Origin of the sequence: Nonomuraea jiangxiensis, assembly GCF_900099965.1 — a bacterium.
In the GTDB taxonomy this organism is placed as follows: domain Bacteria; phylum Actinomycetota; class Actinomycetes; order Streptosporangiales; family Streptosporangiaceae; genus Nonomuraea; species Nonomuraea jiangxiensis.
On sequence record NZ_FNDJ01000017.1, the window covers coordinates 1 to 56,395 of the forward strand.

A 56,395-nucleotide genomic window follows, 5' to 3' on the forward strand; every position below is an offset into this window, starting at 1 on the left:
GGGGGCGGCGGGGGTGGCGGGTTGAGCCGGTGCGGGGGGCTGGGGTCGGCTTGCCGGTGGGTCGTGGGGTCGGAGTCGTGCGGGTTGTGGACCAGTGGGCGGGGCGGGTGAGGGGGGCGGGCAGGCGGGTGGCGGCGTCGCCCTTGGCGGAGTGCACCTGGGGCTGGGTCAGGAAGATGGCGCCGGTGAGGTCGGCGCCCGACAGGTCGGCGCCCCTGAGGTCGGCCCCGATCAGGTCCGCCTGCCGCAGGTCCGCCCCGCGCAGATCGGCCCCGATCAGGTAAGCCCCCCGCAGGTCGGCCGCCCGCAGGTCCGCGCCTCGCAGCCGGGCGCCGATCAGGTCCGCGCCCCGGCGCTCCCGGCCCCGGTGTCCGGCCCGCGCCAGCTCGCTTGTACGCACCAGCAGGTCCCTGATCCCGTCCCGGTGCGCGGCGACGTCCAGCTTCTCCAGCTCGTCGGCGCTCTGCCGGGTGAGGCGCTCGGTCTCGCCGAAGGCGTGCCGCAACTCGGCGTGGATCGGCGCGGCGGGCTCCAGCGTCAGCGCCTGCGCCAGATACCACAGCAGCTCGTGCAGCTGCCGTACGACCGGGAACACCGCGAACATCTGCCCGGCCGTCCCCGGCTCCTCCCGCCAGCTCCGGCCGCCGAACGTGACCTGCGAGACCTTCTGCCCCGCCCCGAAGCAGTCGTAGACCGTGCACCCCGGGTAGCCGCGCTGCCTGAGCTGCTCGTGGATGGAGCAGCCGAAGTCGTCGCCCAGGTGCCGGCATGGCTGCCCGGCGTCCTTGTCGGCGGCGAAGTCGGCCGACGCCGAGAACGGCAGCGCGACGCAGCACAGTCCGAAGCAGCTCTCGCAGTCGGCCAGCAGGCCGAGCTCACGCGGGTGGGTTCCGGGCAACGTGCTGGTCTCCTCGCGGGGTGGTTGACCGTACAAGGGTACTCAAGGATGAACGTACGGCGTCGTCGTGGTCAGCGCCTCGAACCCCAGCCGCAGCAGGATGGGACGGCTCTGGCTGGAGGCGTCCACTTGGAGGAAGTCGTACCCGCGGGCGGCGGCCTCGCGGGCGCGGTAGGCGATCAGCGCGCGGTAGACGCCGCGCCCGCGCCACTCCGGCACGGTGCCGCCGCCCCACAGGCCGGCGAACCGGGTGCCCGGGTGCAGCTCCAGGCGGGCGGCGCTGATCGGTGTGCCCCCCGCCATGGCGAGTACGGCGTACAGCTCCCCCGCGCCGAGCAGGTCCAGGAGCCGGGCCCGGACCTGGTCGCGGGCGGTGCCGAAGACGCGTTCGTGCACGGCGGCGGCCAGTTCCACGCCGTCCCGGTCGGTCACCGGCACCAGGTCGACTCCCGGCGGCACCTCGAACGCCCAGCGGCCGGCGTCGGCCGTCTCGCCGACCATGACGGTCTCGGCCGGTTCGGCGGTGAATCCGGCGGCCAGGAGGCGGCGGTCGAGGTCGGCGGGACGGTCGTGGCCGTACAGCTTCCATTCGAAGGAGCGCTTCAGTGCGCCGAAGTAGCGGACCTGCTCGGCGATGGCCGCGTCCGCGCGGCGGGCGTCGAGGTCCGACCAGATGACGCCGTTCCAGGCGTGTTCCGGGCCGACCTGGCGGACCACGTCACCCGCCCGCTCGACCCGCGTCTCCGGTCCGTCGGGACGGGCCTGCCTGCGCAGCTCCCGGTCGAACGCCGCCAGCACCTTCTCGTGGTTCATCGCGCTCAGCTCCCGAAACGCCGTTGGCGGGCGGCGAAGCTGCGCAGGGCCCGCAGGAAGTCGATCTCGCGGAACGCCGGCCAGTAGGCCTCGCAGAAGTACAGCTCGGAGTAGGCCGACTGCCACAGCAGGAAGTTCGACATGCGCTGCTCGCCGCTGGTCCGGATCACCAGGTCGGGGTCGGGCAGGCCGGCCGTGTACAGGTGGCGGGCCACGTCGTCCACGGTCAGCGTCGAGGCCAGCTCCCGCATCGACTCGCCGGCCTCGGCCCGCTCGTACAGCAGCTCGCGCAGGGCGTCGATCACCTCCTGGCGGCCTCCGTACCCGATGGCCAGGGTCAGGTGGAAGCCGGTCGCGCAGGTGCGGGTGGCCTCGACGGCGCTCTTGAGCGCGCGGGCCGTGCTGTCGGGCAGTACGTCGAGCATGCCCGCCACGTGCACCCGCCATCGCGCGTCGGGCTGGTCGAGCCGGTCGGCGACCATCTGTTCGATCACCCGCAGCAGGAAGGCCACCTCCTCGTCGTTGCGCCGCTGCAGATTCTCTGTCGAGCACAGGAACACGGTCAGGTGCTCGATGCCCAGCACCTCGCACCACGACATCACGTCCGCGATGTGGTCGGCGCCATATTTGTGGCCCATGCTCGGGTTGGCCAGGCCCATCTGCCTGGCCCAGCGCCGGTTGCCGTCAGTGATCAGGCCGACGTGGCGGGGCAGCGGGCCGGCCATGACCTGACGGCGCAGGCGCCGGCCGTACAGGGCGTGCAAGAGGTCAGTCGTCCACATGCCTCCAAGGATGGCGTCTCCGCCGAGCCGGAATCTGATCTTTCCTGATTTCCGGTGCCCAGATGCCCGAGCTTGTGGGGTTTCAGTCCTCCGGTGGCCAGCCATCGCCCCACTCGGTGTCCCTGGCCCGGCGGTACAGCTCGCCCTGCCGTTTGGAGACGAGCACGTCGCGCAGCCCGTCCTCGCCGGTGCACAGGCGCAGGGACACCAGGCCCTTGCGCTTGGCCGGGTGGCGCAGGACGCGGGCGGCGGCCCGGGGCGCCGGCGTCGCCGTGGCGGCCACGTAGGAGAACTTCTCGTCCTCGAAGCCGAGCGTGCCCAGCTTGACCCGGCGGTGCAGGGCGCTCCTGGGCAGCCTGACGGAGAAGTGGCACCAGTCGCGTCCCGGCAGGATCGGGCAGGGGCCGTCGTGCGGGCAGGGGGCGGCGATGTGCATGCCGTACTCGGCCAGGGCCTGCCTGGCCTGGGCGATGGTGGCGTAGCCGGTGGGCGTGCCGGGCTCGATGACGATCACCATGGTGGCATCGGCGGCCAGCCAGCGCACGACGTCCTGGCGGTCGCGTTCGGGCAGCTCGCCCAGGGCGTACGACATGGTGACCAGGTCGGCGGCGGGCCGGTCGAGGCCGGGGTGCACGGACGCCTGGCGCCAGGTCGCGCCGCTCAGCGCGGGCGAGCTGCGGGCCAGGCGTTTGCCGAGGTCGATGATGTGCGGATCGTGTTCGATGACGGTGACCTTGGTCAGGGACGGCCAGGTCGCGCCCGCCGCCCACAGGGCGGCCCCGGTGCCGCCGCCGACGTCGAGGTGGCTCGCCGGGGCGAAGCCGGGCGCCGCCGCCGCGGCCCTGCCCATGGCGGTGACGGCCGCGGCGTAGGTGGCGGGCATGCGGTACGCGGCGTAGGCGGCGATGTCGGCCTGGGAGTGCAGGTGGGTCCGGCCTGTCTCGGTGCGGTAGCTCTCGGTCAGCCGCGCGACCACCGCGGCCAGGTCGTGCGGGGCGTAGCGGGCCAGCGCCCGGTCCAGGGCGGTTCTGAGGTCATCGGGAAGCATGGATGGTTCACCTGGGGTGTGCGAGTGAGTGTAAGAGGGGTTCACAGGGCGCGGGCCGGAGCCGGCGGTCACCAGGCGACCGCGGCGACGGCGGCCGTCACGACGGCGGCCGGCCGGTACGGGTCGATGATCGCCACCGCCCGGACCGGCACGCCGCCCGGTAAGCAGCCGAGGACCGCGTCACGGCGGCCGGACAGCGCGTGAACGCTGCGGCCCCGGACCGGCAGCCCGCCGGGCACGACGCGCCGGCGCAGGGCGGTGGCCGGTTCGGCCCGCACCATGGCGCGGCTCCCGAAGCCCACCGGAACCGCCGCAACGACCATCGGCACGGCGACGGCCAACGCGGCGCGGATGACGACCGCCCCGGCACGGGCCAGTGCCGACCCGGCACGGGCGACCGCCGACCCGGCACGGGTGGCGCGGGCGGCGTATGGCAGCGAGAAGTACGCGCTCAGGCGCGCGGACATGGAGGCACGCAAAAGGGATCCTCGAAAGGAAGGAAATCGGTCGATTACCCGAGCGACCGCTCCGGGCGATGAGCATCGCCGGTCGGCTCACCCGGCGGCGGCTCGCTAGCGGGCGTGGTGCCCTTGCCTCGAAGCGGCGGCGGTGACCTTTCCTGTGCGCATGCGTTCCCCCATCGATCGCACTGATCCGACCCGCACATTATTGACCACGCCGGCGGCGCGGGACCACGGACCCCACCAGCTGGCGGGACGTACACCCTCGAATCGGTCGGCGTAGGCTCACCGTCGTGCCCGAACCGCCCGATGACCCGGGCGGCGGGATTCACCCCGCCGGACCGCTCCCGCCGGCCTGGGATCGCTGACCTGGAATCGGAGTTCATACGAATGCTGGCAGACCTGCTCTCCCGGGTGCAGCGCGGGCTGATGCCCACCGCCGACGGCGGGGTGACGATCCTCCCCCAGCCCTCCCCGCGCGACGTGGGCGTGATCGCCTTCACCGGGCACTCCGTGGTGTTCGCCGACGTCGATCCCGGCTGGGTCCGTAACCTGCTGCCGCCGGACGACCTGTCCGCGCCGCTCGGTCCCCCGTTCCTGCAGGCCCTGGCGGACGCGACGGGACGGCGGATCAACTGCGTCGACCTGCTGGGCCTGGCCGGGCCCCTTCCCGGCCCACCCCCGCTCCCGCTGGAGGAGGTCACCGGCAGCGACCATCCGCGGGTGGCGCGGGCCCTCAGGTACCGCGACTCGGTACGCGTGTGGACCGGCCGGGGAGGGCTAATCTCCGTGGGGCGAGGGGTGGCGGGGCGGTGGGAGGTGGCGGTCGAGGTCGAGCCCGGACACCGGGGCCGCGGGGTGGGCCGCGCCCTGGCCGGTGCCGCCCGGCACCTCGTCGGGGAGCCCTTGTGGGCCCAGGTGGCGCCGGGCAACGCGGCCAGCGTACGGGCGTTCCTGGCGGCCGGGTTCGTACCGGTGGGCGCGGAGGTCCTGCTACCCGCCCCGGAATAGCCGCTCCCGGCCGGCGGTCGGCGAGACGCGCTCGGCCACGGACCACGCCGACGCCCTGCCGGGCATCCCGCAACCTCGGGGACGGCGACCACCGGCCACGCGAGGAAGCCGCTCACGCGAGAAAGCGGGCCACGTGAGGAAGCGGGCCACGCGAGAAAGCCGACTACGTGAGGAAGTCGAGCAGCGCGGCGTTGACCTCGGCGGCGTGGGTCCAGCCGATGGCGTGCGGGCCGCCCTCGATGACCTCGAACCGCAGGCCCTCGATCAGCGCGGGCAGCCGCCGCCCGGTGCTGTCGATGGGCAGGATGCGGTCCTGGTCACCCTGCACCACCATGATCGGCACGTCCAGCGCGGCCAGGTCGTCGCGGAAGTCGGTCTGCCAGGCGGTGACGCACCGCAGCGTGGCGATGGCGGAGGCGCCTGCGGCGACGTTCCAGCTGAGCTGCCAGGCCTGGTCGCTGATCAGGGTGCCACGGTAGGTGTCCACGTTGTAGAAGTCGTCCAGGAACGCCTTCAGGTAGGCCGGCCGGTCCGCCACGACGGCCCGGTTGATGCCGTCGAAGACGCTGCCGTCCACCCCTTCGGGGTTGTCGGGCGTCTTGCGCAGGAACGGCTGCAGCGGGGCGAGCAGCACGGCCCGGTTCACCCGCGCGGAGCCGTACCTGCTGAGGTAGCGGACCACCTCGCCGCTGCCCATGGAGAAGCCCACCAGGGTGACGTCGTTCAGGTCGAGTTCCTCGACCAGCGTCTTGAGGTCGGCGGCGAGGGTGTCGTAGTCGTAGCCGACGGCCGGCTGGCTGGAGGCGCCGAATCCGCGCCGGTCGTAGGTGATCACGCGGTGTCCCGCGTCGATCAGCACGGGCACCTGCTTCTCCCAGGAGGCGCCGCTGAGCGGGTACCCGTGGATCAGCACGACCGGGCTGCCGGTGCCGTGGTCCTCGTAGTAGATGTCGATGGAGGCGGAGTTCTCCTCGCCGACCTTGATGTACGGCATGGTGTGCCCTTTCCGTGCGTCAACGTTGCTCTTGCGTGTCCGGGCCGTGCCAGCGCGGCCGGTCGGGCGGGCGCGCGGGACGCGGCGCACGCCGGACGGCCCCCGTGCGGTGGCTGGGGGATGACGGTGGAGGGCGGCCGGTGATCGCACCGGCGACGCGGTTCCCCACGGAACCGCGCGACCATCCTGCTCGCGACCGACACGGCTGCTCATCAGTCAAATGACTACATCCACGACCGCACACGACTCACCCGCCGAACCACCGCACCCCCACCCCGAGAGGCGATCGAGCCTGCCCCGGTAGTGATTCCGCCGGGCGATTCCTGCCGCTTCTGGCCGTTCCGGTTCGCCGGTTGAGAGACTGATCTTCGTGGCAGAGCTTCCTGGATTGCGCTCCTCTTCCGAAATGCGGGACTACCTCGTCCGCCAGTTGAACTCGGTGCTGCGCCGTCCAGGGATGTATGGCGGAGAAGTGAGCGTTCGACTCGTCATTGATCACCTGCTCCACCTCGAGCGCGGCGACGAAGCCTGGGCCGGAGAACAGCGATCCTTGGAGTCGCGCGGAGCCTGGACGCCGACCGGCGTGTCCGGGGCTTTCCGGGATCTGATCCCCGCCCCCTACGAATCCGGAATGGCTTCCGTCTACTCTCAGTTCGCCCGAGCCCGCGGCTGGCTGGAGGCCGACCGAACGCTGACAAGTGATGAGTACGACCAGATGCGAACACAGATCCCGACCTGGGTCACACGCGACCACTCGCTCAGCGAGGTGATCGACACTTTCGGGCCACCTTCCGTGTTGCTGGGCGGCAACAACCCCTACTACGGCAAGACCCTCGGCTACCTCACCGAACCTGCAGACACCTCGATGATCTTCTTTCATCTGTGGAACGGCGCTGATCCAGATGCCGAGTCGACCTGGCCTCCTCGCTGCGACGAAGCCGTTCTCCTGGCGGTCCGCTCCGGCATGGGCGACTTCAAAGCCGGCTTCACCTTCACCCCGGAAGGCGAGAAGCGCCGTCCCGCCGGCGGCTGACCAAGAACGCCCCGATCACGTCGTGGCGCCGTGGGGGTCCGGTTCGGGGGGCGGGTTCGGGCTCCGCTCATGGGTGAGGGCGTCGCGGAGGGCGGCGCGGGAGGTGATGCCGAGCTTGGGGAAGGCGCGGTAGAGGTGGGCGCCGATGGTGCGGGGGGACAGGTGCAGGCGCTGGGCGATCTGCTTGTTGGTCAGGCCGGTGGCGGCGAGCAGGGCGATCTGGCGTTCCTGGGGGGTGAGGTCGTCGTGCGGGGGCGGCTGGCCCGTGGCGCGCAGCTCGTTGCAGGCGCGGGCGGCCCAGGGGCGCGCGCCGAGGTGCTGGAAGGTCTCCCGCGCGGCCGTCAGCTGGACCCGGGCCTCGTTGATCGCCCTCGTACGGCGGCAGTGCTCGCCGTAGGCCAGGCGTACCCGGGCGACGTCGAACGGCCAGCGTTCGATGCCGGGGATGGCCAGCGCCCGCTCGAACAGGGCGCCGGCCTCGGCGGTGGGCGTGGCGAGGGCCGCCGAGAACTCGGCGGCCAGGGCGAGCCGGGGCGACAGGGCCGCCACGGCGGTCCGGCGCATCGCGGCGACGTGGCGGGCAGCCTCGGGCCGGCGGCCGGTCCTGGCCGCCGCCTCGACGAGGAGCGGCGCGGCCCACAGGACGAGGGGCGTGTAGGGGGCGATGACCCCGACGGGGGTGATGGCGGCGGCCTCCCGGTAGGCCTCCTCGGCCTCGCCCCGGCCCAGCGCCGCCAGAGCGCGTACGTACCGGGCGAACAGCAGGACCTTTTCCGCCCGGCGCGGCGTCGCCCACCGGATCATCCTGTCGACCAGCGCCTCGGCGACGTCGTCGGCGCCCTGCTTGGCGGCGAGCAGGGCCTGGACGAACCAGAACGGCCATTCCAGGAGCAGGTAGCCGTGCGCCATGCAGAGCCCGAGGCCCTCCTCGGCCAGTTGCCGGGCCTCCTCCCAGCGGCCGGTGAGCAGGTCGTCGAAGCTGAGGGTGCTCAGGGCGCCGATGGCCGAGGTGACCGCGCCGCCGTCGCGTCCGTCGCGTACCACGCGCCAGTGGGCCTCCCGGCAGGGAGCCAGCCGGTCGAAGAACAGGGCCGCCCGGCCGATCCACACGATCCGGTCCGGGTCGGCCTCCTCGGGGAGGCGGCTGACGAGGGCGTCGAGCTCGTCAAGCGACTCGGCGGTCATCCGGGCGGGATCGGCGAAGGCCATCTCGCACAGCGCCAGCACGTCCGGCGGGCGCGGCGTCAGGCGGGCGACGGCCGCCCGGAACGGCTCCCACAGCTCGGGACGCGGGCCGCCGGTGAAGCACACGACCAGCAGCGTGAACAGCGCCTCGACGAGGGCGTGGTCGTCGGCGCGGCAGCCGCCGGGCCGGGCCTCGATCGCCCCGACCAGCAGGCGGTGCGCGGTGTCGACGTCCCCCTCGCCGTTGACCAGCAGGTACGCGGTCGCGACCGCCGCCTCCAGCGACCCGTCCGGCTCCGGGTCGGCCCGGCGGGCGTCGCCGAGCAGGCGTGGCACGTCGCGCAGCCCGCCGGCCACGTTCGCCCCGACGTAGGCCGCCGCGGCCAGCCGCCGGCTGCGGCCCCCGCTGACCGGGCTGAGGTCGGCGGCGCGCAGCAGCGCGGCCACCGCGCCGACCGCGTCGCCACGGCGCAGGGCGCGCCGGGAGACCCGTTCCAGCAGCGCGGCCACCTGCTCGTCCGCGCCGAGCGTGGCGTCGGCGAGCTGCCAGGCGCGGCGTTCCGGCTGGTCCACCAGGGCGTCGGCGAGCGCCCGCCGCGCCCGGCGGCGCTCCGCTTCGGTGAAGAAGTTCACCACCGTCGAGCGGACCACGGGGTGCCGGAAGGTCAGCCGCCCGGTGCCCTGGTCCACCCCGGCCAGCCCGGCTCGCTCCGCGGGCGCCAGCTCCTCCAGGCAGCCGCCGGTGGCGTTCTGCAGCACGCCCAGGTCGCCCGTGCTGTCCAGCGCCGCGAGCAGGAGCAGCAGGCACGTACGGGCGGGCAGGCCGGCGATCCGGGAGGTGAACAACGTCTGGAGCCGCCGGCTGAGCGGCAGGACCTCCGGCAACGCCTCCTGCCCGCTGCGCTGGGGGCCGGTCAGCACCTCGGGCAGCTCCGTGAGGACCAGCGGGTTCCCCTGCGCCTCGGCGAGCACGCGCCGGCGTACGGGTTCGGCCAGGCCGGGGAAGCGGGCGCCGAGCAGGCCGCCGGCCGCCTCCTGGCTGAGCGGCCGTACCTCGTGTGTGGGCAGCCCGCCGCGATCGAAGAAGGTGTCCGGCCCCACCCTGGAGGCGGCGATCAGGCCGATGCGGCCGCAGGAGAGCCGGCGGGCCACGAACCCCAGCACCCCGGCGCTGGAACGGTCCAGCCAGTGGAGGTCATCGACGACGATCAGCAGCGGGCCTGCCTCGGCCACCCGCCGCAGCAGCGTCAGCGCGGCGGTGCACACGGTCAGCCGGTCGGCCCGGGCGCCCTCGCCGAAGCCCAGCGCCGCCGACAGCGCGTCCCGGTGCGCCGCGCCGAGCAGGTCGCCATGGTCGTGGTACACGGGGAAGAGCACCTGGTTGAGCCCGGAGAACGCGATGTCGGCCTCGAACTCGGCACCGGCCGCGCGCAGCACCCGGGTGCCCTTCGCCGACGCGGCCCGCGCCGCGGCGTCCAGCAGCGCGGTCTTGCCGACGCCCGGCTCCCCGGACAGCACCAGCGCCGCGCCGTCCGCCGCGGCCCGGTCGAGGAAGGCGTCGATGAGCCCGAGTTCCGCGGCCCGTCCGATCAGCCCGCCCTCCGGCCTGCGGCCGCCGGAGGGCGGGCCTCCGGTCGCCCCGGGCCGGACCCCGCCCACCGCCGTAGCCCCCGCGACATCACTCACTCTGGTCGCCCCCCGCGCCATCGCTACACGGACCAGGTTAAGGCTGGTCAGACCCAATGCAGTAGAAAAATACGGTCATTTGACTTATGACCTGCCAAAGGCACTCATCGCAGACTGCGAGCATGGGCATCGACCTCTCCGCTGAAGCGGCTCCGCGGCGTCGAACGACCGTCCGCGGTCCATCCGACGAGCCCGTCGTCCTGACGGTCAACGGTACAGAGCACGCGGTGAACCTCGAACCACGGGTGAGCCTGCTCGACGCGCTACGCGACCGCCTGGCGCTCACCGGCTCGAAGAAGGGCTGCGACCAGGGCACCTGCGGCGCCTGCACGGTCTGGGTGGACGGCCGGCGGGTGCTCGCCTGCCTGACCCTGGCGATCACCTGCGAGGGCCGGCAGGTCACCACGATCGAGGGCCTGACCACCGACGGGGAGCTGCACCCGATGCAGCGCGCCTTCATCGAGCACGACGCCTTCCAGTGCGGCTACTGCACCCCCGGCCAGATCATGTCGGCGGTCGCCCTGATCGAGGAGGGCAACGCGGGCACCGACCAGGACATCGCGGAGTTCATGAGCGGCAACCTCTGCCGCTGCGCCGCGTACCCGGGCATCCGGGCGGCGATCCGGGACGTACGCGACGCGCGGGCGCCGGAGCCGGGCGCCACCGGGGACGGGGGCTGACATGCGGCCCCTGGCCTACGCCCGCGTCAGCACGGTCGAGGAGGCGGTGGAGACCGTCACCGCCGCCCCAGGAAGCGCCTTCCTGGCCGGCGGCACCACCGAGGTCGACCTCATCCGCCTCGGGATCGCCCGGCCCGGCCTGCTGGTGGACATCAACGACCTGCCCCTCACAGGCGTGGAGGACCTGCCCGGCGGCGGCCTGCTGATCGGCGCGCTGGCCCGGATGAGCGACGTCGCCCGCGCGCCGGAGGTCGCCGGCCGGTACCCGGGCGTCTCCCGGGCGCTGCTGCTCGGCGCCTCCCAGCAGCTGCGCAACATGGCCTCGATGGGCGGCAACCTGTGCCAGCGGGTGCGCTGCGCGTACTTCCGGGACGGCCTGTCGCCGTGCAACAAGCGCGAGCCGGGCACCGGCTGCTCCGCGCTGGACGGGCTGAACCGCGGCCACGCGATCCTCGGGACGAGCGAGCACTGCATCGCCACCCACCCCTCCGACGTCGCCGTCGCGCTCGCCGCCTTCGACGCCGTCGTGCGCACGTCCGGGCCGGGCGGCGCCCGCCGCATCCCGATCGACGACTTCTACCTGCTGCCCGGCGACACGCCGGAGCGGGAGAACCCGCTGGCGCACGGCGAGCTGATCACGGCGATCGAGCTGCCGCCCGCCGGGATCGCCCGGCGGTCGATCTATCTCAAGTTCCGCGACCGGGAGTCGTACGAGTTCGCGCTCGTCTCGGTCTGCGCGGCCCTGAGCGTGCGGGACGGGATCGTCGCCGAGGCGCGCCTGGCCCTCGGCGGCGTCGGCACCAAGCCCTGGCGCGCCCGGCACGCGGAGGCCCGCCTGACCGGCGCGCCCGCCACCGCGGAGTCGTACGCCGCCGCCGCGGCGGCGGAGCTGGCCGGGGCCGCCGTCCGCCGGCACAACGCGTTCAAGGTGGAGCTCGCCCGGCGGGCGATCGTCCGCGGCCTGACCCTGGCCGCGCGGGGAGGTGCGCGATGAGCGGCGCTGTCGGGCGGCCTGTCGACCGGGTCGACGGGCACGCGAAGGTCACCGGCGGCGCCCGGTACACGGCGGAGATCGCCCTGCCCGGCCTGGCGTACGCGGCCATCGTCGGCGCGGGCGTGCCCAGCGGCCGGGTGGTCACGATCGACGCCGCGCCCGCCCGCGCCGCGAGCGGCGTGCTGGCCGTCCTCACCCACGAGAACCTGCCCAAGGTGGCGGCCCGGCCGCGCCTGCTGCCCTCGCTGCTCGGCGCCCCGGCTCCCGGGCAGAGCTTCTTCCCGATGCAGGACGAGGTCGTGCACTACTTCGGCCAGCCGGTCGCGGTCGTCGTCGCCGAGAGCCACGAGCAGGCCCAGTACGCCGCCTCGCTGGTCGAGGTCGCCTACGCGCGAACGCCGTCGGTCACCACGATCGACGAGGGCCGCGGCGGCGCGTACGAGGCCGAACGGCTGTTCGGCGGGCTGATGCCCGGCCGGGAGGAGCGCGGTGACGCCGAGACGGCGCTCGCCGAGGCGGAGGTGCGCCTGGACCTCTCCTACCGGTTCGCCGCGAACAACCACAACACGCTGGAGCCGCCGGCCACCACGGCGGTGTGGGAGGAGGGCCGGCTCACCCTCTACGACTCGACCATGGGCATCCGGGCCAGCCAGCTCACCGTGGCGCAGCTGCTCGGGCTGCCGCTGTCGGACGTCCGCGTCGTCACGCACTTCGTCGGCGGCGGCTTCGGCGCGAAGGCGATGACCTGGCCGCACGTGACGCTCGCCGCGATGGCCGCCCGGCACGTGGGCCGGCCCGTACGGCTCGCCCTCACCCGTCCGCAGACCTACACCTCCCACGGCCACCGCGAGGAGCAGGAGCACGAGCTGTCGCTCGGCGCGACCCGGGACGGGCGGGTGACGGCGCTACGCCACCACAAGCTGTCGATCACCTCGCCGTTCGACGACTGGGCCGAACCGGCCACCGGCGTCTCCTCCCAGCTCTACGCCTGCGACCACTACCAGGGGGTGCACCGCCTGATCAGGGGCAACACGATGACGCCGACGTTCACCCGGGGGCCGGGCGAGACGGTGGGCGTCTTCGTGCTGGAGACCGCGATGGACGAGCTCGCCCACGAGCTCGGGATCGACCCGGTGGAGCTGCGGCTGCGCAACCGCGCCGCGACGGATCCGCGGGGCAACCCGTGGTCGAGCGACGGCCTGGCGGACTGCCTGCGGCTCGGCGCGGAGCGGTTCGGCTGGCACGGGCGCGACCCGGGGACGCGTGCCCGCCGGGACGGCGACTGGCTGATCGGCACCGGGATGGCCGCCGCCGCGTACCCGGTGGCCTTCTTCATGCCGGCCCAGCGCGCCCGCGCCCGCGTGTACGAGGACGGCGGCGCCGTCGTGCAGGCCGGCACCCAGGAGTTCGGCACCGGGATGCTGACCGTGGCCACCCAGGTCGCCGCCGACGCGCTCGGCCTGCCGATGGAGGCCGTGCGGTTCGAGGCCGGCGACACCGACCTGCCGAACACCTCCGCCGCGGTGGGCTCCGCCGGGTCCGGCATGGTGAGCGCCGCTGTCCACGCCGCCGCGACGGCGCTGCGCGACCAGCTCGTGGCGCTGGCCGTCGCCGACCGAGGCTCGCCCCTGTACGGCGCGGACCCCGCAGCGGTGAACGTCCGGGAGGGCCGGATGCTGCTGCGCGACCGGCCGGAGACCGGCGAGGCGTACGGCGAGCTGATGCGCCGCAACCGCCTGGCCGACGCCGAGGCGACGGGCAGCTGGAGCCCGCCGCCCCTCGACACCCCGCACGGCCTGCTGACCTTCGGCGCCCAGTTCGCCGAGGTCGCCGTCGATCCCGAGCTCGGCCTGGTCCGGGTGCGGCGGATGCTGGGCGTGTTCGCGCCGGGGCGGGTGCTCAACCCGAAGCTGGCGCGCAGCCAGCTCACCGGCGGCATGCTCTGGGGCCTCGGTCAGGCCCTGTTGGAGGGCAACCGGATGGACCCGCGGCACGGGCGCTGGGGCGCCGCCAACCTCGGCGAATATCTCGTCGCCGTCAACGCGGACGTACCGGAGATCACCGCCGAGTTCGTCGAGGTGGCCGACGACGTCGTGCCGCTCGGGATCAAGGGGGTCGGCGAGATCGGCCAGGTCGGCGCGGCCGCGGCCATCGCGAACGCGGTCTTCCACGCGACCGGACGCCGGATCCGGGAGCTGCCGCTGGCCGCCGAGCTGGTCATGGACCCGCCCGGCACCCCCGCATGAGCCCCTCATGAGCCCCCTGATGAGCACCCGCATGAGCACCCGCATGAAGCCCCCACGGGCCCTCGCATGACCCCCCGCATGAACCCCCGCGTGAGCCCTCGCATGGGCGAGGTGACGCTCTCCGCCGATCCGGCCGGCGGGGTGTCCGCGCGGCTGCCCGACCGGCCGCTGCTCAGCGCCCACCCTCGCCCGCACCTGGCCGCCGAGCGGCTGCGGCATGCCCGCCAGCCCGGTCTGGGCCTGGCCGGGCTGGTGCTCGTGGTCCCGGTGGCCGTGCTGCTGGCCGTGGGCGCGGGGGGTGCCGAGGGGTCGGTCCTCGTTCTCGGCCCGCTGATCACCTTCGCCCTGCCGGTGGCGGCGATGATCGCCTTCTGGTGGGAGGACTGGCCGGGCTCCAGCCTGCGCCCCGGCTGGTCCGGGATCGCCGACACGCTGGTGATCGCGCTCGCCGGGGTCGTGCTGACCATGCTCGGCCAGGCCGTGGCCGGGGGTCTCGACCTGCGTGGCCTGATCGACGCGACGCCGGGGCCCGGCCACCTGGCCACGTTCCCGGCCACCATGTCGATCGGCGGCGCCGCCTTCGTGGCCATGCTGCAGATCACCTTCGCCTGGGAGGGCTGGCCGCTGCGGCGCCTGCGCAGGATTCCCGCGGGTGCCCTGGCGCTGGCGGCGTCGTGGGTGGTGGCCCTGATCCTGTACGTCGCCGTCGATCGCGGCGGCCTGCTGAGCGGGGCGGAGTTCGGCGCGTTCCTGGTCGTCGCCGGGCTCTGGCAGGTGTGGTTCTTCGTCGTCTGGCGCGGCTGGCCGTTCGCCGGGCTGCGCCGGCGGTGGGTGCGGATCATGGCGGGGAACGCCGTCGTGGTGGGCGGGGCCTGGGTGACGTACGCCGCGGCCCACCTGGCGGGCGGCGTGCGCCCGGACGCGGTCACCGCCGCGGCCGGGCAGTTCGTGGCCGCCGGGCTCGTGGTCGGCGTGCTGTTCGAGGGCTGGCTGCAGAACCGGTTGCCGCCCGCGGCCGAGCGCGTCGTGGCCCTCGCCGCCGTCCTGCTGCTCGCCGCCGTCCTGGCGGGAGCGCTCACGGCGTACGCCGGCACGGTCACGTGGGACAGGGCCACCGCCGCGGACTGGGTCGGGCACGCCGGCCTCAACGCCATCGGCGTCTCGGTCATCCTGCACGTGGCGATCGCCCGCCGCTGGCCCTTCACCCCCCGCGACCCGGTGGCCGCCTGACCTCTCGGCCCGCCCGGTTCCCCGGGCGGGCGGGCGTCAGCGTTCGCTGGAGGCCGCGCGGTAGTGCAGGTCCTGGACGTGCGGCGTCGTGGTGATCGCCTGCGTCGAGGTCACCTGCGCCACCGGCGTGGAGCCCCTGGCGACCGTGGCCGAGGCGGTGCCCGCCCGCAGCGGGAACGTCCTGGCGGACACCCCGGCGGGCGCGTCGTAGGTCTGCGCCGAGCCGCCGATCGTGACGGTCACCTGGGCCGCCGCGGTCAGCATGGTCAGCACCTCGACGGTGTCACGGGCCGCGGTGCTGCCGCCGCGCAGTTGCATGAGCTTGGTCTGCGCGTACGCCGGCCGGGCCGCGACCGGCTGGATCCTGGGGGTTAGGTAAGCCGTGTCGTTGGTGATCCGCGGGCAACCGAGCTTGTAGCAGGTCAGGTAGTAGGCGTTGATGTCCAGGTAGGTCCAGCCGGCGTTCCTGGAGGGGGCGAACTGGGTGTTCTCCGAGTAGTCGTTCCAGGTGGTCAGCTGGACCCAGTCGGCCGCGCCGTCGATCGCGCCCTTCCAGGTGGCCCGCAGGTTCTCGGTGTTGCCGGCCTCGTCGAAGATCCCCTGGTTGGGGCGCTCGTCCTGGACGGACACGGGCTGCATCCAGATCTTGCCCAGGTCGTGCGCGCGGTCGATGTTGGCGCCCAGCGAGGCGTTGGCCGCGGGGTTGCGGTTGCCCCAGTTGGCGAAGCCGTAGCTGATCGGGGCGAAGGCGTCACGGTACCTGTTGAAGTCGAGGAAGCAGGGCACCAGGGCGACCTTGATGCCGTACCGCGTCTCCATGGTGGTCATCCAGTCGGACCACCAGGCGGGAGTGCGGCCCTCGGCCTTGAAGGGGGCGACGACCAGGCGGCCGTCGGCGAGCCGGAAGACCGACTCCGAGGCGGCGAGCTCGGCCATGGCGGCGGCGAGGGCGGCGCTGTCGACCGAGGCCAGCCCGTTGGTGTCCGGCATCAGTACGATCTTGAAGCCGGGGTCGACGGCCTCGGCCGCCTTGACGAGGTTGCGCACCCGGGTCCAGTTCTCGCTGGTCACGGAGAGGATGTCAACGGTGAAGCCGTCCAGGCCGGCCGCGATGGCCTGGCTCACCTCGGTCTTGAGGTCGGCCAGGGCGTAGTCGCCGGAGATCGGGGCGCGTGCCACCGGCCGGTCCCGGAGCAGCCCGCCGTACGCGGCGTGCTTGCCGCTCTCGCCGTCCGGGTTGAGGTAGTTCCTGGCGTAGTAGTCGGTGTCCGGTGCCCGGTTGTCTAGCGAGATCGGGTACGGGGTGAAGTAGTGCGCGAAGACCTTCCTGCCGGAGGCCCGCAGCGCCGCCGTGCCCGGCAGGGTGAAGGGCAGCGGCCCCGCGGTCTGCCCGCCGCCGCCCCTCGTGTAGGTGAGCGTGAGCTTCGGCCCGCGGTTCCCGGTCTCCCGGGAGGACATCAGGACGGTCGCGGTGGCGTCCGTACCGGTCAGGGCCAGCGCGTACGTGCCGTTCCCCGGCACGGCGGACGAGACGTCCAGCCGGGCCGTCGCGCCGGCGGTGAAACCGGTGTGCGACCCGACGGCGGGCCCGTCGAACGCCGGCCGGGTGTTCCAGGTCGTGGCGGCCTCGGTCCAGGAGCCCGTCACCGGGCGGACGGAGACGGTGGTGTCGGTGGTCCTGGCCGAGACGACCTCCAGCGTCGCCTTGACGTCCTCGGCGTCCGCCGGGAGGCCGGTGACTTCGAAGCGGGTCAGGGCGACGCGCTGGCCCGCGGCGGCGCTGCCGCAGCCGGTGCCGCAGACGCTCATCCACGTCGCGGTGGCGAAGCTCTTGGCGGGCTCGGCCTGGCTGATGAACACGTCCTCCGCGGCGGCGAAGGTCACGCTGACGGGCTCGACGGCGGACGCCTGGGCCGGGGTGACGGCGACGGTCCCCAGGAGGACGAAGGCCGCGAGCAGCGTCCGATATCGGTTGGCCATGAAGCTCCCTTGGCTCTGGGTACGGCTCCGCCGCGGCGGGCCGGCTTGCACGGCCAAGGATGGGGCAAGATCAACCACACCACCCGCCATTTCGGATAAGTCATCCTTTCGGCCGCCCGTCGTCCCCGCCAGCCCGCACCGGCCGGGCGTGGCACGCCTCCACGCGGACCCGCCGCCGGTAAGGTGACCCGGTCGCCCGACACTTCGTACGCGTGGCCTGGGAGGATGTCCATGTTCGACCTGCTGTCCGCCGATGCGCCGCGGACCGGCACGGAGCTTCCGGACCTGGCCCCGTCAGGCGTCGTCGGGGTCACCATCGTCTGGGCCGACAACAACGGGATCCCCCGCTCGCGCACGGTGCCCGTGAGCCAGTTCGGCGCGGCGATCGAGCGCGGGGTCGGCATCACGCCGCTGTTCGCGGTGTTCGACTCCCACGACGGGATCACCTTCGGGCACGCGCCGCTCGCCACGCCGTCGGGCGACATCCGCCTGATGCCGGTTCCCGGCCGGGTGGTCCAGCTCGCGGGGCAGCCCGGGTTCGCGTGGGTGCCCGGCCGGCAGGTGGCGGCCGACGGATCGGCGTGGCCGTACGACCAGCGCGGGGCGCTGGAGCGCCAGGTCGCCCGAGCCGCGGAGCTCGGGCTGGACTTCCTGGCCGGCTACGAGATGGAGTTCCACCTCAGCAGGGCCGATGGGGACGACGGCGACGACCCGCGCCCCGTCTACCAGGGGCCCTCCTACGGGCCGGCCAAGCTGCTGGCCGTCGACTCCTTCGCCGAGCAGCTGCTGCGCGACCTCGACCGCAACGGCGTGCCGGTGGGCCAGTTCCACGGCGAGTACGGGCCGGGCCAGTTCGAGTTCAACATCGCCCCCGCCGACCCGGTCACCGCCGCCGACCTGCAGCTGCTGGCCCGGCAGACCGTGCACGCGGCCGCCCGGGCGCACGGGCTGCGGGCGAGCTTCGCGCCCCTGGTCACCCTGGGCCAGGTCGGCAACGGCTGGCACCTGCACACCTCGCCGTCCCGTGCCGGAAAGAACCTGCTCTCCGGCGGGGACGGTCCCGGGGGCATCACCGCGGAGGGCGGCGCCTACCTGGCCGGGCTGCTGCGCGACCTGCCCGCGATCGTGGCCGTCACCGCTCCCAGCCTGTGCTCACTGCAGCGGCTGCGGCCCGGCTACTGGGCCGGCGCCTACACCTGCTGGGGCGTGGAGAACCGGGAGGCGGCCCTGCGGCTCGTACCGGCCACTCCCCTGCTGGGCGCCGGGCACGCCAACGTGGAGCTCAAGCCGTCGGACGCCTCGGCCAACCCCTATCTCGCGCTCGCCGCCGTCATCGCCGCGGGGGTCGCGGGCATCGAGGACGGGCTGACGCCTCCCGGCCCTGTGCAGGAGGACCCCGGCAACTGGACCGACGAGCAGCGGGCCGGACGCGGCGTCCACCGCCTGCCCACGACCGTCGCGGAGCAGCTCGGCGCGCTGCTGGGCAACCAGCGCGTACGGGGCGCGCTGGGCGAGGAGCTGACCGACGCCTTCCGGGCGGTACGCGAGTCCGACGCCGCCCACGCCGCCGACCGCGACGCGGCGGACCTGGTCCGCTCCTACCGCTGGCTTTACTGACCTCGCCCTGTCGGAAAATCCTCACCAACCGCCGTGGTGATGCCGGCCCCCGCCATGGCCGCGCTTTGCCCTGGCCGCGAGGTCATGGGCCAAGCCTGAACCGCCGTTGCCCAGCCGCACGCGATGCCCCAGGTCAGACGGCCCCGGCCCCCGTCACCCCGGCGGGCCGGGCAGGTTTTGGCCGCTGTCACCGGGAACGGGATGGCTGAACAGCGCCGCCTGACCTCACGACGACATCGCGCCGATCGGCCGACGTGATCGCGGCCGATCCGCGCAGGCATCTGCGCCCCGCGCCCATCCACCGCTCCGGCTGCTCATCGGGACACCAGGAACAGGCGGCCGATCGCCGACGGCGGCCCGCTTCCGCCCCGTGGAAGCCAGGCCACAGCCAACGAGCCGGGGCCAACGAGGAGGCCATGGATGACCAGAACACCGAAGGCCCTCGCGAAGGTCGCCGGGGATCTCGACGACCGTCTCGGAGCGGCGAACTTCCTCAAGCGGAACCTGCGCAAGATCTTCCCGGACCACTGGTCGTTTCTGCTGGGCGAGATCGCGCTGTACTCCTTCATCATCCTGCTGCTCACGGGAACGTTCCTGACGTTCTGGTTCAAGCCCAGCATGCAGGATGTGGTCTACGACGGCGCCTACACACCGCTCAGGGGCGTCACGATGTCCCAGGCGTACGCCTCGACACTGGACATCAGCTTCGGGGTACGCGGCGGCCTGCTGCTCCGGCAGCTCCACCACTGGGCGGCCCTGCTGTTCCTCGCCGGGCTGATGGCGCACATGCTCCGGGTGTTCCTCACCGGCGCCTACCGCAAGCCACGCGAGCTGAACTGGCACATCGGGATCGGGCTGCTGGCTCTGGCCATGGTCGAGGGGCTCACCGGCTACTCCCTGCCCGACGACCTGCTGTCGGGCGCGGGGCTGCGGATCACGCAGGGCGTGGTGCAGTCGATCCCGCTGGTCGGCACGTACCTGTCGTTCTTCCTGTTCGGGGGGCAGTTCCCCGGGAACGTGATCATTCCGCGCTTCTACGCGTTCCACATCCTGCTGATCCCGGGCCTGCTGCTCGCGCTCATCACCGCCCACCTCACCCTGATGTGGGTGCAGAAGCACACCCAGATGCCCGGCAAGGGCCGTACCGAGCACAACGTGGTGGGCGCCCCGCTCCTGCCCGCCTTCATGGCCAAGTCGGGGGCGTTCCTGATGTTCACCACCGCCGTCCTGGCGGGCCTGGCGACCTTCACGCAGATCAATCCCATCTGGCTGTTCGGCCCGTACACGCCCGCCGCCATCTCCGCCGGGTCCCAGCCGGACTGGTACATGGGCTTCCTGGAGGGCTCCCTGCGCCTCATGCCCTCCTGGGAGATCAGCTTCCTCGGCTTCACCATTTCGATGAACGTGCTCATCCCGGCCATGGGACCCATCCTGCTGATCCTCACCGGGCTGGCGCTCTATCCGTTCCTGGAACGCTGGATCACCGGCGACGACCGCGAGCACCACATCGTGGAGCGCCCGCGCAACAACCCGCACCGCACCTCGATCGGCATGGCCGCCATCACCTTCTACGGGCTGCTGTGGCTGCTCGGCGCCAACGACGTGATCTCGGCCAACTTCCACATCAGCCTCAACTGGACGACGTACGCCGGCCGGGTGCTCATCTTCCTGGGCCCGGCCGTGGCCTACCTGATCACCTACCGGATCTGCGTGGGGCTGCAGCGGGCGGACGCCACCATCGTCAGCCACGGGGTGGAGTCGGGCGTCATCAAGCGCCTCGGGCACGGCGAGTTCATCGAGGTCCACGCGCCGCCCTCGGAGGACATCGAGGCTCACGTACGCGGGAAGAAGCCCGTACCGATGCTGCCCGCGGCCTCTCGTGACGTCGGGCGGGTCCCTCCGAAGGAGGCCCGCGGCCCGATCGGCCGGCTGCGCGTCAAGATGAGCCGTACGTACGGCGGGGAGAAGATCCCGCTCGACGGCGACCACGAGAGAAGGCCGGCCACCAGGAAGGACCGCCACGGAGAGCCACCACCCTACGGCTGAGCCGGCCTCCCGCTCCGCCGGTGGCTCCCTAGCCGCGCGGGAGGTCGGCGACCGTGGTGGCGCGCAGCAACTGGGGGTGGAGCGCCTCCGCCCGCCGCTCGGGGATGCCGCCCGCCTGGGCCGCCTCCCTCAGCACCCGCCCGAGCCAGGCTCCGTCCACGGGATCGCCGTCGTCGCGTCTGATCAGCGACTCCCCGGCCGGGCGGCTGGAGCACAACTGCCGCAGCAGGGAACGGATCCGCGCGGTCAGGGGGAAGGCGACCACGCCGTCCTGCGCGTCGCGGAGCACGATGATGCCGGGCCTGCCGTCGCCGCCCTCGGCTCCGGCGTGGATGTCCTGGGCGGTGAGGCGGGCCAGCGTGGCGGCGGAGGCACCGGTCGCCTCCAGCAGGGCCACCGCGGCGGCCTCGACCGACCGGCCCTCGGCGGCCAGACGCCCGACACCCTGCCGCAGAAGCCGCCGCTCCTCCGGCGTGACCCCCGGCACCGGTGCGCCATCGGCCCGCGAACCGGCGTCGTGAACGGCACCGACCCGCGGGCGGGTATCCGTCCCGGCCTGCTGGCCGCCGTCCGTCCCGGCCTTTGAACCGGCGTCGCGAGCCGCCCCGACCCGCTGGCCGGCATCGGTCCCGGCCTGCGGGCGCGCATCTGTCCCGGCCTGCGAACCGGTGTCCGTCCCGGCCTGCGGGTCGGTGTCGCGGACCGAACCGCGCCGCGGGACTGCCTCGCGAGCTCGAGCGGGCGGTGGAGCCGCGGCGTGGGTCTGCCGGACCGCGCCGTATTGCCAGGCGTAGGCGTAGAAGGACGACAACGCGGTGCGCCTTCTGGCCACCGTCGCCCCCGCCAGGGGCTTGCCCGGGGTGCGCACCCCCACGGTGAGGGCGCCCGAGCGGGCGGCCTCGCAGTATCTGTCCAGGTGGGTGCCGCTGGCCGCGAGCAGCTCCGTGGCCGGGTCGAGCGTGCGCAGCCAGCGCATGAACGCGGCCAGGATCTGCAGGCGGCTCCGGCGGCCGGCCATGGACGGCGTGTCACGCAGCCAGGCGACCACCGTGCGCCAGGTCGGCAGGTCCAGGGCATCCACCAGCTCGACGTCGGCGCCGCGCACGTCGCCGCCCGCGCCGGACCGCCCCCGTGGCCGCAATCCCGCGAGGTGCCCCACGCTGCTCACGCTCAGGACCCGTGGCGCCGCCACGCGGGGGTGCGGCTCCGCCCGTCGGCCGCCGGCAGGACGCAAGGACGCGGATTCCATGATCGTCATCAGGGCCGGCCGCCCGAACGATCACCGCGCCGCGACACGCCCTTTTCGCCTGACTTACCGATCATGGTCACGATCATCTCACGGAGTGCCGGCTGCGACGGCCGGGACGGCCGCCGATCCGGGCCTCCGCGCAGGTAGGCCGCGCCATCGCCGTGAGCGAACGCGCCCCTGGGCGACGAGCCGCCGGACGTAGATTCGCGGCCATGCGCGAGGGGCTGGCCGCGCTGGACGCCCACGTGCTGGTCGCCGCCGGCAAGGTGGGTCCCGAGCTGCTCGACGACGTGCCGGGCAACGTCACCGTGCGGCCTGGGTACCGCAGGCGGACCTGCTGCCGCACGTCGACGCGGTCGCGCACCACGGCGGCAGCGGCACCACCCTCGGCGCGCTCGCCGTCGGCGTGCCGCAGCTGCCGCGACGCGGCCCGCGCGATCGCCGAGGAGATCGCCCGCATGCCCGCCCCTGACGAGGTCGCCTGCCGGTTGACGGGCTACGCCGAGCGCGGCTGAGGCACGTCTCCGGCTGCGGGCCGGCCGTTCCCGATCTCCCTCGGCCGGCGCACGGGCCACCACCGGGGGCCGGGCGTCGCCTGCGCCGTGTTCCCGCAGCTGTCGCGGTGGGCGTGATCACCGCGCCGCACCTGCACACGCGCGAGGACGAGCACTCACCCCGGGCGGCTTCGAGGGCTACTTCCGCGAGCTGTACGCCGCCGCCGGGCGGACGCCGGGCGTGGATCTCCACGAGACGCCCCGCCCAGCCACTAGCGACCCGAGCCACAGCCGGGCCGTAGGACGCCCCAGGCATCCCTCTGGACGCAGTTCGCACGGAGGTCACGGCTGGGTGTACAGGGCGGACTTTTCTCCTGTTAAGGGACATCGGTCCCTATGATCGTCCCGTGATGCCTCTCGCCTCCCCCACTGTCGTCGCCCTCAGTGACCAAGACCCCCGGGAGCTGGGTCAGTACCGCGTGGCCGGTCGGCTCGGCAGCGGCGGCATGGGCAGCGTCTATCTGGCGGAGGGCCCGACCGGCCTGGTCGCGATCAAGGTGATCAAGCCGCACCTGGCGCACGACCCCGAGTTCCTGCGCCGGTTCCGCCAGGAGGTGGCGGCGGCGCGCAAGGTGAGCCGGTGGTGCACGGCGCCCGTCCTCGACGGGCAGCTGGCGGAGACCCCGCTGTGGGTGGTGACCGAGTACGTCCCCGGGCTCGACCTGGGCCGGCACGTCAAGGAACACGGCCCGCTGACCGGGGCCGCCGGCGAGGCGCTCGCGGTGGGCGTGGCGGTCGCGCTGTCCGCGATCCACCAGGCCGGCATCGTGCACCGCGACCTCAAGCCGGGCAACGTGCTGCTCTCGCCGTTCGGCCCGCGGGTGATCGACTTCGGAATCTCCCGCGCGCTGGACACCGAGCAGGCGACCCGGTCCGGCCAGATGCTGGGCACCCCGGGTTACATGGCGCCGGAGCTGTTCTCCGGGCAGGTGGAGCAGGCCGCGGACATCTTCGCGTGGGGTTGCGTGGTGGCCGCCGCCACCTCCACCACCACGCCGGGCAGGTCACCCTTCGCCGCCGACAACATGATGCAGGCCTTCCACCGGGTCATGCAGGAGGAGCCGGACCTGAACGGGGTGGAGCCCACGTTGCGCGAGCTGGTACGCGCCGCGCTGGCCAGGGACCCCGCCGCGCGCCCCACCGCGGAGGAGCTCGTGTCCCAGCTGTCCGGCCCGGGCACGACGGTGGCCGAGGTCGCCAGGACCCTGCGGCTGGGCGTGGGATACGGGCCGGCCATGGCGCCGCCCCCGCCGGCCGCGCGACCTGCCTGGCGGCTGCGCGACCTGGCCATCGGCGCGGGGGCCGGGGTGGCCGCGGTCGGGCTGGTGACCGGCGTCGTCGCCGGGTTGCGGGCACTGCCGCCCTCCCCGCCCGAGGGGACCGAGACCCTCTACGACGAGACATTCTCCAGCGACGACTCGGGCTGGGACAACAGCGGCCTCACCTCGCCGACGACCGAGCGCGGCTACACCGGCCAAGGCCGCTACACCATGGCGGAGGACTACTCCAACACCATCCAGTGGTCGACCGCCCCGGTGAACGCCGTCCTCCCCGACAGGTCCCTGGTCTCGGTCAAGATGGACCTCAGCCAGGCCGTGGCCAGTTGGAACGGCGTCTTCTGCGAATACTCCAAGACCGACGACGCCAAGGACGATCTGATCTACATGCTGCAGGTCAGCTCGGACGGGAAGTCCAAGATCACCAAAGTGGCCGGGACGGTGTGGGAGGACCTGACCCCTGACCTGACCATCCCCCCGTTCGACCAGAAGGCGCCCGTGCAGGTGCGGGCCGAGTGCGTACGCGAGGGCGACGAGGTGCGGGTCGCGCTGTGGCTGGGCGACGAGCTGGTCGCGGAGCACGTGGACCAGGGCGTCACGACCGCCGCGGGCCGCCCCCGGTTCGGGCTCTACATGAGCGCGGGCAAGGACTCGAAGAGCCGCGTCTCCTACGACGACTTCACGATCGCCCGGCTCTCCTGAGCCCGTTCCGCCGGTCGGCGGCGCAGGCGGAAATACACGCGCGGGTCCGGGTGTTGGCCAGATCTAGTTCAACATTCAACTAGAAAGGCGCGGACCATGGCGATCGAATACGTGTTCATGCTGGTCATGGGACTCCTGATGGCAGCCGTCGTGGCGGTCTCCCCGATCGTGATGGCCTTGCGGGGCATCAGGGCCGGGCAGTGGCCCGTCCTGCGGCGCCGCCTGGTGGTCTGGCGCGGCTTCGTCGTGCGCTGACCCGGCGGGGGCCCGCGTCGCGACGTCCCGTCTAGATTGGACCTGCGGGCCGCCCCCCGCCGCATCCCCGACCCGTCCCCGTCCCAGGAGCGATCATGACCGGCCGCCGCTGGACCGTCGACTTCTGGCTCGATCCCTGCTGCCCCCTGACCCGCCTCACCGCCCGATGGCTCGCCGTCGTCGCCCGGGAGGTGCCCCTGGACGTGCGCTGGCGCGTGATGAGCCTGTCAGTGCTGAACGAGCACCGCGACGTGGACCCCGAGGGCGACGACTCCGGCTATCTCTGGATCCCCGCGCGGATCGCCGCCGCCGTGCAGGCCGAGCACGGGCACGCCGCGCTCGGGGCGTTCCACGAGGCGCTCTGGACCGACCCGGACGGCACGCACCGGGAGTGGATCGGCGACCTCGCCGAGGCGCTGCGGCGTTGCGGGCTGCCCCCCGGGCTCGCCGCCGCAGGCCACACCACCGGCTACGACGCCGCCCTGCGGGCCTCCCACCAGGACGGCGTCGGCCGGATCGACGCCGAGATCGGCACCCCCGTCCTCGCCGTCACCACCCCGGACGGCGAGCAGCACGCCCTCTTCGGCCCCGTCATCACCGCGGTGCCGCCGCCCGCCCAGGCGCTGCGCCTGTGGCAGGGCACGCTGCTGCTCGCCGGCGTCCCCGGCTTCCGCGAGATCAAGTGCTGACCGCTTCGCCCGTCAGCGGGAGAAGGCTCGGAGAGCGGGTGCCGTACCGGGCCGCCTTTCGCACGTAGAGACCGCTCGCCGGGTTCACCCGCCCCTGGGCCTACGTACATCGCGCACGACACGTTAAAGTGAGCACCTTTCCCGGTCTCCCTCACTCACTCCCAGGCCGCGGCCGGACCGCGCCGGAGATTGGATGGTCGGCCATGGTGGCCAAGGTGGAACGGCGGGTGGCCGTGTTCGGTGCCGGATACATCGGCCTCGTGACCGGCGCATGTCTGGCGGAGCTCGGTCACCGGGTCGCGGTCCGCGACGTCGATCCGGAGAAGGTCAGGCTGCTGCGGGCGGGTGATCTGCCGATCTACGAGCCGGGGCTGGGCGACATGATCGCTCGCAACAAGGAGCGCCTGACGTTCACCCTGGACCTGCGCGAGGCCCTGGACGACGCCGAGATCGCGTACGTGTGCGTCGACACCCCGCCCTCGGCGTCCGGCGACGCGGACCTCTCGCGGGTCTGGTCGGTGGTGACCTCGCTGGAGGGGGCCACGCACCTGCGGACCGTCGTGATGAAGTCCACCGTCCCGGTCGGTACGGGCGCCCGGTTACGGTCCGTGCTGGATGCCGCCGGCCTGGGACACGTCGGCTACGTCGCGAACCCGGAGTTCACGGCCGAGGGCACGGCGGTCCGGGACTTCATGCGTCCTGACCGGGTCGTGATCGGCTCCGCCGACGAGGACACGGCCCGCCTGGTCTCCGAGTTGCACGACGGCGTGGACGGGCCCGTCGTGGTGATGGACGTGCGGTCCGCCGAGATGGTGAAGCTGGCCTCGAACGCGCTGCTGGCCACGAAGATCAGCTTCATCAACGAGATCGCCACGCTGTGCGAGAAGACCGGTGCCGACGTGCAGGAGGTCGCCCACGCCGTGGGTCTGGACCATCGCCTCGGCCCGCACTTCCTGCGCCCGGGGATCGGCTGGGGCGGCTCCTGCTTCCCCAAGGACTCCGAGGCGCTGCGGCAGCTGGCCAACAACACCGGCTACCACCTGCAGCTGCTGTCGGCCGTGATCGAGGTGAACAACCTGCAGAAGCGCCGGGCGGTCCAGAAGCTCAAGGACGAGCTGGGCAGCCTGGTGGGGGCGCGGGTGGCGTTGCTGGGGCTGACGTTCAAGCCGGGCACCGACGACATGCGGGAGGCGCCGAGCGCGGTGCTGGCCGGCCGGTTGCTGGCGGAGGGCGCCGAGGTGCACTGCTGGGATCCGATGGCGCGGCCGGCCGAGACCGACCCGTGGACAGCGACGGTCCGGCACGCGAGCCCCGAGCTGGCGGTCGAGGGCGCCGACGCGGCGATCATCGTCACGGAGTGGCCCCAGCTCACCGAGGTCGACTGGGCGCGGGCGGCGTCGCTGATGAGGCGGCCGGTGCTCTTCGACGGCCGCAACCTGCTGGATCCGGCGGAGATGCGCGCCCTGGGGTTCACGTATCTCGGCGTCGGGCGGCCATAGCCGGGCTGACCTGCCCGGGCGGCACGCTCTAGGCTCGGGTGGATGAGATATCTGCTGCTGATCTGCGGTGACGAGGAGTCCTATCAGGCGATGCTGGCCGATCCGGAGTTCCTGCCCGACTGTGAGGCGTGGGCCGCGGCTCGGGGTGACGGGCTGATCCAGAGCGGCGGCCTGGAGCCCCCGGCCGACGCCACCACGGTACGGGTACGCGACGGCGAGATCCTGCTGACCGACGGCCCGTTCGTGGAGTCGAAGGAGATCGTGGCCGGGTTCAGCCTGATCGAGTGCGCGACCCGGGAGGAGGCGGTCGAGGCCGCCGCCGGCCATCCCGTGGCCCGCCACGGCACGGTCGAGCTGCGCGCCCTGCAACCGTGACCGTCCCGGCGACCGTTGCCGCCCTGTTCCAGGAAGAATGGGGGCAGATCACGGCGACCCTCATCCGGCTGACGGGTGACTGGGACCTCGCCGAGGAGTGCGCGCAGGACGCCTTCACCCAGGCGCTGGCCCGGTGGCCGGCCGACGGCGTGCCGCCCAACCCCGGGGCATGGCTCACCACGACCGCCCGCAACAAGGCGATCGACCGGCTGCGGCGGGCCGCCGTGGGCGCGGCCAAGCTGCGGGAGCTGGCCGCCCTGCGGGCCGTGGACGCTCCGGCGCCGGCCGACGCCGTCGAGGACGACCGGCTGCGGCTGATATTCACCTGCTGCCATCCCGCCCTGCCCTTCGAGGCGCGGGTCGCGCTGACGCTGCGTACGCTGGCCGGGCTCACCACGGCCGAGATCGCCCGGGCGTTCCTGGTGCCCGAGAGCACCATGTCCAAGCGGCTCACCCGGGCCAAACGCCGCATCCGCGAGGCCGGGATCCCCTTCCGGGTGCCGTCCGCCGACAGCCTGCCCGAACGCCTGCCGGCCGTACTGGGCGTGCTCTACCTGCTGTTCACCGAGGGGTACGCGGCCGGCGGCGGCACGGAGCCGGTCCGGCGGGGCCTGTCGGACGAGGCGATCCGGCTGGCGCGGTTGCTCGTCCGGCTGCTGCCCGGCGAACCGGAGGCGGGCGGGCTGCTGGCGCTGATGATCCTGCACGACGCCCGGCGTCCGGCCCGTACCGTGGGCGGCGAGCTGGTACCGCTGGAGGAGCAGGACCGTTCCCGGTGGCGGCGGGAGCAGATCGACGAGGGGGCGGCGCTGCTCGACGAGGTGCTGCGGCCGGGCCGGGCGGGGCCGTACCAGATCCAGGCGGCGATCGCCGCCTGCCACGCGAGCGCGCCCTCGTTCGACGAGACGCCCTGGGCGGAGATCGCGATCCTGTACGGCCGGCTGGAACGCCTGGTGCCCTCGCCGATCGTCCGGCTGAACCGGGCCATCGCCGTGGGCATGGTGGATCCCGCGCGCGGGCTGGCCCTGGCCGAGACGGTCGGTCCCGAGCTCGGCGGCCACCACCTGCTGCCCGCCGCCAAGGCCGACCTGCTGTGCCGCCTGGGGCGCCGGGCCGAGGCGGCCGCGCTCTTCGGGCAGGCCGTGGAGCTGGCTCCCGATGGCCCCGAGCGACGGCACCTGGCCCGGCGGCTCGCGGAAATCTCCTCCGGCGGGGTGTCCGTCTGACCGGTCTCCGTTCGTAGGCAGGGCGAACCGATGTTTTCCATCTGAAAGGGCCCTGCCTTGAAAGAGACCATGAGCAGCACGACGCGGGAAGAGGGCATGGGCACCACGTGCTCCGCCGACGGCACCGTGATCGCCTTCGACCGGCTGGGCGCTGGCGAGCCCGTCATCCTGGTGAGCGGGGCGTCCTGCACCCGAGGCGTCCACGCCCAAGCGGCCGGGCTGCTGGCCACCGGCCGTACGGTGCTCAACTACGACCGGCGGGGGCGCGGCGACAGCGGCGACACCCTGCCCTACGCGGTGGAGCGCGAGATCGAGGACCTCGCGGCGGTCATCGAGGCGGCCGGCGGCCGGGCGGCGGTGTTCGGGAACTCGTCCGGGGCGGTGCTGGCGCTGCGCGCGGCGGCGGCCGGCCTGCCGATCACCCGGCTGGCGCTGTGGGAGCCGCCGTTCCAGCTCGACGCCGGCGCCCCCGGCCGCTCCCGGGCGTACGCGGAGGAGCTGGCGGCCTGCCTGGCCGAGGGCCGGCGCGGCGATGCCGTGGCGCTGTTCATGCGCTCGGTCGGCCTGCCGCCCGAGGTCGTGGCCGGGATACGACAGTCCCCCATGTGGGCGCCCATGGAGGCGATCGCCCCTACCCTGGCCTACGACGCCGCGGTCCTGGGCGACGGCGCCCTTCCCGCCGGGCTGGCCGGGGTGACGGCACCGACCCTGGTGCTGACCGGCTCCCGTACCGGCCCCTGGGCGGAGACCGCCGCCCGGGCCGTGGTGGACGCGCTGCCCGCCGGCCGGCACGCCGTGCTCGACGGCCAGGACCACAACGTGTCCTGGGAGGTCCTGGTTCCCCGCCTGGCGGCCTTCCTCGGCTGATCCCAGGCCGCCGGGCACGCCGCCGGGCACGCCGCCGGGCACGCCGCCGGGCCTCGACGGGCCCGGCGGGACGGCGTTACGTGGCCTCCTCCTCGGCCGGCGTCCCCGCCGACCGGCCATGCGGGAGCAGCGTGGCCGTGCCCACCAGCCAGTCCGCCAGCCGGTCGCGCTCGACCAGGATCAACGGCTCCCGGGCGCCCAACGCCTCGTGTCTGGCCTGCCGGGTGAGCCGGCCGGAGGTGACCAGAACGCCGGTGTGGCCGGCGAAGGTGTTGGCCAGCGCGCCGAGGAAGTTGCGCACCTCGGGGGCGCCGACCGTCCTGCTGTAACGCTTGCACTGGACCGCGTACCGGCCCCTGCCGGGCGCGAGGGCCGTGATGTCCACGCCGCCGTCACCGGCCCGGCCGCGCTCGCGGACCTGCCGGAACCCGTCGGCGATCATCCGCTCGGCGACGAGGTGCTCGAACGCGGGTCCCGACATCCGGTCGACCTTCTCCAGCTCGGCGTTGCCGGCCAGGAACCGCTGCCGCTCCGCCTGGATCATCCGCTGGCGGAGGACGAGCCCGCCCACGAACAGCACGGCGAGCAGACCGCCGATCCCGGCGGCCCAGCCCGGATGTTCGGCGCCGAACCAGACGACGCCGCCGCCCAGGACACACGCCCCCGCGACCGCCCACTGCCCGCGTGATCCGCGCTTGCCTCTCCCTTTCCTGGAGCCCCTCGCCATGGTCCCTCCTCGATCGGTGCGTCGAAGACGAGTGTGAGCGGGCCCACCGACAGAACACGGCGGAAGCGCGAAACAGGCCTCACGTGCTACCAGACGGTTGCACCTCATGACATCGAGGTGCTACCGTCGGGTTGCACATCAGAGGTATGGGAGCGAAAATCATGACTGTTCAGGACAGGATCGAACGCGAGATCAGCATCGAAGCGCCGCTGGAGCGGGTCTGGGATCTCATCACCGAGACCGGCTGGTGGGTCGGCGACGGGGACCGGACGGGACAGCAGCGGCGGCGGGACGGCGACCTCGAGGTCGTCGAAGACCCGAAATATGGCGCCTTCCCGATGCGCGTCGTGTCGGTGGACCCCCGGCGCTACGTGTCCTATCGCTGGGCCAGCGGGTTCCCCGGGGACGACCCGGTCGAGGGAAACTCCACGCTGGTGGAGTTCTGGCTGAGCGAGCAGGACAGCGGGACCCTGGTGCGGGTGGTCGAGAGCGGATTCGGCTCCCTCGCGGTCACCGACGAGGCCCGCGAAAGCTCGGTCGAAGGTAACACCCAGGGCTGGGCGAGCCAGCTGGACCTGCTCAAGGAGCGAGCGGAGAGCGTCAGCGTATGAGCCGAGGCGGACCGGATCCCGGCGTCGTCGGCACGGTCCTGGGCGCGCTGGCGGACCCGACCCGGCGCCTGTTGCTGGACGCGCTCGCCGAGAAGGGCCAGGCCAGCGCGACGACCCTGGCCGGTCGGCTGCCGGTGTCGCGCCAGGCCGTGGTCAAGCATCTGCAGGTCCTGGAGGAGGCCGGGCTGGTCCGAGGGGTACGCGCGGGGCGCGAGGTGTTGTACACGGTCCGCCCCGCGCCCCTCGACGCCTCGGCCCGCTGGCTGGCCGACCTGGCCACGGCCTGGGACCGCCGCCTCACCGCCCTCAAACGCGCCGCAGAAGCACCCGACCAGCCGCACGACCAGGCGGGCGACCAGGCACGCGACCAAACGTTTCCGCCCGGAGGAACCCCGTGACCCCCGGCCGCTGACAGACCGACCGGGGGGTCGCCGCGCGGCTCACACACCCGCATCTGACCGGGCCGCCCCCTTTCCGCATGCGATGTGGCCGAGGACGCTGAAAACGATCTACCGCCCGTAACTTGTGATCCTCTTGGACAAGGCGGTCGCTGTTCGGCCGGGCGGACGGCGGGTAGGGGGCGGCCTCTGGGAGGGGAGGCCGTGGTGGCGTCACACCGGGAGGACCACGTCGTGGCGGGCCTGAAGATCGCCGGTCACCGCAAGCGAGGCCCGGGGCCGGCCGTGGTGTGTGTGCACGGCGCCGGGGTGTCCAGCAGGGAGTTCCTGCCGTTCGTCGAAGTGCTGGGCGAGCGGCATGACGCCTGGGCGATCGACCTGCCCGGGTTCGGGGCGAGCGGCAGGCCGGGCCGGCCGCTGACCCTGCCGGCCCACGCCGACGTCGTGGCCGAGTGGGTGGACGTGGCCAAGGTGGAGCGGCCGTGCCTGCTCGGGGCGTCGTTCGGCTGCCAGGTGGTGGTGGAGGCCGCCGCCCGCCATCCGGAGGTGGCCGCCGCGCTGGTGCTCGCCGGTCCGACGGTGGATCCGCGGGGACGCTCGCCGTGGCGGCTGGTGTGGCAGTGGTTGCGCAACTCACGGGGAGAGAGCCCCAGTATGATGCCGCTCAACCTCGCCGACTACCGTGACGCCGGCCTGCGAGGGCTGCTGGCGACCTTCGGGGAGTCGATGCGCGACCCGGTCGAGGACAAGCTGCCGCACGTCACCGTGCCCGCCCTGGTGCTGCGCGGCGGCAGGGACCGGATGGTGCCGCAGCCGTGGGCCGAGGAGGTGGCCCGGCTGCTGCCGTACGGGCGGCTCGTGGTCATGGACGGGCTGCCGCACATGGCACCGTACCGGGATCCGCGAGGCGTCGCCCGCCGGGTCGAGTCCTTCCTCTCGGAGGTGGTGGTATGAGACCGGGCCGGGTCGTCGCGTCGTTCGATTCGGCCACCGGCATGCTGCGGGCGCTCTCGCGGTTCCTGCACGGGCGGGACGCGCCGCTCATCGGCCAGGGGCCGGCGGCAGCGGAGCCGGTGGTCTCGGCCCTGCTGGGGGCGGCCAACAAGCTGCCGCGCCGGCTGCAGGAGAGGGCGTACGCCGCCGGCGGGTGGGCGGAGGCCGTACCGATGCACAAGGTGGGCGACATCCGTTCGGACGGGCTCGCGCGCTGGGTCACCGGGCACTACCCGCGCCGCCGCAGCCAGGTGGCCTTCGTCGGCTCGGCCAACGGCGCCCTGATCCACCTGTGCGCGGCGCTGGCCGCGCCCTGGCTGCCGCAGACGCTGCTGATCCCGGTACGGCGGCGCGGCGTGCACCCGGACGAACCCCGCGAGGACCTGCGCCACACCCGGGCGGCCGGCCAGGCGCTGCTCGCCGCCAACCCCGACCTGGTCCTGCACCACATGCACGACGCCAACCAGGACCGGCTGATGATCGCGGGCATGACCTATTTCCGGGTCAAGTGGCGTGGCCTGCCCGCGGCCTACCGGCGTTTCCTGGAGGAGAGCCTCGCTCCCGGCGGGACCCTGGTGGTCGTGGACTGCCGGCTCAGTCGGCCGGTCACGGAGGTGGGTCCCCGCCACGTCTTCCAGCCCGGGGCGCTGGGCGGGGCGACCTTGCGGGAATACCTGGAGGGTGGGCCGCGGGTGGCGGACTACCTGAGCCGGTACGGCTCCCCGCACCGCCGATGGGACTATCCGCCGGTGAACGGGCGGCGGCCGGAGGCGGAGTGGGGGTTCGAGCCCGGTCTGCTGCCCGACCTGGAAGAGCTGGCCGCGCGTAACGGCTGGCGGCTGGCGCGCCTGAGCTTCGCCGAGCCCGAGCACCTGAGCCCGGTGGTGGCCGACCTGTATCGGGAGTGGTACCGGCGGCGTGGTCTGCCGGCCGATCGGCTGCTGGCCGAGTGCTTCCTGCTTCTCGAACCGTGGTGGACGCTGCGCAGCGGTTCGGTGCCGTACTGGATGGTGTTCAACACCGAGCCGTCGCGGGCGAGCCTGACCGGATACCTCGACGGGACGGATCCCTTCGACGAGATCAGGCTGCTGCTGTTCTCCCATGGAGTGGAGTCCGTCGGGCTGGCCACGATCGAGCGGTGGCGGGAGGTGCTGGCCCGCGCGAGCAAGGTGGGCGTCTTCACCGGCATCGACACCGGCGCCTACCCCCGCGACTTCGCCAGCTTGGCCCGTGCGCATCGGGAGCTCGCCCGGATCCGGTCCACGGTCCCGATGCCGTTGCCGATGGACTGGCAGACGGCGGAGAAGTTCCTCACCGGCCGTGACGAGGTCGAGATCGTCTAGCCCGCATCCGCAATGCACTGTTTCGTCCTTGGCGCGCTGGGCAGGCCCCGACAGACGCCACTTCACGAAGGACGATCATGTCGACCTGGCCGCCCGAGCCCCGAGCACGGACTGACACCATGCAGAACATCCGGCAATGGAGCCCTGATCGCCCAGCCGACCATGACTGGGACTGCCCGCACTGGACGGTGCAGTGCCCGGGAGCTCCCCTGCACGACGACGGCCCCGCGTACGGGCTGGGCGCCGACGGCCGCCCCCTGTGGACCGAACGTGACCGCGACGCCGAACGCGTCCGCGCGTTCCTGCGCAGGGCGCGGCGCGCCGAGATCGCCGGCCCGCGTGGCGGGTTCATCGTCACGGGAGGTCACGGGGGCGTCTTCCTCGTCACCTGTACGGATCCGCAGCCGGTGGTCGCGGGCGAGGTCTCCGCCTGCATGCGCTCCCTGGCCCGTACCGGCCTGTCGGTGGAGCCGCACCCGGACGACGAGCGCACGCTCCGGGTCCGCCTCGCGCCGATCGCCAGGGCCTCCTGACCTGCCGGGATCCGGGACCGCCTGGCCCCCCGTCCGCTGAGCCGGGGGCGTTCGAGAAGAAGGTTGAGACGCCTGCCTGGGGGTACTTGGAGGGCTCATCGCCCTTGCGTGATGAGCACCAACCCGAGCTAGGAAAAAACCCTCATGAGACTGCATCTCAGTGTCAGCGTGCCCGCTGACACGCCCGTCGTCGGCGTACGCGGCGAGGTCGACGCGCTCACCGCCGACGATCTCTACGGCTTCCTCGCCACCGTGATCAGCCAGCGCGGCCCGCGCCTGGACGTGGACCTCAAGGACGTGACCTTCATGGACGCGGCAGGCGCCACCGCGCTGCTGCTGGCCCGCCAGCTGGCCACGTCGCTCGGCGGGAGCCTCACTGTGATCGCGCTCAGCGCGCCTGCGGCACGAGGATTGGGCACCGCCATCGCCCACCAGACATTGCGCGCCCATTAGTCTTATGCAAATCTTGCCATTCTTTTTACGTGCGCGGAACGCCATTCCGCCATCGCCGCATGGCTGCCGTTTGCGCTGCCCGCAAAGGGTAGAAAAGGCGATGGAGGTAACCGACCATGACACCACGAGACAGTTCCGGAAAGCAGCGGAACACTTCCGATAATAAAATTCGGCGCGGCCCCGAGAGCTCCAGCAGCGTGCAGCACTCGCAGGAGATCCACTCGCCGGAGGAAAAGCCCGAGCGCCCCGGCCGGAGCCTCGTCACCACCAACCACGACGTGATCCGGCGCTGGGCCGAGGAGCGCGACGCCACCCCGGCGACGGTCGAGGGAACCGAGCACGGCGACCACCTGGGCGTCCTGCGGCTCGACTTCCCTGGCTACGGCGGTGGCGGCAAGCTCCGGCAGGTGAGCTGGGAGGAGTGGTTCGACACGTTCGACAAACGCGGGCTCAACTTCATCTACCAGGAAAGCAAAAGTGACGGCACCCCGAGCAACTTCTTCCGCCTGGAGAATCCGCAGCGGGAGGATGCCTGAAATACGTTAGCGGCGCCCTGACTCGGGCATGCCGGGTCCCATGCCAGAACAACCGAACAGCACCCCGCCAGCACAGGACCAGCCCTATCCGGGACGTACCGCGGAAATGACTCCGGAACCGCGTGACGAGATGCGCGCCTACACCGGCCGCGGCCTGCTCAAGGACAAGCGGGCGTTGATCACCGGAGGCGACTCGGGGATCGGCCGCGCCGTGGCCGTCGCCTTCGCCAAGGAGGGCGCCGACGTCGCCATCGCCTACCTGACCGAGCACGAGGACGCCGCCCACACCAGCAAACTGGTGGAGGCGGCGGGCCGGCGCTGCGTCCTGCTGCCCGGGGACCTCGGCGAGCGCGAGCACTGCGCGTCCGTCGTCGAGCGGACGGTGGCCGAGCTCGGCGGTCTCGACATCGTGGTCAACAACGTGGCCTACCAGGCGCCGGTCGACTCGCTGGAGGAGCTGACCGACGAGCAGTGGGAGCACACCTTCAACGTCAACATCCACAGCTACTTCCGCATCACGAGGGCCGCGCTGCCGCACCTGGGCGAAGGGTCGGCGATCATCAACACGTCCTCGATCAACGGGCTGCGCGGCAACAAGTCGCTCATCGACTACGCCGCCACCAAGGGCGCGATCAACGCCTTCACCTACTCGATGGCGCAGAACCTCGTCGAACGGGGCATCCGGATCAACGCCGTGGCACCGGGTCCCGTGTGGACGCCGCTGATCCCCGCGACCATGCCGCAGGAGAAGGTCGAGCAGTTCGGCAAGCAGGTGCCGATGAAACGCGCCGCCGATCCCGACGAGATCGCCCCCTCGTACGTCTTCTTCGCGGCCGGGCAGCTGTCGTCCTACTACACCGGCGAGATCCTGGCCCCGATCGGCGGCGAGACGCTCCCCGGCTGAGGCGGCCGACGTCGCCGTCGTCCGGTACGTCGTGGCCGATCGCTAGCCGACCGGTCCAGTACTCGTGACCCCGGCCGTACACTCGGCCCATGGGACGGACCAGCGACGCCAGGAAGAAGATCCTCAGCGCCGCGCAATCGCTCATCGAGCTGCGCGGTTACTCCGCCTTGGGCGTGGCCGAGATCTGCAAGGCGGCCGGGGTGCCCAAGGGCAGCTTCTACTACTTCTTCGAGTCCAAGGAGGCTCTGGCCCTGGCCGTCATCGACGAGCACTGGGCCGACCAGGAGCGGCTCTGGCGGCACGTGCTGACCGGCGAGGCGGCACCGCTGCGGCGGCTGCGGCGGCTGTTCGAGGCGACGGAGGCCGCCCAGCGCGCCGGGCAGAGGAGCTGCGGCACCGTCTCGGGGTGCCTGTTCGGCAACCTCTCGCTGGAGATGAGCAACCACACCGAGGCCGTGCGCGGGCGGCTGCAGGAGATCTTCGACCTCCAGGTGGACCTGGTCGAGGCGGTCATCGCCGAGGCCCTCGCGCGGGCGGAGGTCTCCGTGGCCGACCCACGGGAAGCCGCGCGATCGGTGGTGGCCCAGCTGGAAGGGCAGGTGCTGTTCGCCAAGCTCTACAACGACACGCGACGGCTCGCCCCCCTGTGGCCGAACTGCCTGGCGCTGCTCGGCGCCCGCGCACCGGACGAGGCGGCCGGCGTCCTCGCTGCTGGTAGAGAGGGCCTCCCACCGACGTAACATGACGAACGTGGAGCTGCGCCAGCTGCGATACTTCGTCGCGGTCGCCGAGGAGCTGAACTTCGGCCGTGCCGCCGAGCGCCTGCTGATCGCCGGCCCCTCCCTGTCCCAGCAGATCAAGGCGCTGGAACGCGATCTCGGCGTGCGCCTGTTCGACCGGGACCGGCGTTCGGTGTCCCTCACCCCGGCCGGTAGCGCGCTGCTGCCGCACACCCGGGCCCTGCTGGAGCGGGCCGACGACCTCCGCCATCAGGCCCGCCGGCTGTCCGGATCGAGGCCGGTACGGCTCGGCTACGTCAACTGGCTCCCGCCGGACCTGAGCGCCCGCACCGCCGCCGCGGCGCAGGTTCACGTGGACGCCTGGGTGGGGCCCTCGCACACCCAGGCCGCCCGGGTGGCCGACGGCGGCCTGGACCTCGCGGTGTGCTGGGTGCGTACCGACGATCTGGAGCGGCTCGGCCTGCGTGCCCGGCTCATCGGCGCCGACCGCCTCTACGCCGTCGCCACCGGCGACGACACCGGCGACGTCCCGGCCCGGGACACCGCCGTCCTGCTCGACGACGACACCACCTCCTGGTCGTCCTGGAACGCCTACGCCGAGGAGCTGGCCGGGCAGACCGGCGCCCACGCGGTACGCGTCTCCGACGGGGGCATCACCGGCCCGGCGTTCTTCGACCACGTGCGCCGGTGCGGCCGCCCGATCATCAACTCCCCCAAGGGCCAGGCCGCCCCGCTGCCGCCCGATCTCGTCCGACGCCCCGTCGTCGCGCCGGAGATCTACTGGACCTGGTCCCTGGTGTGGCGCCGGGACGAGGTCCGCCCCTCGGTCCTCGCCGTCGTCGAGGCCCTCCGCGAGGACGGCGACCTCGGGATCCACGGCCAGGACGCCTGGCTGCCCGAGAGCGACCCATACCGGCCTCCGGGGTCGTCGCGGGGCCGCTGACCTCGGGTGGGAGCCTGTGCCTAGCAGCTGCGAGCATCCAGGTCCCGGCTCAGGCCCCGTCGATCGTTGACTCACCTCCACCGGGCCGCCTACGTTCGCATCGAAATAGTCGACCGGTCGGCTAGTTCGGTCGCCCGGAATCACCTTGGGGAAGTCATCATGGGCAGTCAGCACCAGAAGGTCGCCGTCATCACCGGCGCCTCGCAGGGCATCGGCGCCGGCCTCGTCGCGGCCTATCGTAAGCTGGGCTACGCCGTCGTCGCCGTCTCGCGCACCATCGCCCCCTCCGGCGACCCGGGCATCCTCACGATCCAGGGCGACCTCGCCGATCCGGCCGCCGCCGAACGCGCGATCGCCGCCGCCGTGGAGCGCTTCGGCCGGATCGACACCCTGGTCAACAACGCGGGCATCTTCGTCGCCAAGCCGTTCACCGACTACACCCCCGACGACTACGCCGCCGTGACCGGGGTGAACCTCACCGGCTTCTTCCGCCTCACCCAGCTCGCCGTCGCCCACATGCTTCACCAGGGCGGCGGCCACGTCGTCAACGTCACCACCAGCCTGGTCGACAACGCCGACTCCCGGGTCCCGTCCGTACTGGCCTCGCTGACCAAGGGCGGTCTGCAGTCGGCCACCAAGTCCCTCGCCATCGAGTACGCCACCCGCGGCGTCCGCGTCAACGCCGTCTCACCCGGCATCATCAAGACCCCGATGCATCCCGAGGAGACCCACGAGGCCCTCGCGGCGCTGCAGCCGGCGCAGCGGCTGGGCGAGGTGGACGACGTCGTGGACGCGGTCGTCTACCTGGAGAACGCCCCCTACGTCACCGGCGAGATCCTCCACGTCGACGGCGGCGTGAGCGCCGGCCACTGACCCTCGATCCCGACGCGAACAAGGAGCATCACGATGAGCGGCAACGCGGACAGGGAGACGATCCTGCGGGAGGTCCTCGACCGATGGCGGGCCGCCGTCGACGGCCACGAACCACAGCGGGTCGCGGCCCTGTTCACCGAGAACGCGATCTTCCAGGGGCTGCGCGCCGAGGACGGCCTGGTGGTCTCCAGCGCCCGCCGGAAGCGGAGATCATAACCATGGGCTATAGCGACAGGTCTTGGACCGCGTCGCGGCGGGCACGCGAGCATGGCCGGGACCCCATGACCTCACGATCTGCCTCTGGAGCTCGCATGTCTGATCCCACCCGCGCCGCCCTCCTGCGTGCCGCCGGCGTCGGCGCGGCGGGGCTGGCCCTCACCGCGATCGGCTCGCCCGCCGCGGCCGCGGCCCGGCCCAAGGAGCACCCCAACGTCACGCTGATCCGCGGTTACTACGCCGCCTACGCCGACGGCGACCTTGACGCGTTGCGCGAGCGGTTCTTCGCCCCCGACATCCGGTGGACGATTCCCGGGCACCACCCCCTCGCCGGCACCAAGAGGGGCGTGGAGGAGGTGCTCGCGTTCTTCGCCGAGCTGGGCCGGGCCGGTTTCCGCGCCGATCCGATGGCGCTCGCTCCCGACGGCGACTGGGTGATCGACCTGCACCGCGGCTGGAGCACCGCGCCCGAGGGGCTGGACATTACCTGGGCGCTGGCCTTCCGCATCCGCTCCAACCGCATCGTGGAGGCGATCAACTTCGCGGCCGACCAGCACGCGGCGGACGCCTTCTTCTGGCGCGTCTACAAGCTCGCCAAGATCCCCGACCGCCTCGCCCCGCGCTGACCCGAGCGGCACCTGCCCGGGCCGGCGTCGGCGACTATTGAGCGGGCTTGTCGTAGACGCCGATCGACCACGCGCTGGGACGCCGGTCCACCACCTTGGCAAGGCGTTCCGGTGCCGTGACGATCGTGTCCAGGTCATAGGCGCCGCTGCCGTCCGCGGTTTTCCGGCCGAGCAGGGCGTCGGAAGGGAAGATCCAGATCTCCAGGTTCTGAGGCTTGCCGAGCCATCCCAGGCCGGCGGACTGCCAGTCGTACTGGACGTTGAGACCGTCTCAGGTGCTCACAAGGTCAGGCCGGCGGCGATGTCCTCGGCGGCTGCCGTGGGCGTCGACCTGCTGCTGGACGGACGGCATCACACCGCCGCCCCTGGCATCCGCGGGTTCCCCCCGCTTTCGACCGTATAACACCACCTGGTACATCTGTATCGGGTACAGTTGTACCAGTCGTTAAGTGATCTCGTCCAGGGAGTGGCATGGCCCGTGATCAGCGTCGGCGTGACATCGTCGAGGCGTTGTTGAGAGTCGCCGGGCAGCGCGGGCTGCACGCCGCCACGATGCGCGCCGTCGCCGCGGAGGCCGGTGTCTCGCTGCACCTCGTGCAGCACTACTTCGAGACGAAGGAGCAGCTCCTGCTCTCGGCGCTGGAGCACCTGGCCGAGCGCATGGCCGAGCGGGTGAAGGCGCGGCTGGGCCAGGGCGATCCCGGTCCGCGGGCCACCGTCGAGGCCGTCCTCGCCGAAGCCCTTCCCACCGACGAGGAGAGCCGGGTTTTCCATCTGGTCTACACGTCGTACATGGTCCTGGCGGTCACCGACCCGGCCCTGGCCTCCCATCCCCTGCTCGCGGCCCCGACCGCCATGGAGGACTTCATCACCGACCGCCTCCGCGACATGGGGGCGGGTCCTGACGCCCGCCTGGAGGCGGTCGCCCTGCTCGCCATGTCAGCCGGACTCGGCGCCGCCGTCCTGGCCGGGCAGCGCAGCGCGGAAGACGCGATGACAGCCATGCGTCACCAGCTCGACCGCCTCGCCACCTGCTGAGGAGCCGCAGGTTCGTCGTACGCCGGCGGGCGGGTGTCGCTATGTCCTCATGAATGGGAACGTTATCGCAGGCGATAACAAAGCGTTACGATGGCGCCATGGCGTCCGCGGATCTCCTGCTGCACCCGGTCCGTCTGCGCATCGTGCAGGCGTTCCTCGGCGACCGGGCGCTGACCACCAGCGCGCTGGCCGCGGAGCTCGCCGACGTGGCCCCGGCCACCCTCTACCGGCAGGTGGCCCGGCTGGCCGACGCCGGGGTCCTCCAGGTGGTCGCGCAGCGACAGGTCCGCGGCGCGGTGGAGCGCACCTACGTGCTGCGGTCCAGCGCGGCGCTGGTCACGCCGGACCAGGTCGCGACCATGAGCGCCGACGACATGCGGCAGGCGTTCATGGCGTTCGTGGCCGGGCTGCTCGGCGACGTCGACCGCTACCTGGCCCGCGAGGACCCCGACCCGGTCCGCGACGGGGCGACGTTCCGGCTGGCCGGGTTGTGGCTCGACGACGCCGAGTTCGCCGCTCTGCTCCGGGAGCTCATGCGGGTGCTGCAACCCGCTGCCGCCAACCCGCCGCGGCCGGGCCGGAAGCGCCGGATCCTGGCCACCGTCCTGCTCCCCGGCGAGGAGGCCGCCGAGAGCCGGGAGGACCCGGCGGCCACGACCCCCCGTACGACCCCGAAGCGGAGGACCCCATGACGCCGACTGATCCTGCCACCGTGGGCTTGACCGTGCTGGACCTGGCCCGGGCCGGCAGGTTCGCCGAGATCCGCGACATGTTCGCGCCCAACCTGCGTACCATGCTGGCCCCCGAGTCGCTGCAGGCCGCCTGGACCGCCGGGCTGGCCGCGCACGGCCCGGTCACCACGGTCGGCGCCCCGGTGAGCGAGCGGGCCGGAGCCGGGCCGGACGGCACCCTGGTGCGGATCCCGGTGGCGTTCGCGCAGGGCGAGGCGGCGGTGCTGGTGACGGTCACCAACACGGGCCGGCTGGCGGGCATCCAGCTGGCCCCCGCCGAGGCCGCGCAGCCCGCGCCGCCGTGGCAGCCACCCGGCTACGCCGACCCCCGCGCCTTCACCGAACAGGACGTTACCGTCAGCGCCGGCGGGCTCGCGGTGCCCGGCACGCTGACCGTGCCCGCCACGCCCGGCCCGCACCCGGCGGTGTTGCTGCTGCCCGGCTCGGGACCGCTGGACCGTGACTCGACGATCGGCCGCAACAAGCCGTTCAAGGACCTCGCCTGGGGTCTGGCCGGCCAGGGCGTCGTGGTGGCGCGGTTCGACAAGGTCACCTACGCCCACGGCGGCCAGTTCGCGCGCATCCCCGGCTACACCGTCGACGACGAGTACGTGCACCACTCCGTCGCCGCCCTGCGCCTGCTCCGCGAGCACGACGCCGTCGACCCTGCACGGGTGTTCGTGCTCGGCCACAGTCTCGGCGGCACCGTCGCCCCACGCGTCGCCGCGGCCGAGCCGGCCGTGGCCGGGCTGGTGATCCTGGCCGGCGGGGCACAGCCGCTGCACTGGGCCGCTGTCCGCCAGATCCGCTATCTGGCCTCCCTGGACCCCGGCACCGCCGCCGCGTCCCAGCCGGTCCTCGACGCGATGACCGAGCAGGCGCGGCTGGTGGACAGCCCGGACCTGTCCCCGGCGACCCCGGCCGGCGACCTGCCCTTCAACGTGCCCGCCCCCTACTGGCTGGCCCTGCGCGACTACGACCCGGCCGCGGCCGCCGCGAAGCTGGGCAAGCCGATGCTGATCCTCCAGGGCGGCCGTGACTACCAGGCCACCGTCGCCGACGACCTGTCCCGGTGGCGGGACGGCCTGGCCGGCCGTCCCGACGTGACGATCCGCGTCCACGACGCCGGCAACCATCTCTTCTTCTCCGGCGCCGGCCCGTCCAAGCCGTCCGAGTACGAGTCCGCCCAGCACGTGGACCCTGCGGTCGTCACGGACATCGCCACCTGGCTGACCACCGGCATACAGCTGCCCCGCAGCTCCTGAGCGCCATGCCCACGGTCGGACGCAGTCGTCGTCACCAGGCCGGGGACCGGCCCCGGATTGATGGCGGTGACCTGGACGGGCTGACCACCGTCGAGCTGACGCAGGAGCCCACGGTCGCGCTGCTGCCGCCCGGCCACCGCTGGCCGCACGGTCCGCGGTGCCGTTCGCCGAGCTGGCCGGAGAGGCCGCGTACCGGGAGGACCGCCCGGCCCACACCCTGGACCAGATCGTCGAGCTGGTCTCCCTCGGCCGGCTGGTGGTGGCGGTCGGCGCCGGCGTCACCGAGCGGATCGGCGACACGGTCGTGGCGGTGCCCGTTCCGGATGTCCCGGCTACCCGGCTCGTGCCGGCATGGCCGGACGACGGCGCGAACGCGGCCCGTACGCTGTTCGCGCGGGCCGTCGCGACCGACGGCGACGACCTGGAACGAGCGTCCTGACCAAGCCGCGACCGAAGCCTGGCGGCACGTCCTGGACGAGTCCGAAACCGAGCTGGGTCGCGCCACCGTCGGCCGCCAGTTCGACGCCCGTGATGTAACTGCTCTCCGGCGAGGCGAGGACGAGCGCGGCGGCGGCCTGCTCCTCGGGCCGGGCCGGCCGGCGCAGCGGGATCGCCGCCGAGTGCTCCACCCGCCACTGGTCACGCGCGACCGCGTCCAGGCCGGACGCCTCCAGGGCGGCATCCATGGCGGGCGTGTCCGTTCCGCCCGGCGCCAGCGCGTTCACGCGGATGCCGGGCCCGCTCAGCTCGTTGGCCCACGACCGGGCGAACGACCGGACAGCCGCCTTGGACGCGGAATACACGCTGAGGCCCGCCTGGCCGCTGGTGGAGGCCATGGACGTGACCAGGACGATCGACGCGCCGTCGTTCAGCAACGGCAGGGCCTTCCGCACCGTGAACACCGTGCCCTTCACGTTGATACCGAGGATGTTGTCGAGGTGCTCCTCGGTGATGTCCGCCAGCCCGGGGAACTCCCCGAACCCGATGTTGGCCACCACGACGTCGATCAGCCGGCCGTCCTGCGACACCCTGGCGTACAGCCTGTCCACGTCCTGCGGACCGCGACCTTGCCGGCCAACTGTCCCATCTGAAACTCCTGGTAGTGACCCATCAGTGAACACTCCGAGTCCACCACCGGGACCGCCGGCGACCAATGAGCACTCCGGTATCCGGCGATACACGGCAGTGGGCCCCGGCCGGCGGTGACGCCGGTCGGGGCCCCTTTGTCAGGTGATCAGCCTGGGTCAGCCGTCGGTGTCCGACGTCCGGATGTCGGCGCCAGGCACCTCGTCCGGCGTGTAGATCTTGGATTCACCCGGGTAGGGCTTCTTCCAGTCGTGCGCCTCGTACCAGGAGAAACGGTTCAGCTGCTCGGGGCTGGCCGAGTCGGGCCTGGCGGTGGGCCCGGTGAACTGCTGCCGCGACTTCCAGGTCTCCCACTTCGCCGCGACGTCCTTCTTGTCGGCGGGGACCTTCGCCGTCGGCGGGGCCTCGGCCTTCGGGTCCTGCGGCGCCGGGGTGTCGGCACCGCAGGACGGCAGGTTCGCGTTCGACAGACCGAGGGTCAGCGAGGTGCGGTTCGGCAGGAAGGTGAACGGCGTGTAGTCGGGCTTCTTGGTGAACGCCGCCGCCATCGGGGTGGCGGCGCTGTCCTTCTGGTTCATCGGCTGGATCCCGAGGATCTGCTCGATAGTGCGGATCATGGTGATCTGCGTGTAGTAGTGGCTGTCCACGGTGCCGCGCTTGGCCCAGGGGCTGATGATCTGGATCGGCGCACGGTGGCCGTCGACGTGGTCCTGGCCGGCCTGGGAGTCGTCCTCGACGACGAAGATCGCCGAGTCCTTCCAGTACTCGCTGTGCGAGATGGTGTCGACGATCTTGCCGACGGCCAGGTCGTTGTCGGCGACCTGGGCGGCCCCGTTCACCGGGCCACCGGTGTGGTCGCTCGACAGCCAGAACATGTTCAGGTTCGCCGGCCCGTTGGCCTCGAAGTCACGCTTCCAGATCTGGTACCGGTAGATGTCCGGGACACTGGTGTCGAACTTCGGGAAGCCGTGCACCGACACGTCGTTGAGGGAAGGGATCGGCGAGGAGGAGTTCAGGGTGTAGGCGGTGTCCTGGCCGGTCGACTCCATCTTCTTGGTGTCGCAGTACAGGTTCTGCCACGTCGCGCCGGCCGGCTTGGTCAGGAACTGGTGGAACTCGCCGAAGTTCCGCACGGACTGGCCCGCCGCCTGCGCACCGGTCCAGATGAAGCCGGTCCGCTGGTGGCCGAGCGCGTCGTCCTCGGTGTCGTAGCTGCGCAGGTACTCACCGGCGCTGGATTCGGTGTACTCCGGGTTGTCGGCCTGCATGAGCCAGTTGTGGCCCTCGGCGGAGTTGGTACCGACGTCGTACGTGTTGTCGTACAGCCCGAACTGGCGCGCCAGCGCGTGCTGGTTCGGCGTCACGTTCTCCCCGTACTGGGCCAGCGACGGGTCGCCGTTGCCTTCCGGCATGTCACCGAAGACCTGGTCGTAGGTCCGGTTCTCCTTGACGATCAGGAAGACGTGCTTGATCGTCGACGGGTCGCCGAGGCGCTTCGGGACCGGCTCGGCCTTCTGCTTGTTGCCCTGGGCCACCTTGACGTCGTTCTTGCCCCAGCCGTTCTGCTCGAAGACGGTGGAGGTGTACTTCGCGATCTGCTTGTCGTCCGGCAGCGTGAACCGCTGCAGGCTGGAGGTCGTGTCGTGGGTGCCGTGCCCGGCGGCGGTGGTGGGGCGGCGGGCGTCGATGCCACGGGTGTTGGAGACCAGCACCTGGTCGCCGACGGTGGTGATCTCCGCGGGGAAGTAATCCGTGGGGAGCAGGCCGACGTAGCTGACCGGCTCCTGCGCGGTCGTGTACCGGTAGACGGCGACCGCGTTGGCGCGGCCGAGCGTCACCAGCAGGTGGCCGTCGTCGGTGAGCGTCACCGCGTTGGGCTCGTAGCCCACCGAGGCCTGCGGCCACGGCTGGGTGGCGATGGTCTGGACGACCTTGTCGCTGGCCGTGTCGATGACCGACACGTCGTTGGTGGCGGTGTCGGTGACGAACAGCGCGCCGTTCTTGGCGTACAGGGCCGTCGGGTGCAGGCCGACGTCGATGCTCGTGCCGGCGGCGGCCGGGTTGGCCAGGTCGATGACGCTGACCGTGCCGGTGGTGGTGGCGCCGGTGACCGGGTCCGCGGGCACCTGGGTGCCGTAGGAGTTGATCGTCGTGTCGCCGGGCCGCGCCGGGCGGCCGCCCTCGTTGCTGACGTAGAGCTTGGTCCCGACGATGAGCATGTCGCGCGGGGCGTTGCCCACGTTCCAGCTCTGCTGGATGGCGCCGGTCGCCGCGTCGATGGCGACCACCCGGTTCTGGCCGTTGACGGCGGAGTACACGGTCTTGCCGTCGGCGGTGAACACCGCCTCGCCCACCAGGGCGCGCTTCGAACCCTGCGCGGCGATGGTGATGAACGTCGGGTTGGACAGGCTGCCGTCCGGGTTCACGGTGAACTTGCGGTAGCCGTCGGCCTGGCCGAGCCACAGCTGCGTACCGTCCGGCGAGTACGTGGGGCCTTCCTGGCCCACGTCGTTGCCGCTGATGCGCAGGTCCGCCGTCGCGCTGTTGCCGACGAGCTGCTGCACCTTCCAGCTCTTCAGGTCGATGATGGCCAGCGCCATCCCGCCGTCGGTGATCGAGGCCGCGACGTGGGTGCCGTCCGGGCTGACCGAGGACGACATGATCTTGCCGGGGTTGATGACGAGGCGCTCGCCGATCGGGTCGAGGTACTGGTCGCCGGATACGACCAGGCCCTTCTCGGTGAGCTGGCCGACCTGGTCGGTGCCGAACACATCGGTGGAGGCGTAGGCGATGCCGCCGCCCGCGACCACGAGAGTCGCGGTGGCCGCCGCCAGGAGGCGAACCCGGCGGCCGGTGATTCCGTCGAAGAGCCCGGTACGGGCCTTCGTGACGCGTTGACGCGTGACTTGCACGTTCTGTTCCTTACGAGGTGCTTGCAAGCAGGTCGACGTTCCCGTCGAACTGCCACAGGGGGTTCGGTGCGTCCCCGGCCGGGGTGCGCACCTGGAAGTAGCCGTTGACCTCCTTTGGTCCGTCTCCGTCTGCGACGTACCGCCCGTCTGCGGTGACGTCGAGCTGATAGATGGCGTTGCCCACGGCGGTCGCGCCGGGGAGGTGCCAGGACACGACACACCGCCAGTCGTTGCCAGCTCCCTCGTCGAGGACCCGGGAGCCGCCCTTGTCGCAGGACGCGGTGGCCTGCAACTGGGCCTCGGTGACGTCGGGACGGTGGAGCTCCTGCGCCTGCAGCCGGTACAGGTGGCCGTACACGGTGGCGAGGGAGTTCTGCAGCTTCGCCCGCTCGATGCCCGAGCCGGTGGCCGGGGTCGCGCCGGCGATCACGCCGATGCTGACGGCGACCAGCGCGGCCAGCGGTACGACCGCCGTCACGAGGATCTGCCGGCCCGACCCGTCGAAGGTGAGGTCGGTGAAGTCGCGCCGCAGGAAGATGCGGTAGGCCAGCGCCGTGGCGAGTACGGCCCAGGCGAGGCTCACCACGAAGCCGATGAGCAGGGGACCCGTCTGCCCGGGGTCGGTGAAGAGCCCGCGCCAGGCGAGGAAGGCGTGGCTCGGCAGGCCCAGCTGCACGGCGACCGGCAGCGGGAGCAGCTGCGCGAGCTGCAGGACGAGGGCGAGCAGGGCGGGCATCAGCAGCCCCATCGGGGATCGGCCCAGGGCGACCGAGCCGAGCAGGCCGACCGCGGCGAACGCCAGCGTCGGTGCCAGCGCGCTGAGCCATGCGAGCAGGACCGTGCCGGCCGCGTCCCCCGGGGCGAGGAGATGGCCGTCCAGGCCGACGAGGGGGTGGTTGCCGACCGCGGCCAGGCCGCCCGCGACGCTCGACGCGGTCAGCCCTGCCACCAGCAGCAGGATCACGGTGAGGCTGGCGAGGGCCTTGGCCACGAAGATCCGTTGCGGGGAGCGGACCGCCACGAGGAGGTGACGCCAGGTGCCCAGCCGGTCCTCGACGGCGAAGACGTCCCCGGCGACCAGCGCCGTCAGCAGCGGGAGCGCCCAGGTGCACGCGAAGTCCAGGACGACCAGCGAACCCGCCCAGCCGGTCGAGTTCATCCAGCGGCCGAAGACCGTGTCGGAGGGCAGCGAGGTCTGCAGGCTCACCGCGGCCACGAAGAGCGCGGGGGCGATCCAGCAGGCGAGCAGCAGCAGCCGGATCCGCCACTGGGAGAGCAGCTTGACCAGCTCGAACCGGTAGCCGTGGGAGATGGGCGCCGGCCGGACACCGGCCGGGGGCTGGGCAAGGGTCACGGTCATCGGGAGTTCTCCTCGTCGATCTGCGCGGCCCCAGCCGCGGTCCGGGCCTCGGTCCGGGCCTCGGTCTCGGCCTCGGGTCCCACGTCGGTCGCGGTCAGGGCCAGGAACGCGGCTTCGAGCGGCGTCATCACCGGCCCCAGCTCCCGGAGCGCGACCCCGGCCCCCACGAGCCGTACGACCAGCTCGTCGAGAGCCGGCTCCGGCCCGCGGACGACGAGACCGGTCTGCGCGGGCTCGCCGCCGGTCACGACGCGGAGCCCGGGTGTCTCCGAGGCCAGCCGGTGGGCGGCCGCCGGATCGGAGGTGACCAGCCGGTAGTCGAGTTCGCCGCTCTCGGCGGCGAGCTTGCCCAGCGGCCCGGAGAAGACGACCCGGCCGGTGGCGAGGATGGTGACCTCGGAGCACAGCGCGGCGAGGTCGTCCATCCGGTGGCTGGACAGGACCACCGCGGTCCCGTTCGCGGCGAGCCCGCTGATGACGCGGTGCACGTGGCGCTTGCCGGCGGGGTCCAGGCCGTTGGCCGGCTCGTCGAGGATGAGCAGTCGCGGTGTGGTGAGCAGCGCGGCGGCCAGCCCGAGCCGCTGGCGCATCCCCAGCGAGAAGCCCCGGACCCGGTCGTCGGCGACGTCGGTGAGCCCGACCTGCTCCAGCGCGTCGTCGACGCTCGCGGTGGGACCGGTGTCGTACCGGCGCAGCGAGGCCAGCGCCGCGAGGTTCTGTCGCGCGGTGAGCGAGGGGTAGAGGCCGGGTCCATCCACGAAACCCGCTACGCCGTCGGGGACGGCGAGCGTCCGGCCGACCGGCGTACCCAGGATCTCCAGGCTGCCGCCGTCCGCGACCGCCAGGCCCAGCAGCAGGCCGAGGAGCGTCGTCTTGCCGGCGCCGTTCGGGCCGACCAGGCCGTGGACCTGCCCGCTCGCCACATCGAGGTCGACGCCGCCGAGCGCGATCACCTCGCCGAAGGACTTCGTGATCCCGCGAGCCCGGACTGCGGGGGGCCTGTGCATGTCGATCTCCCTTGGTTTTGATCTCCAACCAAGGGAACTTAGGGATCTCTGTTTTCGTTAAGGCGGCCCGCAACCGAACGTTGGGCAAATGGAACTCGACTACCGTTAAGTCACACGACTGGGCGGGGCCCGCACACGCCAACGGCGATGGTTCCGCGTCCTGGACGCGGAACCATCGCCTCGGTGTTACTTGAAGCGGCGCAGCCGCAGGCTGTTGCTGACCACGAAGACGCTGGAGAAGGCCATCGCGGCCCCCGCGATCATCGGGTTGAGCAGGCCGAGCGCGGCCAGCGGCAGGGCGGCCACGTTGTAGGCGAAGGCCCAGAACAGGTTGCCCTTGATCGTGGACAGCGTGCGGCGCGACAGCCGGATGGCGTCGGCCGTCACCCGCAGGTCGCCGCGGACCAGCGTGAGATCGCTCGCCTCGATGGCCGCGTCGGTGCCGGTGCCCATGGCCAGCCCCAGATCGGCCTGGGCCAGCGCGGCGGCGTCGTTGACCCCGTCGCCCACCATGGCCACGACCTTGCCCTCGGCCTGCAGCTCCTTGACCACGTCGACCTTGCCGGCGGGCAGCACCTCGGCGATCACCTCGTCGATGCCCACCTCGGCGGCGACGGTCCTGGCGACGGCCTCGTGGTCGCCGGTCAGCAGCACCGGCGTGAGACCGAGGGCGCGCAGCCGGGCGATGGCCTCCTTGCTGGTCGGCTTGACCACGTCGGCCACCACCAGCACCGCCCGTGCCCGGCCGTCCCAGCCGACCGCGACCGCGGTGCGGCCGGCGGCCTGGGCGTCGTGCAGGTCGCGCTCCAGGGGGGCGGGAAGGTGCTGGGACCACTCCTCCAGCAGCCTGGAACGGCCCACCAGCACCGCGTGCCCGTCCACGATGCCCTGGACGCCGAGCCCTTCGACGTTGGCGAAGGACTCCACGTCGGGCAACACGCCGACGCGGGCGGCGGCACCCTTGGCGACGGCCCGGGCGATGGGGTGCTCGGAGGCGTGTTCCAGGGCGCCCGCCAGGCGCAGCACCTCCTCCTCGCTCTCGCCGTCGGCCACGTGCACGGCCGTCAGCGTCATCCTGCCCTCGGTGACCGTGCCGGTCTTGTCCAGCACCACGGTGTTGATCCTGCGGGTGGACTCCAGCACCTCCGGCCCCTTGATCAGGATGCCGAGCTGGGCGCCCCGGCCCGTGCCGACCAGCAGTGCCGTGGGCGTGGCCAGGCCCAGCGCGCACGGGCAGGCGATGATCAGCACCGCCACCGCCGCGGTGAAGGCGGCGCCCACCCCGTCGCCGGTGCCGAGCCAGAAGCCCAGCGTGCCGAGGGCCAGCGCGATCACGACGGGGACGAAGACGCCGGAGATGCGGTCGGCGAGCCGCTGCACCTGGGCCTTGCCGGTCTGCGCGTCCTCCACCAGCTTGGCCATCTGGGCGAGCTGGGTGTCGGCGCCGACCCGGGTGGCGCGGACGACCAGCCGGCCGCCCGCGTTGACGGTGGCGCCGGTGACGGCGTCGCCCACCCCGACCTCGACCGGCACGGACTCACCGGTCAGCATCGAGGCGTCCACGGCCGAGGAGCCCTCCTCGACCACGCCGTCCGTGGCGATCTTCTCGCCCGGCCGGACCACGAACCGGTCCCCCACCTTGAGCCGCTCGACCGGGACGCGCCGGCCGTCGGCCAGCTCCACGTCCTTGGCGCCCAGCTCCAGCAGGGCACGCAGCGCCGCGCCGGCGCGGCGCTTGGAACGCGCCTCGAAGTATCGCCCGGCCAGGAGGAACGCCGTGACCCCCGCCGCGGCCTCCAGGTAGATGTTGCCCGAGCCGTCGGTGCGCTCGATGGTGAACGCGAACGGGTGCGTCATCCCCGGTGTGCCCGCCGTACCGAAGAACAGCGCCCACAACGACCAGCCGAGCGCGGCGATGGTGCCGAGCGAGATCAGCGTGTCCATCGTCGCCGCGCCGTGCCGCAGATTGGTCCAGGCCGCCTTGTGGAACGGCCATCCCGCGTATACCACCACGGGGGCGGCCAGCACGAGCGACAGCCACTGCCAGTTCGTGAACTGCAACGGCGGGATCATCGCCATCGCGATCACCGGCACCGCCAGCACGATCGACGTGACGAGGCGCTCGCGCAGCGGCCGGAGCTCGTCCTCCGGCTCCCGCCCGGCCGGCTCCGCCCGCGGCGGGGCGGGCAGCTCCGCCGTGTAGCCGGCCTTCTCCACCTCGGCGACGAGCTGCCGCGGGTCGATGCCGTCGGGGAAGGTGACCTTCGCCTTCTCCGTCGCGTAGTTGACCGTCGCGGTGACGCCGTCCAGTTTGTTCAGCTTGCGCTCGATACGGTTGGCGCAGGAGGCGCAGGTCATGCCGCCGATCGAGAGTTCGACCTGCCGGTCATCGGCGATCTGGGTCATCACCGTGCTCCTTTCTCTCGTTCAGTGGCCGTGGCCGTCGTCGCCGTGCCCGCTCGGGGTGGCCTGCGGGACGGCGGGGCGCCGGCCGGCGCCGAGGGTGAAGTCGGCGGTGCGGACCTTGCCCCCGTGCTGGAAGTCCAGGAAGAGGCGGTAGTCGCCGGCACTGGGCACCTCGGCGTGGAAGACGATCTCGGGACCGGCCTTGGTCCTGCCGTCGCCGGGCTCACCGTCGGGGTGGACGTGCAGGTAGGCCAGGTCGCCGGCGCGCAGGGCCACCAGGTGGCCGTAGGCGCCGAGGTAGGGCTGCAGGTCGGTGACCGGCTCGCCGTCCTTGGTGACCTTGAGGGTGAGCCTGCTCGACTGCCCGGGCGTCAGCTCGCCGTCCAGGGTGACAGTATATCCGTCGACCGTCGTCGTACGGCTGCGCTCCGGCAGCGGCCTGGGCCCGTAGTCGCCCGCCACGGCCAGGTCCACGCCCAGCGTCAGGGCGCTGCCGCCGGTGGGCGTGAAGTCGGCGAAGGCCCGGTAGGGCCCGGCGTCCGGCAGCCTCAGCCCGACCGACCAGACGCCGTCCGGCGCCATCTCGGGGTGCAGGTGCTGGAAGGTCGCAAGGTCGCGGGAGACGACGATGAAGTGCAGCTTCTTGTCGTGCTCGACCTGGTAGCCGGTGACCGCCGCGCCTCCGGGGCCGGTCACCGTGAAGCGGAAGTCGGTCGGCTCGCCGGGTCTGATCGTCGTGGTGAGCGGGTTGAGGGTGTAGCCGTTCTCGGACACTTGGAGCCCCCCGGGGGTATCTTCCTTAGCCTGTTGGGTGGCTTGCTCCCCATGACCCGCGCTCGTGGCCGGCGCCGTCGTGGGCGCCGTCATGGCGGCGTGGGCCTCGGCGGCGGGGGGTGTCGCGACCGGTCCCACCACCCTGCCCATGCCCAGCGCGCCGCCGAAGACGACTGCCAGGCCCAGGACGTAGGAGCCGAGCTTGGCCGCGGTGTTCACCGGGTCGCCACTTCGTAGCCGGCCTCCTCCACCGCGGCGGCGATCCGCGCCGGGTCGATGGGGCCGTCGCTGTCCACGGTCAGCAGCCCGGTCGCCAGGTCCACCTCGACCTTGGTGACGCCGGCCACCTCGCCGACCTCCTCCTTGACCGAACTGACGCAGTGGCCGCAGGTCATGCCCTTGACGGTGTACGTGGCGGTGTTCATGGAACTGGCGCTCATATCAATCTCCTTCAATCGGCCTGATCAGGAACGAACAAGTCTGGCGATGGCGTCGGAAGCCTCCTTGACCTTGGCCTCCGCCTCCGGGCCGCCCTTCTGGGCGGCCTCGGCCACACAGTGGGCCAGGTGCTCTTCGAGCAGTGACAGGGAGAACGACTTCAGCGCGCTGGTCGCCGCGGACACCTGCGTCAGGATGTCGATGCAGTATTTGTCCTCATCGACCATGCGCTGCAGGCCGCGGATCTGCCCTTCGATCCGGCGCAGCCGCATCGCGTGCTCCTGCTTGCTGCCGCTGTATCCGGCCATGTCCACCCCTCTCACCTCGGCGCCTCTGACAACACCATACCCCCCTATGGTATTCCCGGCAACCGGCGGGCGCCCTCTCGCCAGGCTCCGGCGGCGTCCACGGCAGGCGCCGGGGCCGCTCACTCCACCCCCGAGGAACACTGTCCTCACCCGGCATCCGACTCGCCGGGCTTTCGGGCCAACCCCGCACGGCGCGGACGCGGAGAACGATAGTTTCCCTCGTGTGTCACGCACGAACGAAATATGGCTGGGGGAGATAAAACCCCAGGTCAACGCCCACCCTCCGGCGGGCTGGCAACCCTGGCCTTTGTGCCAGTTCATCCTGAAAGTGCACAGCAGATGTGATTTGCGATGCGATTATTGCTACGTCTACGAAATGGCCGATCAAAGCTGGAAAATGCAGCCGCGTCGGATTTCGAAGGCGGTCATCGCGCAGACCGCGGCCCGGATCGCGGAGCACGCCCACGCGCACCGGATCCCCGCCGTCCACCTGATCCTGCACGGCGGCGAGCCGCTCCTCGCCGGCGCCGACCACATCGCTCACACCGTACGGGCCATCAAGCAGGCGCTCGGCCCCGGCGTCCGGCTCGACGTGAGCCTGCAGAGCAACGGCCTGCGCCTCGACGAGACCTACCTGCGGCTGTTCGACGAGCTCGGCGTGCGCGTGGGGCTCAGCCTCGACGGCGACGCCGAGGGCCACGACCGCCACCGCCGCCGTGGCGACGGCCGGGGCAGCCACGCGGCCGTCACGGCCGCCCTCGACCTGCTCACCGGCCGCTACCGGCACCTGTACGCCGGCCTGCTCTGCACGGTCGAGCTGCGCAACGACCCGCTCGCGACCTACGAGGCGCTGCTGAGGTCCGCGCCGCCCAGGATCGACTTCCTGCTGCCGCACGGCAACTGGGAGACGCCGCCGCCCGGGCTGCCCGCCGCCGGAGACGGCACCCCGTACGCGGACTGGCTCATCCCCGTCTTCGACCGCTGGTACGCCGCGCCCCGGCAGGAGACCGAGGTCCGGCTGTTCGCCGACATCCTGCGGCTCCTGCTGGGCGGCCGGTCGTCGGGCGAGGTCGTCGGGCTCGGACCGGCCCGGATGGTGGTGATCGAGACCGACGGCGCCATCGAGCAGTCCGACACCCTGAAGTCGGCCTATCCGGGCGCCCCGACGACCGGGTTCCACGTCTCCCGCGACACCTTCGACGCCGTGCTGCGCCACCCTGCCGTCATGGCCCGCCAGCTCGGCCGCGGCGCCCTGGCCGCCGAATGCCAGTCCTGCCCCGTCGTCCGGGTGTGCGGCGGCGGCCTCTACGCCCACCGCTACCGTCCAGGCAGCGGCTTCGGCAACCCGTCGGTCTACTGCCACGACCTGTTCCGTCTCATCACTCACATCCGCGGCGTGGTCGAGCGCGACGTCGCCGCCCTCCTGGAAGGCCGCCGATGATGCTCAAGCACCATGTCGTACCCGAGGAACACTTCGCGGCGCTGGGGTCGGGCGGCGGCGGCGCCGAGGCGGCCGGGTTCCTGGCGCGGGCGCAGTGGAGCAAGCACGTCCTGCTCGTGTACGGGGTGGTCACCGCCTCGCGGGAGTGCGGGCACGAGGAGGCCGGCGTGGCCGCCCGGGCGTACCGCCTGCTGGAGGAGGCGCAGCGGCACGACAGGGCGGCGGTGGACGCGGTGCTGCGCCATCCGGCCGTGGGCGCCTGGGCCTGGCGCACCTATCACGCGCTGGCCACGGGGAAGGGCGGTCACTCCCCCGCCCGGCTGGCGGCCGTGGCGGCCGCCGCCGCGGTGCGCTCCGGGATGGACTTCACCGCCGAGGTGCGGGCCGAGGACGGCGGCGTCATGCTGCCCTCGCTCGGCCGCGCCGCGTGCGCCGGCGGGATCGCGCTGGTACGGCGGGCGGGCGGCCCCGCCGAGGTGCTGTCGGGCGGCCAGGCGATACGCCTCCCGGACGACCCGCGGCACGACGCCCCCGGCTGGGAGGCGCTGCGCCACCTGAGCGCCGAGTCCCGCGGCCGGGCGGTCACCTTGTGCGTCGACGACCTCGACCCCTACCGCATGCCCGGGGCGCGGCTGGCGGCCGAACGGCTGTCCGCCGAGGAGATCGAGACCTGGCGGGCCGCCCTGGTGAGCGCGTGGGAGCTCATGGTCGCCCATCACTGGACCATCGCGGCGGAGGTGTCCGTCGCCACCCGCGTGCTGACGCCGCTCACGGACATCCCCGGCGACCAGATCAGCGGCAGCTCGCGCGAGGCGTTCGGCTGCATCGCGCTGTCCACGCCGCCGGACGCCGTGGCGTTCGCGCTCACCTTCGCGCACGAGGTCCAGCACGGGAAGCTGTCGGCGCTGCTCGACGTGGTCCCGCTGCTGCTGCCGTCGCCCGGCGAGCGCTATTACGCCCCCTGGCGCAACGACCCGCGCCCGCTCGGCGGCCTGTTCCAGGGAGCCTACGCCTACGTCGGGGTCAGCGGCTTCTGGCGCAGGCAGCGGCTGCTGGAGCGGGGCGAGGCGGCCGTGGCCGCGGAGGCGGAGTTCTTCCGCTGGCGCGAGGCGGCCGAGGGGGCGACCCGGGTGATCGCGGGCAGTGGCCGGCTGACGCCGCACGGCGAGCGCTTCGTCGGGCGGATGGCCGCCACGCTGGCGGCCTGGCGGGAGGAGGAGGTGTCGCCCGCGGCGATCGCCAGGGCCCGCCGCGACGCCGCCGACCATCGCGACCAGTGGGAGAGCCGCAACGGCCTCACCCCGCCGGCTCCAGGCGATGTGACAGTTCACGGATGAACTCGCGGGCGTCTCCCCAGTAGACGCCCGCCCGCATGTTCTGCCGCGAGATCCTGGCGAGGTTGTACTCCTTGGCCGTCGCCTCCATGCCGCCGGGGTCGGGGTCGTGGAGGGCGACGATGTTCCGCTTGGGGGCGGTGATGCCCGACAGGAGGGACATCAGCAGCTCGTACGACGCCGACCGGGGGTTGTAGCCCAGGATCAGGAACGGATAGGTGACCAGGGCGCCGATGATGTCGGCCGACCACCGGCCGTACTCCACCCGCATGCACCTGAGCCGGTCGCCCCTCGTCAGCACCAGGGTGTCGGGGGAGTCGTAGGTCCCGGCCAGATGGCAGACCAGGGGCCGTTCCGGGGTGGGCGCCACCACGGGCTGGGTGGCGACCAGGAGCTCCGGCCGCCACGGCGGCACCTTCACGACGGGCTCCCGGCCGGCCTGCAGCAGCGCCCGGGTGAGCCGGTCGTCGTAGCAGGTCGTCAGGTAGGAGGTGGCCGGGATCTTCGCCAGGAAGGCGTAGGGGTCGTCCGCCTCCTGCGGCCGTTCCGCCTCGCCGCGCAGGGCGGCCAGGACCTCCTCGGCCATGGCCGCCCGGTCCGGCAGCGTCATGGCGAAGTCGAGCACCGACTCCACGTTCCAGGCGTCGGCGTAGGGGTAGCCGAGCCTGCCGGCCCATTCCCAGCTCAGCGCGCGCAGCCGGGCGTCCGCCTGCCGGGAGGTCTCCGCGCCGACGACGGGCGTGCAGTCGCCGGTGGAGATCTGGTAGATCAGCCGCGTCCAGTCGTCGTGCTCCATCTCCCTGGCCAGGGCCGAGCCGCGGCGCGCGGGCCTGGCGGGTGCGGGCTCGCGCGTCCGCTGCGGGGCGCCGTCGCCGGCCGGAGCGGGCGGGGCGGTGAGCGCGACGCCCGCGTACCGCTCGGCGCCGTCGCCGTCGCCGATCTGCTGGAAGTAGCGGACGAGCTTGGCCACGAAGGCGCGGACGTCGTCGTCGGTGCAGCCGG

The 56,395-nt window shown here is 72.6% G+C and carries 53 protein-coding genes and 1 pseudogene (1 of these 54 cut by a window edge); 35 read left to right on the plus strand and 19 right to left on the minus strand.

Annotation, left to right across the window (positions count from 1 at the left end; all coding sequences use genetic code 11):
• Nucleotides 1–91: 91 nt before the first annotated feature.
• From BLS95_RS33030 to BLS95_RS33050, 5 genes and pseudogenes are all read right to left on the minus strand, one after another.
• Nucleotides 92–868: pseudogene (locus BLS95_RS33030) on the minus strand (pentapeptide repeat-containing protein); the annotation flags it as partial.
• 72 nt (nt 869–940) lie between these two features.
• Entirely contained in the window at nt 941–1,711 is a 771-nt protein-coding gene (locus BLS95_RS33035) for a GNAT family N-acetyltransferase (protein WP_090940496.1), read from the minus strand.
• A 5-nt stretch (nt 1,712–1,716) separates the two neighbouring features.
• A complete protein-coding gene (gene uppS, locus BLS95_RS33040; RefSeq protein WP_090940498.1) occupies nt 1,717–2,493 on the minus strand; it encodes a polyprenyl diphosphate synthase in 777 nt (258 codons plus the stop codon).
• Between the two features lie 82 nt (nt 2,494–2,575).
• Nucleotides 2,576–3,541 (minus strand): small ribosomal subunit Rsm22 family protein, encoded by a 966-nt coding sequence (locus tag BLS95_RS33045; protein ID WP_090940501.1) that lies wholly within the window; start codon nt 3,539–3,541, stop codon nt 2,576–2,578.
• Between the two features lie 68 nt (nt 3,542–3,609).
• Nucleotides 3,610–4,008, minus strand: a complete 399-nt coding sequence (locus tag BLS95_RS33050; RefSeq protein WP_090940504.1) for a hypothetical protein — start codon at nt 4,006–4,008, stop codon at nt 3,610–3,612.
• Between the two features lie 384 nt (nt 4,009–4,392).
• On the opposite strand from BLS95_RS33050, the gene BLS95_RS33055 reads away from it, so the two are divergent.
• Entirely contained in the window at nt 4,393–5,013 is a 621-nt protein-coding gene (locus BLS95_RS33055; protein ID WP_090940507.1) for a GNAT family N-acetyltransferase, read from the plus strand.
• A 163-nt stretch (nt 5,014–5,176) separates the two neighbouring features.
• On the opposite strand, the gene BLS95_RS33060 is transcribed toward BLS95_RS33055, so the two are convergent.
• Nucleotides 5,177–6,007 (minus strand): alpha/beta fold hydrolase, encoded by an 831-nt coding sequence (locus BLS95_RS33060; protein WP_090940510.1) that lies wholly within the window; start codon nt 6,005–6,007, stop codon nt 5,177–5,179.
• A gap of 370 nt (nt 6,008–6,377) precedes the next feature.
• Here BLS95_RS33060 and BLS95_RS33065 point away from each other — a divergent pair, with 370 nt between their 5' ends.
• Nucleotides 6,378–7,040 carry a hypothetical protein gene (locus tag BLS95_RS33065; protein WP_245765432.1) on the plus strand — a complete coding sequence of 221 codons (663 nt, stop codon included), beginning with the start codon at nt 6,378–6,380 and terminating at the stop codon, nt 7,038–7,040.
• Nucleotides 7,041–7,055: 15 nt separating this feature from the next.
• Here BLS95_RS33065 and BLS95_RS33070 read toward each other — a convergent pair whose 3' ends face one another.
• Nucleotides 7,056–9,911 (minus strand): AAA family ATPase, encoded by a 2,856-nt coding sequence (locus tag BLS95_RS33070; RefSeq protein ID WP_218136101.1) that lies wholly within the window; start codon nt 9,909–9,911, stop codon nt 7,056–7,058.
• A gap of 122 nt (nt 9,912–10,033) precedes the next feature.
• On the opposite strand from BLS95_RS33070, the gene BLS95_RS33075 reads away from it, so the two are divergent.
• The 4 genes from BLS95_RS33075 to BLS95_RS33090 all read left to right on the plus strand — a co-directional run bounded on the left by BLS95_RS33075 (nt 10,034) and on the right by BLS95_RS33090 (nt 15,061).
• Nucleotides 10,034–10,591, plus strand: coding sequence for a (2Fe-2S)-binding protein (locus BLS95_RS33075; protein WP_090940520.1), 558 nt, complete (start codon nt 10,034–10,036; stop codon nt 10,589–10,591).
• Nucleotide 10,592: 1 nt separating this feature from the next.
• Nucleotides 10,593–11,585, plus strand: coding sequence for an FAD binding domain-containing protein (locus tag BLS95_RS33080; protein WP_090940523.1), 993 nt, complete (start codon nt 10,593–10,595; stop codon nt 11,583–11,585).
• Entirely contained in the window at nt 11,582–13,831 is a 2,250-nt protein-coding gene (locus BLS95_RS33085) for a xanthine dehydrogenase family protein molybdopterin-binding subunit (protein ID WP_090940525.1), read from the plus strand. The genes BLS95_RS33080 and BLS95_RS33085 overlap by 4 nt, the downstream gene beginning before the upstream one ends.
• 90 nt (nt 13,832–13,921) lie before the next feature.
• A complete protein-coding gene (locus BLS95_RS33090; RefSeq protein WP_143043957.1) occupies nt 13,922–15,061 on the plus strand; it encodes a hypothetical protein in 1,140 nt (379 codons plus the stop codon).
• Nucleotides 15,062–15,097: 36 nt separating this feature from the next.
• Here the strand turns inward: BLS95_RS33090 and BLS95_RS33095 are convergent, their stop codons facing one another.
• Entirely contained in the window at nt 15,098–17,041 is a 1,944-nt protein-coding gene (locus BLS95_RS33095; protein ID WP_090940531.1) for a glycoside hydrolase family 71 protein, read from the minus strand.
• Between the two features lie 225 nt (nt 17,042–17,266).
• Between BLS95_RS33095 and BLS95_RS33100 the strand changes: the two genes are divergently transcribed.
• Nucleotides 17,267–18,658: a type I glutamate--ammonia ligase gene (locus BLS95_RS33100; protein WP_218136102.1), complete on the plus strand. Its 1,392-nt coding sequence runs from the start codon at nt 17,267–17,269 to the stop codon at nt 18,656–18,658.
• A gap of 420 nt (nt 18,659–19,078) precedes the next feature.
• On the plus strand, nt 19,079–20,704 hold the full coding sequence (qcrB, locus tag BLS95_RS33105; protein WP_090940537.1) for a cytochrome bc1 complex cytochrome b subunit: 1,626 nt from the start codon (nt 19,079–19,081) through the stop codon (nt 20,702–20,704).
• 28 nt (nt 20,705–20,732) lie between these two features.
• Here the strand turns inward: qcrB and BLS95_RS33110 are convergent, their stop codons facing one another.
• Nucleotides 20,733–21,872 (minus strand): hypothetical protein, encoded by a 1,140-nt coding sequence (locus BLS95_RS33110; protein WP_143043958.1) that lies wholly within the window; start codon nt 21,870–21,872, stop codon nt 20,733–20,735.
• A gap of 418 nt (nt 21,873–22,290) precedes the next feature.
• On the opposite strand from BLS95_RS33110, the gene BLS95_RS59915 reads away from it, so the two are divergent.
• The 8 genes from BLS95_RS59915 to BLS95_RS33145 all read left to right on the plus strand — a co-directional run bounded on the left by BLS95_RS59915 (nt 22,291) and on the right by BLS95_RS33145 (nt 29,397).
• Nucleotides 22,291–22,425 (plus strand): hypothetical protein, encoded by a 135-nt coding sequence (locus BLS95_RS59915; RefSeq protein ID WP_425434764.1) that lies wholly within the window; start codon nt 22,291–22,293, stop codon nt 22,423–22,425.
• A gap of 432 nt (nt 22,426–22,857) precedes the next feature.
• Nucleotides 22,858–24,486: a serine/threonine-protein kinase gene (locus BLS95_RS33120; protein WP_090940543.1), complete on the plus strand. Its 1,629-nt coding sequence runs from the start codon at nt 22,858–22,860 to the stop codon at nt 24,484–24,486.
• Nucleotides 24,487–24,582: 96 nt separating this feature from the next.
• Nucleotides 24,583–24,741 (plus strand): hypothetical protein, encoded by a 159-nt coding sequence (locus BLS95_RS56015; RefSeq protein WP_176993512.1) that lies wholly within the window; start codon nt 24,583–24,585, stop codon nt 24,739–24,741.
• 95 nt (nt 24,742–24,836) lie between these two features.
• Nucleotides 24,837–25,430, plus strand: a complete 594-nt coding sequence (locus BLS95_RS33125; RefSeq protein ID WP_090940546.1) for a mycothiol-dependent nitroreductase Rv2466c family protein — start codon at nt 24,837–24,839, stop codon at nt 25,428–25,430.
• 203 nt (nt 25,431–25,633) lie between these two features.
• Nucleotides 25,634–26,929 carry a UDP-glucose dehydrogenase family protein gene (locus BLS95_RS33130; RefSeq protein ID WP_090940549.1) on the plus strand — a complete coding sequence of 432 codons (1,296 nt, stop codon included), beginning with the start codon at nt 25,634–25,636 and terminating at the stop codon, nt 26,927–26,929.
• Nucleotides 26,930–26,971: 42 nt separating this feature from the next.
• On the plus strand, nt 26,972–27,304 hold the full coding sequence (locus BLS95_RS33135; RefSeq protein WP_090940552.1) for a YciI family protein: 333 nt from the start codon (nt 26,972–26,974) through the stop codon (nt 27,302–27,304).
• Nucleotides 27,301–28,530 carry an RNA polymerase sigma factor gene (locus BLS95_RS33140; protein WP_090940555.1) on the plus strand — a complete coding sequence of 410 codons (1,230 nt, stop codon included), beginning with the start codon at nt 27,301–27,303 and terminating at the stop codon, nt 28,528–28,530. The genes BLS95_RS33135 and BLS95_RS33140 overlap by 4 nt, the downstream gene beginning before the upstream one ends.
• Before the next feature lie 69 nt (nt 28,531–28,599).
• Nucleotides 28,600–29,397, plus strand: a complete 798-nt coding sequence (locus BLS95_RS33145) for an alpha/beta fold hydrolase (RefSeq protein ID WP_218136104.1) — start codon at nt 28,600–28,602, stop codon at nt 29,395–29,397.
• 76 nt (nt 29,398–29,473) lie between these two features.
• On the opposite strand, the gene BLS95_RS33150 is transcribed toward BLS95_RS33145, so the two are convergent.
• A complete protein-coding gene (locus tag BLS95_RS33150) occupies nt 29,474–30,124 on the minus strand; it encodes a restriction endonuclease (protein WP_176993513.1) in 651 nt (216 codons plus the stop codon).
• A gap of 161 nt (nt 30,125–30,285) precedes the next feature.
• Here BLS95_RS33150 and BLS95_RS33155 point away from each other — a divergent pair, with 161 nt between their 5' ends.
• The 17 genes from BLS95_RS33155 to BLS95_RS33235 all read left to right on the plus strand — a co-directional run bounded on the left by BLS95_RS33155 (nt 30,286) and on the right by BLS95_RS33235 (nt 42,766).
• A complete protein-coding gene (locus BLS95_RS33155) occupies nt 30,286–30,735 on the plus strand; it encodes an SRPBCC domain-containing protein (protein ID WP_090941049.1) in 450 nt (149 codons plus the stop codon).
• Nucleotides 30,732–31,133 carry an ArsR/SmtB family transcription factor gene (locus BLS95_RS33160; RefSeq protein WP_090940563.1) on the plus strand — a complete coding sequence of 134 codons (402 nt, stop codon included), beginning with the start codon at nt 30,732–30,734 and terminating at the stop codon, nt 31,131–31,133. The genes BLS95_RS33155 and BLS95_RS33160 overlap by 4 nt, the downstream gene beginning before the upstream one ends.
• Nucleotides 31,134–31,340: 207 nt before the next feature.
• Entirely contained in the window at nt 31,341–32,087 is a 747-nt protein-coding gene (locus BLS95_RS33165) for an alpha/beta fold hydrolase (protein ID WP_176993514.1), read from the plus strand.
• Nucleotides 32,084–33,469: a hypothetical protein gene (locus BLS95_RS33170; protein ID WP_090940569.1), complete on the plus strand. Its 1,386-nt coding sequence runs from the start codon at nt 32,084–32,086 to the stop codon at nt 33,467–33,469. The genes BLS95_RS33165 and BLS95_RS33170 overlap by 4 nt, the downstream gene beginning before the upstream one ends.
• 119 nt (nt 33,470–33,588) lie before the next feature.
• Nucleotides 33,589–34,002, plus strand: coding sequence for a hypothetical protein (locus tag BLS95_RS33175; RefSeq protein WP_143043960.1), 414 nt, complete (start codon nt 33,589–33,591; stop codon nt 34,000–34,002).
• Nucleotides 34,003–34,146: 144 nt separating this feature from the next.
• Nucleotides 34,147–34,455, plus strand: coding sequence for an STAS domain-containing protein (locus BLS95_RS33180; protein WP_090940575.1), 309 nt, complete (start codon nt 34,147–34,149; stop codon nt 34,453–34,455).
• A gap of 197 nt (nt 34,456–34,652) precedes the next feature.
• On the plus strand, nt 34,653–34,991 hold the full coding sequence (locus BLS95_RS33185; RefSeq protein ID WP_090940578.1) for a hypothetical protein: 339 nt from the start codon (nt 34,653–34,655) through the stop codon (nt 34,989–34,991).
• 40 nt (nt 34,992–35,031) lie between these two features.
• Entirely contained in the window at nt 35,032–35,895 is an 864-nt protein-coding gene (locus BLS95_RS33190; RefSeq protein ID WP_090941052.1) for an SDR family oxidoreductase, read from the plus strand.
• Between the two features lie 89 nt (nt 35,896–35,984).
• Complete coding sequence (locus tag BLS95_RS33195) at nt 35,985–36,635, plus strand: TetR/AcrR family transcriptional regulator (RefSeq protein ID WP_090940581.1); 651 nt, start codon at nt 35,985–35,987, stop codon at nt 36,633–36,635.
• A 10-nt stretch (nt 36,636–36,645) separates the two neighbouring features.
• On the plus strand, nt 36,646–37,578 hold the full coding sequence (locus BLS95_RS33200) for a LysR family transcriptional regulator (RefSeq protein ID WP_218136105.1): 933 nt from the start codon (nt 36,646–36,648) through the stop codon (nt 37,576–37,578).
• Between the two features lie 159 nt (nt 37,579–37,737).
• On the plus strand, nt 37,738–38,451 hold the full coding sequence (locus BLS95_RS33205; protein WP_090940586.1) for an SDR family NAD(P)-dependent oxidoreductase: 714 nt from the start codon (nt 37,738–37,740) through the stop codon (nt 38,449–38,451).
• 33 nt (nt 38,452–38,484) lie between these two features.
• Nucleotides 38,485–38,667, plus strand: a complete 183-nt coding sequence (locus BLS95_RS33210) for a Cif family virulence factor (RefSeq protein ID WP_143043961.1) — start codon at nt 38,485–38,487, stop codon at nt 38,665–38,667.
• 95 nt (nt 38,668–38,762) lie between these two features.
• Nucleotides 38,763–39,293 (plus strand): nuclear transport factor 2 family protein, encoded by a 531-nt coding sequence (locus tag BLS95_RS33215; protein ID WP_090940589.1) that lies wholly within the window; start codon nt 38,763–38,765, stop codon nt 39,291–39,293.
• 471 nt (nt 39,294–39,764) lie between these two features.
• Complete coding sequence (locus BLS95_RS33220; RefSeq protein ID WP_090940592.1) at nt 39,765–40,331, plus strand: TetR/AcrR family transcriptional regulator; 567 nt, start codon at nt 39,765–39,767, stop codon at nt 40,329–40,331.
• 98 nt (nt 40,332–40,429) lie between these two features.
• Entirely contained in the window at nt 40,430–41,023 is a 594-nt protein-coding gene (locus BLS95_RS33225) for a helix-turn-helix domain-containing protein (RefSeq protein ID WP_090940596.1), read from the plus strand.
• Nucleotides 41,020–42,327, plus strand: coding sequence for an alpha/beta hydrolase (locus BLS95_RS33230; protein WP_090940600.1), 1,308 nt, complete (start codon nt 41,020–41,022; stop codon nt 42,325–42,327). The genes BLS95_RS33225 and BLS95_RS33230 overlap by 4 nt, the downstream gene beginning before the upstream one ends.
• Before the next feature lie 157 nt (nt 42,328–42,484).
• Nucleotides 42,485–42,766 (plus strand): hypothetical protein, encoded by a 282-nt coding sequence (locus tag BLS95_RS33235; protein WP_090940604.1) that lies wholly within the window; start codon nt 42,485–42,487, stop codon nt 42,764–42,766.
• Here the strand turns inward: BLS95_RS33235 and BLS95_RS33240 are convergent.
• The 8 genes from BLS95_RS33240 to BLS95_RS33275 all read right to left on the minus strand — a co-directional run bounded on the left by BLS95_RS33240 (nt 42,660) and on the right by BLS95_RS33275 (nt 52,618).
• Complete coding sequence (locus BLS95_RS33240; RefSeq protein WP_176993515.1) at nt 42,660–43,376, minus strand: SDR family NAD(P)-dependent oxidoreductase; 717 nt, start codon at nt 43,374–43,376, stop codon at nt 42,660–42,662. The genes BLS95_RS33235 and BLS95_RS33240 overlap by 107 nt on opposite strands.
• Before the next feature lie 195 nt (nt 43,377–43,571).
• Nucleotides 43,572–46,325 carry a bifunctional YncE/alkaline phosphatase family protein gene (locus BLS95_RS33245; protein WP_090940610.1) on the minus strand — a complete coding sequence of 918 codons (2,754 nt, stop codon included), beginning with the start codon at nt 46,323–46,325 and terminating at the stop codon, nt 43,572–43,574.
• A gap of 10 nt (nt 46,326–46,335) precedes the next feature.
• Nucleotides 46,336–47,685, minus strand: a complete 1,350-nt coding sequence (locus tag BLS95_RS33250) for an ABC transporter permease (protein ID WP_090940613.1) — start codon at nt 47,683–47,685, stop codon at nt 46,336–46,338.
• The gene (locus tag BLS95_RS33255; RefSeq protein ID WP_090940616.1) at nt 47,682–48,692 is read right to left on the minus strand and encodes an ABC transporter ATP-binding protein; all 1,011 of its coding nucleotides are present in this window, start codon (nt 48,690–48,692) and stop codon (nt 47,682–47,684) included. Before BLS95_RS33255 ends, BLS95_RS33250 begins: the two co-directional genes overlap by 4 nt.
• Before the next feature lie 186 nt (nt 48,693–48,878).
• Complete coding sequence (locus BLS95_RS33260; protein WP_090940619.1) at nt 48,879–51,098, minus strand: heavy metal translocating P-type ATPase; 2,220 nt, start codon at nt 51,096–51,098, stop codon at nt 48,879–48,881.
• A gap of 21 nt (nt 51,099–51,119) precedes the next feature.
• Entirely contained in the window at nt 51,120–52,091 is a 972-nt protein-coding gene (locus BLS95_RS33265) for a hypothetical protein (protein ID WP_090940622.1), read from the minus strand.
• Nucleotides 52,088–52,297, minus strand: a complete 210-nt coding sequence (locus BLS95_RS33270; RefSeq protein ID WP_090940625.1) for a heavy-metal-associated domain-containing protein — start codon at nt 52,295–52,297, stop codon at nt 52,088–52,090. The genes BLS95_RS33265 and BLS95_RS33270 overlap by 4 nt, the downstream gene beginning before the upstream one ends.
• A gap of 39 nt (nt 52,298–52,336) precedes the next feature.
• Complete coding sequence (locus BLS95_RS33275; protein ID WP_090941055.1) at nt 52,337–52,618, minus strand: metal-sensitive transcriptional regulator; 282 nt, start codon at nt 52,616–52,618, stop codon at nt 52,337–52,339.
• 307 nt (nt 52,619–52,925) lie between these two features.
• Here BLS95_RS33275 and BLS95_RS33280 point away from each other — a divergent pair, with 307 nt between their 5' ends.
• Both BLS95_RS33280 and BLS95_RS33285 read left to right on the plus strand, forming a co-directional pair.
• Nucleotides 52,926–54,059: an FxsB family cyclophane-forming radical SAM/SPASM peptide maturase gene (locus BLS95_RS33280; protein ID WP_281250060.1), complete on the plus strand. Its 1,134-nt coding sequence runs from the start codon at nt 52,926–52,928 to the stop codon at nt 54,057–54,059.
• Entirely contained in the window at nt 54,056–55,396 is a 1,341-nt protein-coding gene (locus BLS95_RS33285) for an HEXXH motif domain-containing protein (RefSeq protein ID WP_245765435.1), read from the plus strand. Before BLS95_RS33280 ends, BLS95_RS33285 begins: the two co-directional genes overlap by 4 nt.
• Here BLS95_RS33285 and fxsT read toward each other — a convergent pair.
• On the minus strand, nt 55,356–56,395 hold the 3' end of the coding sequence (gene fxsT / locus BLS95_RS33290) for an FxSxx-COOH system tetratricopeptide repeat protein (protein WP_143043962.1). Its footprint extends 1,468 nt past the window's final position; 1,040 of the gene's 2,508 nt are visible here — the last part of the coding sequence; its start codon lies beyond the right edge, outside the window; the stop codon is at nt 55,356–55,358. The genes BLS95_RS33285 and fxsT overlap by 41 nt on opposite strands.

Bases quoted from the DNA above. Each gene is read 5' to 3' on its own strand.
- BLS95_RS33145 (WP_218136104.1), top strand. From the start codon at position 28,600: ATGAGCAGCACGACGCGGGAAGAGGGCATGGGCACCACGTGCTCCGCC.
- BLS95_RS33170 (WP_090940569.1), top strand. From the start codon at position 32,084: ATGAGACCGGGCCGGGTCGTCGCGTCGTTCGATTCGGCCACCGGCATG.
- BLS95_RS33195 (WP_090940581.1), top strand. From the start codon at position 35,985: ATGGGACGGACCAGCGACGCCAGGAAGAAGATCCTCAGCGCCGCGCAA.
- BLS95_RS33260 (WP_090940619.1), bottom strand. From the start codon at position 51,098: ATGACCCAGATCGCCGATGACCGGCAGGTCGAACTCTCGATCGGCGGC.
- BLS95_RS33130 (WP_090940549.1), top strand. From the start codon at position 25,634: ATGGTGGCCAAGGTGGAACGGCGGGTGGCCGTGTTCGGTGCCGGATAC.
- BLS95_RS33225 (WP_090940596.1), top strand. From the start codon at position 40,430: ATGGCGTCCGCGGATCTCCTGCTGCACCCGGTCCGTCTGCGCATCGTG.
- BLS95_RS33055 (WP_090940507.1), top strand. From the start codon at position 4,393: ATGCTGGCAGACCTGCTCTCCCGGGTGCAGCGCGGGCTGATGCCCACC.
- BLS95_RS33035 (WP_090940496.1), bottom strand. From the start codon at position 1,711: ATGAACCACGAGAAGGTGCTGGCGGCGTTCGACCGGGAGCTGCGCAGG.
- BLS95_RS33275 (WP_090941055.1), bottom strand. From the start codon at position 52,618: ATGGCCGGATACAGCGGCAGCAAGCAGGAGCACGCGATGCGGCTGCGC.
- BLS95_RS33150 (WP_176993513.1), bottom strand. From the start codon at position 30,124: ATGGCGAGGGGCTCCAGGAAAGGGAGAGGCAAGCGCGGATCACGCGGG.
- BLS95_RS33220 (WP_090940592.1), top strand. From the start codon at position 39,765: ATGGCCCGTGATCAGCGTCGGCGTGACATCGTCGAGGCGTTGTTGAGA.
- BLS95_RS33205 (WP_090940586.1), top strand. From the start codon at position 37,738: ATGGGCAGTCAGCACCAGAAGGTCGCCGTCATCACCGGCGCCTCGCAG.
- BLS95_RS33160 (WP_090940563.1), top strand. From the start codon at position 30,732: ATGAGCCGAGGCGGACCGGATCCCGGCGTCGTCGGCACGGTCCTGGGC.
- BLS95_RS33060 (WP_090940510.1), bottom strand. From the start codon at position 6,007: ATGCCGTACATCAAGGTCGGCGAGGAGAACTCCGCCTCCATCGACATC.
- BLS95_RS33095 (WP_090940531.1), bottom strand. From the start codon at position 17,041: ATGGCCAACCGATATCGGACGCTGCTCGCGGCCTTCGTCCTCCTGGGG.
- BLS95_RS33100 (WP_218136102.1), top strand. From the start codon at position 17,267: ATGTCCATGTTCGACCTGCTGTCCGCCGATGCGCCGCGGACCGGCACG.
- BLS95_RS33080 (WP_090940523.1), top strand. From the start codon at position 10,593: ATGCGGCCCCTGGCCTACGCCCGCGTCAGCACGGTCGAGGAGGCGGTG.
- BLS95_RS33210 (WP_143043961.1), top strand. From the start codon at position 38,485: ATGAGCGGCAACGCGGACAGGGAGACGATCCTGCGGGAGGTCCTCGAC.
- qcrB (WP_090940537.1), top strand. From the start codon at position 19,079: ATGACCAGAACACCGAAGGCCCTCGCGAAGGTCGCCGGGGATCTCGAC.
- BLS95_RS33255 (WP_090940616.1), bottom strand. From the start codon at position 48,692: ATGCACAGGCCCCCCGCAGTCCGGGCTCGCGGGATCACGAAGTCCTTC.
- BLS95_RS33045 (WP_090940501.1), bottom strand. From the start codon at position 3,541: ATGCTTCCCGATGACCTCAGAACCGCCCTGGACCGGGCGCTGGCCCGC.
- BLS95_RS33125 (WP_090940546.1), top strand. From the start codon at position 24,837: ATGACCGGCCGCCGCTGGACCGTCGACTTCTGGCTCGATCCCTGCTGC.
- BLS95_RS33050 (WP_090940504.1), bottom strand. From the start codon at position 4,008: ATGTCCGCGCGCCTGAGCGCGTACTTCTCGCTGCCATACGCCGCCCGC.
- BLS95_RS33270 (WP_090940625.1), bottom strand. From the start codon at position 52,297: ATGAACACCGCCACGTACACCGTCAAGGGCATGACCTGCGGCCACTGC.
- BLS95_RS33135 (WP_090940552.1), top strand. From the start codon at position 26,972: ATGAGATATCTGCTGCTGATCTGCGGTGACGAGGAGTCCTATCAGGCG.
- BLS95_RS33075 (WP_090940520.1), top strand. From the start codon at position 10,034: ATGGGCATCGACCTCTCCGCTGAAGCGGCTCCGCGGCGTCGAACGACC.
- BLS95_RS33175 (WP_143043960.1), top strand. From the start codon at position 33,589: ATGCAGAACATCCGGCAATGGAGCCCTGATCGCCCAGCCGACCATGAC.
- BLS95_RS33120 (WP_090940543.1), top strand. From the start codon at position 22,858: ATGCCTCTCGCCTCCCCCACTGTCGTCGCCCTCAGTGACCAAGACCCC.
- BLS95_RS56015 (WP_176993512.1), top strand. From the start codon at position 24,583: ATGGCGATCGAATACGTGTTCATGCTGGTCATGGGACTCCTGATGGCA.
- BLS95_RS33230 (WP_090940600.1), top strand. From the start codon at position 41,020: ATGACGCCGACTGATCCTGCCACCGTGGGCTTGACCGTGCTGGACCTG.
- BLS95_RS33155 (WP_090941049.1), top strand. From the start codon at position 30,286: ATGACTGTTCAGGACAGGATCGAACGCGAGATCAGCATCGAAGCGCCG.
- BLS95_RS33085 (WP_090940525.1), top strand. From the start codon at position 11,582: ATGAGCGGCGCTGTCGGGCGGCCTGTCGACCGGGTCGACGGGCACGCG.
- BLS95_RS33285 (WP_245765435.1), top strand. From the start codon at position 54,056: ATGATGCTCAAGCACCATGTCGTACCCGAGGAACACTTCGCGGCGCTG.
- BLS95_RS33250 (WP_090940613.1), bottom strand. From the start codon at position 47,685: ATGACCGTGACCCTTGCCCAGCCCCCGGCCGGTGTCCGGCCGGCGCCC.
- uppS (WP_090940498.1), bottom strand. From the start codon at position 2,493: ATGTGGACGACTGACCTCTTGCACGCCCTGTACGGCCGGCGCCTGCGC.
- BLS95_RS33180 (WP_090940575.1), top strand. From the start codon at position 34,147: ATGAGACTGCATCTCAGTGTCAGCGTGCCCGCTGACACGCCCGTCGTC.
- BLS95_RS33190 (WP_090941052.1), top strand. From the start codon at position 35,032: ATGCCAGAACAACCGAACAGCACCCCGCCAGCACAGGACCAGCCCTAT.
- BLS95_RS33215 (WP_090940589.1), top strand. From the start codon at position 38,763: ATGTCTGATCCCACCCGCGCCGCCCTCCTGCGTGCCGCCGGCGTCGGC.